53 protein-coding genes (2 of these 53 only partly in view) are annotated in these 57,671 nt (G+C 29.7%); 38 read left to right on the top strand and 15 right to left on the bottom strand.

From position 1 onward, the window contains the following. The 14 genes from H9I45_RS15620 to H9I45_RS15685 all read left to right on the top strand — a co-directional run. A protein-coding gene (locus tag H9I45_RS15620) for an N-acetylmuramoyl-L-alanine amidase family protein (RefSeq protein ID WP_088354198.1) crosses the window boundary here: on the top strand, positions 1-781 show its 3' portion. The gene continues 311 nt to the left of window position 1, outside the view; the window shows 781 of its 1,092 coding nt (coding positions 312-1,092); its start codon lies beyond the left edge, outside the window; its stop codon occupies positions 779-781. Positions 782-833: 52 nt separating this feature from the next. Further along, positions 834-1,787: an MlaD family protein gene (locus tag H9I45_RS15625; protein ID WP_088354197.1), complete on the top strand. Its 954-nt coding sequence runs from the start codon at positions 834-836 to the stop codon at positions 1,785-1,787. A 17-nt stretch (positions 1,788-1,804) separates the two neighbouring features. After that, entirely contained in the window at positions 1,805-3,121 is a 1,317-nt protein-coding gene (locus H9I45_RS15630) for a 4Fe-4S dicluster domain-containing protein (RefSeq protein ID WP_088354196.1), read from the top strand. A gap of 72 nt (positions 3,122-3,193) precedes the next feature. Beyond that, entirely contained in the window at positions 3,194-3,973 is a 780-nt protein-coding gene (locus tag H9I45_RS15635) for a (Fe-S)-binding protein (RefSeq protein ID WP_088354195.1), read from the top strand. 2 nt (positions 3,974-3,975) lie between these two features. Continuing rightward, on the top strand, positions 3,976-4,371 hold the full coding sequence (locus H9I45_RS15640) for a hypothetical protein (protein ID WP_088354194.1): 396 nt from the start codon (positions 3,976-3,978) through the stop codon (positions 4,369-4,371). A gap of 11 nt (positions 4,372-4,382) precedes the next feature. Further along, the gene (locus H9I45_RS15645) at positions 4,383-4,772 is read left to right on the top strand and encodes an SPOR domain-containing protein (RefSeq protein WP_088354193.1); all 390 of its coding nucleotides are present in this window, start codon (positions 4,383-4,385) and stop codon (positions 4,770-4,772) included. Positions 4,773-4,774: 2 nt separating this feature from the next. Then, positions 4,775-5,197: a hypothetical protein gene (locus H9I45_RS15650; protein ID WP_088354192.1), complete on the top strand. Its 423-nt coding sequence runs from the start codon at positions 4,775-4,777 to the stop codon at positions 5,195-5,197. Positions 5,198-5,248: 51 nt separating this feature from the next. Beyond that, entirely contained in the window at positions 5,249-5,758 is a 510-nt protein-coding gene (locus tag H9I45_RS15655; RefSeq protein ID WP_088354191.1) for a PH domain-containing protein, read from the top strand. Next, entirely contained in the window at positions 5,751-7,250 is a 1,500-nt protein-coding gene (locus H9I45_RS15660; RefSeq protein ID WP_088354190.1) for a PH domain-containing protein, read from the top strand. The genes H9I45_RS15655 and H9I45_RS15660 overlap by 8 nt, the downstream gene beginning before the upstream one ends. Then, positions 7,241-8,203, top strand: coding sequence for a 1,4-dihydroxy-2-naphthoate octaprenyltransferase (gene menA, locus H9I45_RS15665; RefSeq protein WP_088354189.1), 963 nt, complete (start codon positions 7,241-7,243; stop codon positions 8,201-8,203). The genes H9I45_RS15660 and menA overlap by 10 nt, the downstream gene beginning before the upstream one ends. Positions 8,204-8,215: 12 nt before the next feature. Next, positions 8,216-8,743 (top strand): SRPBCC family protein, encoded by a 528-nt coding sequence (locus H9I45_RS15670; RefSeq protein WP_088354188.1) that lies wholly within the window; start codon positions 8,216-8,218, stop codon positions 8,741-8,743. Between the two features lie 32 nt (positions 8,744-8,775). Next, a complete protein-coding gene (locus H9I45_RS15675) occupies positions 8,776-9,816 on the top strand; it encodes an o-succinylbenzoate synthase (protein WP_088354187.1) in 1,041 nt (346 codons plus the stop codon). 58 nt (positions 9,817-9,874) lie between these two features. After that, a complete protein-coding gene (locus tag H9I45_RS15680; protein ID WP_088354186.1) occupies positions 9,875-10,852 on the top strand; it encodes a CPBP family intramembrane glutamic endopeptidase in 978 nt (325 codons plus the stop codon). Beyond that, positions 10,842-11,906, top strand: a complete 1,065-nt coding sequence (locus tag H9I45_RS15685; RefSeq protein ID WP_317043381.1) for an AMP-binding protein — start codon at positions 10,842-10,844, stop codon at positions 11,904-11,906. Before H9I45_RS15680 ends, H9I45_RS15685 begins: the two co-directional genes overlap by 11 nt. On the opposite strand, the gene H9I45_RS15690 is transcribed toward H9I45_RS15685, so the two are convergent. Both H9I45_RS15690 and H9I45_RS15695 read right to left on the bottom strand, forming a co-directional pair. After that, positions 11,907-13,091 carry a helix-turn-helix transcriptional regulator gene (locus tag H9I45_RS15690; RefSeq protein WP_140422755.1) on the bottom strand — a complete coding sequence of 395 codons (1,185 nt, stop codon included), beginning with the start codon at positions 13,089-13,091 and terminating at the stop codon, positions 11,907-11,909. Between the two features lie 324 nt (positions 13,092-13,415). Further along, positions 13,416-14,135: a YebC/PmpR family DNA-binding transcriptional regulator gene (locus H9I45_RS15695; RefSeq protein ID WP_088354183.1), complete on the bottom strand. Its 720-nt coding sequence runs from the start codon at positions 14,133-14,135 to the stop codon at positions 13,416-13,418. Positions 14,136-14,300: 165 nt separating this feature from the next. Between H9I45_RS15695 and H9I45_RS15700 the strand changes: the two genes are divergently transcribed. Beyond that, complete coding sequence (locus H9I45_RS15700; RefSeq protein WP_088354182.1) at positions 14,301-15,482, top strand: T9SS type A sorting domain-containing protein; 1,182 nt, start codon at positions 14,301-14,303, stop codon at positions 15,480-15,482. A gap of 67 nt (positions 15,483-15,549) precedes the next feature. On the opposite strand, the gene H9I45_RS15705 is transcribed toward H9I45_RS15700, so the two are convergent. The 3 genes from H9I45_RS15705 to H9I45_RS15715 form a co-directional block, all read right to left on the bottom strand. Continuing rightward, positions 15,550-16,737: an acetate/propionate family kinase gene (locus H9I45_RS15705; protein WP_088354181.1), complete on the bottom strand. Its 1,188-nt coding sequence runs from the start codon at positions 16,735-16,737 to the stop codon at positions 15,550-15,552. Positions 16,738-16,739: 2 nt separating this feature from the next. Beyond that, positions 16,740-18,833, bottom strand: a complete 2,094-nt coding sequence (gene pta / locus H9I45_RS15710; protein ID WP_088354180.1) for a phosphate acetyltransferase — start codon at positions 18,831-18,833, stop codon at positions 16,740-16,742. Positions 18,834-18,927: 94 nt separating this feature from the next. Further along, positions 18,928-20,556 carry an acyl-CoA carboxylase subunit beta gene (locus H9I45_RS15715; protein ID WP_088354179.1) on the bottom strand — a complete coding sequence of 543 codons (1,629 nt, stop codon included), beginning with the start codon at positions 20,554-20,556 and terminating at the stop codon, positions 18,928-18,930. A 280-nt stretch (positions 20,557-20,836) separates the two neighbouring features. On the opposite strand from H9I45_RS15715, the gene H9I45_RS15720 reads away from it, so the two are divergent. The 16 genes from H9I45_RS15720 to H9I45_RS15795 all read left to right on the top strand — a co-directional run bounded on the left by H9I45_RS15720 (position 20,837) and on the right by H9I45_RS15795 (position 34,736). Then, positions 20,837-22,180: a glycosyltransferase family protein gene (locus H9I45_RS15720; protein WP_088354178.1), complete on the top strand. Its 1,344-nt coding sequence runs from the start codon at positions 20,837-20,839 to the stop codon at positions 22,178-22,180. Positions 22,181-22,260: 80 nt separating this feature from the next. Continuing rightward, entirely contained in the window at positions 22,261-23,310 is a 1,050-nt protein-coding gene (locus H9I45_RS15725; RefSeq protein ID WP_088354177.1) for a hypothetical protein, read from the top strand. A 63-nt stretch (positions 23,311-23,373) separates the two neighbouring features. Further along, positions 23,374-25,335: an AAA family ATPase gene (locus H9I45_RS15730; protein ID WP_088354176.1), complete on the top strand. Its 1,962-nt coding sequence runs from the start codon at positions 23,374-23,376 to the stop codon at positions 25,333-25,335. Beyond that, positions 25,325-25,912 carry an NUDIX domain-containing protein gene (locus tag H9I45_RS15735; RefSeq protein ID WP_228454942.1) on the top strand — a complete coding sequence of 196 codons (588 nt, stop codon included), beginning with the start codon at positions 25,325-25,327 and terminating at the stop codon, positions 25,910-25,912. Before H9I45_RS15730 ends, H9I45_RS15735 begins: the two co-directional genes overlap by 11 nt. Next, positions 25,913-26,359 carry an RDD family protein gene (locus H9I45_RS15740; protein WP_088354174.1) on the top strand — a complete coding sequence of 149 codons (447 nt, stop codon included), beginning with the start codon at positions 25,913-25,915 and terminating at the stop codon, positions 26,357-26,359. It begins immediately after the preceding gene. Then, entirely contained in the window at positions 26,352-27,587 is a 1,236-nt protein-coding gene (locus tag H9I45_RS15745) for a DUF6638 family protein (RefSeq protein WP_088354173.1), read from the top strand. Before H9I45_RS15740 ends, H9I45_RS15745 begins: the two co-directional genes overlap by 8 nt. Before the next feature lie 80 nt (positions 27,588-27,667). Further along, complete coding sequence (locus H9I45_RS15750) at positions 27,668-28,021, top strand: four helix bundle protein (protein WP_088354172.1); 354 nt, start codon at positions 27,668-27,670, stop codon at positions 28,019-28,021. A 235-nt stretch (positions 28,022-28,256) separates the two neighbouring features. Next, entirely contained in the window at positions 28,257-28,778 is a 522-nt protein-coding gene (locus tag H9I45_RS15755) for a hypothetical protein (protein ID WP_088354171.1), read from the top strand. 255 nt (positions 28,779-29,033) lie between these two features. Then, positions 29,034-30,725, top strand: a complete 1,692-nt coding sequence (locus tag H9I45_RS15760) for an energy-coupling factor transporter transmembrane component T family protein (RefSeq protein ID WP_088354170.1) — start codon at positions 29,034-29,036, stop codon at positions 30,723-30,725. Positions 30,726-30,982: 257 nt separating this feature from the next. After that, complete coding sequence (locus tag H9I45_RS15765) at positions 30,983-31,345, top strand: DoxX family protein (RefSeq protein WP_088354169.1); 363 nt, start codon at positions 30,983-30,985, stop codon at positions 31,343-31,345. After that, complete coding sequence (locus H9I45_RS15770; protein ID WP_088354168.1) at positions 31,335-31,730, top strand: OsmC family protein; 396 nt, start codon at positions 31,335-31,337, stop codon at positions 31,728-31,730. The genes H9I45_RS15765 and H9I45_RS15770 overlap by 11 nt, the downstream gene beginning before the upstream one ends. Positions 31,731-31,844: 114 nt before the next feature. After that, the gene (locus H9I45_RS15775; protein ID WP_088354167.1) at positions 31,845-32,381 is read left to right on the top strand and encodes an NADPH-dependent FMN reductase; all 537 of its coding nucleotides are present in this window, start codon (positions 31,845-31,847) and stop codon (positions 32,379-32,381) included. Between the two features lie 3 nt (positions 32,382-32,384). Continuing rightward, on the top strand, positions 32,385-32,633 hold the full coding sequence (locus H9I45_RS15780) for a glutaredoxin family protein (protein ID WP_088354166.1): 249 nt from the start codon (positions 32,385-32,387) through the stop codon (positions 32,631-32,633). Between the two features lie 2 nt (positions 32,634-32,635). Beyond that, entirely contained in the window at positions 32,636-33,073 is a 438-nt protein-coding gene (locus H9I45_RS15785; RefSeq protein ID WP_088354165.1) for a MarR family winged helix-turn-helix transcriptional regulator, read from the top strand. Between the two features lie 51 nt (positions 33,074-33,124). After that, the gene (locus H9I45_RS15790; protein WP_088354164.1) at positions 33,125-33,994 is read left to right on the top strand and encodes a pirin family protein; all 870 of its coding nucleotides are present in this window, start codon (positions 33,125-33,127) and stop codon (positions 33,992-33,994) included. Positions 33,995-34,028: 34 nt separating this feature from the next. Then, on the top strand, positions 34,029-34,736 hold the full coding sequence (locus H9I45_RS15795) for a pirin family protein (protein ID WP_088354163.1): 708 nt from the start codon (positions 34,029-34,031) through the stop codon (positions 34,734-34,736). A gap of 179 nt (positions 34,737-34,915) precedes the next feature. Here H9I45_RS15795 and H9I45_RS15800 read toward each other — a convergent pair whose 3' ends face one another. Then, on the bottom strand, positions 34,916-36,304 hold the full coding sequence (locus H9I45_RS15800) for an NAD-dependent succinate-semialdehyde dehydrogenase (RefSeq protein WP_088354162.1): 1,389 nt from the start codon (positions 36,302-36,304) through the stop codon (positions 34,916-34,918). Between the two features lie 321 nt (positions 36,305-36,625). On the opposite strand from H9I45_RS15800, the gene H9I45_RS15805 reads away from it, so the two are divergent. From H9I45_RS15805 to ettA, 4 genes are all read left to right on the top strand, one after another. Continuing rightward, the gene (locus H9I45_RS15805) at positions 36,626-38,653 is read left to right on the top strand and encodes an NADPH-dependent 2,4-dienoyl-CoA reductase (protein ID WP_088354161.1); all 2,028 of its coding nucleotides are present in this window, start codon (positions 36,626-36,628) and stop codon (positions 38,651-38,653) included. 13 nt (positions 38,654-38,666) lie between these two features. Then, entirely contained in the window at positions 38,667-39,242 is a 576-nt protein-coding gene (locus H9I45_RS15810) for a hypothetical protein (RefSeq protein WP_228454945.1), read from the top strand. Positions 39,243-39,447: 205 nt separating this feature from the next. Further along, positions 39,448-39,630, top strand: a complete 183-nt coding sequence (locus tag H9I45_RS15815; protein ID WP_072994856.1) for a CAL67264 family membrane protein — start codon at positions 39,448-39,450, stop codon at positions 39,628-39,630. A gap of 60 nt (positions 39,631-39,690) precedes the next feature. After that, a complete protein-coding gene (gene ettA / locus H9I45_RS15820; protein ID WP_088354159.1) occupies positions 39,691-41,382 on the top strand; it encodes an energy-dependent translational throttle protein EttA in 1,692 nt (563 codons plus the stop codon). 172 nt (positions 41,383-41,554) lie between these two features. Here ettA and H9I45_RS15825 read toward each other — a convergent pair whose 3' ends face one another. Continuing rightward, positions 41,555-42,601: a hypothetical protein gene (locus tag H9I45_RS15825; protein WP_088354158.1), complete on the bottom strand. Its 1,047-nt coding sequence runs from the start codon at positions 42,599-42,601 to the stop codon at positions 41,555-41,557. Positions 42,602-42,834: 233 nt separating this feature from the next. On the opposite strand from H9I45_RS15825, the gene H9I45_RS15830 reads away from it, so the two are divergent. The 3 genes from H9I45_RS15830 to H9I45_RS15840 all read left to right on the top strand — a co-directional run bounded on the left by H9I45_RS15830 (position 42,835) and on the right by H9I45_RS15840 (position 47,211). Next, positions 42,835-43,326 (top strand): DinB family protein, encoded by a 492-nt coding sequence (locus H9I45_RS15830; protein ID WP_088354157.1) that lies wholly within the window; start codon positions 42,835-42,837, stop codon positions 43,324-43,326. Between the two features lie 65 nt (positions 43,327-43,391). After that, positions 43,392-44,363 carry a serine hydrolase gene (locus H9I45_RS15835; protein WP_228454948.1) on the top strand — a complete coding sequence of 324 codons (972 nt, stop codon included), beginning with the start codon at positions 43,392-43,394 and terminating at the stop codon, positions 44,361-44,363. 22 nt (positions 44,364-44,385) lie between these two features. Next, entirely contained in the window at positions 44,386-47,211 is a 2,826-nt protein-coding gene (locus H9I45_RS15840; protein ID WP_088354156.1) for an Npt1/Npt2 family nucleotide transporter, read from the top strand. Here H9I45_RS15840 and H9I45_RS15845 read toward each other — a convergent pair. The 8 genes from H9I45_RS15845 to H9I45_RS15880 all read right to left on the bottom strand — a co-directional run. Then, complete coding sequence (locus tag H9I45_RS15845) at positions 47,208-48,524, bottom strand: serine hydrolase (RefSeq protein WP_088354155.1); 1,317 nt, start codon at positions 48,522-48,524, stop codon at positions 47,208-47,210. The two genes, H9I45_RS15840 and H9I45_RS15845, sit on opposite strands and share 4 nt — an antisense overlap. A 2-nt stretch (positions 48,525-48,526) precedes the next feature. Then, a complete protein-coding gene (locus tag H9I45_RS15850; RefSeq protein WP_088354154.1) occupies positions 48,527-51,436 on the bottom strand; it encodes a PEP/pyruvate-binding domain-containing protein in 2,910 nt (969 codons plus the stop codon). A gap of 145 nt (positions 51,437-51,581) precedes the next feature. Then, positions 51,582-52,586 carry a DUF6695 family protein gene (locus H9I45_RS15855; RefSeq protein ID WP_088354153.1) on the bottom strand — a complete coding sequence of 335 codons (1,005 nt, stop codon included), beginning with the start codon at positions 52,584-52,586 and terminating at the stop codon, positions 51,582-51,584. A gap of 5 nt (positions 52,587-52,591) precedes the next feature. Then, on the bottom strand, positions 52,592-52,834 hold the full coding sequence (locus H9I45_RS15860) for a DUF6095 family protein (RefSeq protein WP_088354152.1): 243 nt from the start codon (positions 52,832-52,834) through the stop codon (positions 52,592-52,594). After that, the gene (gene murQ / locus H9I45_RS15865) at positions 52,831-53,643 is read right to left on the bottom strand and encodes an N-acetylmuramic acid 6-phosphate etherase (RefSeq protein ID WP_088354151.1); all 813 of its coding nucleotides are present in this window, start codon (positions 53,641-53,643) and stop codon (positions 52,831-52,833) included. The genes H9I45_RS15860 and murQ overlap by 4 nt, the downstream gene beginning before the upstream one ends. 19 nt (positions 53,644-53,662) lie before the next feature. Continuing rightward, positions 53,663-54,496: a DUF4249 family protein gene (locus tag H9I45_RS15870; protein WP_088354150.1), complete on the bottom strand. Its 834-nt coding sequence runs from the start codon at positions 54,494-54,496 to the stop codon at positions 53,663-53,665. A 32-nt stretch (positions 54,497-54,528) separates the two neighbouring features. Then, the gene (locus tag H9I45_RS15875) at positions 54,529-56,868 is read right to left on the bottom strand and encodes a TonB-dependent receptor (RefSeq protein ID WP_394364908.1); all 2,340 of its coding nucleotides are present in this window, start codon (positions 56,866-56,868) and stop codon (positions 54,529-54,531) included. A 147-nt stretch (positions 56,869-57,015) separates the two neighbouring features. Next, positions 57,016-57,671 carry the 3' end of a TolC family protein gene (locus H9I45_RS15880; protein WP_088354306.1) on the bottom strand. It continues 808 nt past the right edge of the window, so the window shows 656 of its 1,464 coding nt (coding positions 809-1,464); the start codon falls outside the window, past its right edge; it ends in the stop codon at positions 57,016-57,018.

Here is a 57,671-nt window from a genome sequence, read left to right on the forward strand (position 1 = left end):
TTCTAAGGCAGATTTATTTGTCTCTATTCATTGCGATTCGCATACCTCAAATGCATATGGAGCAGGAACTTTTGTATTAGGGTTAAGAGGAAACAAAAAAAACCTAGAAATTGCTAAACGAGAAAATGCAGTAATTTTATTAGAAGATAATTTTAAAGATAAATATAAAGGTTTCGACCCAAATTCGGCAGAATCTGTAATTGGCTTGTCATTGCTTCAAGAAGAGAATTTAGATAAGAGTTTGGCTTTAGCAAGTATTATTCAGAATAATTTTTCTTTAAAATTAAAAAGAAACGATAGAAAAGTTAAACAAGATAATTTTCAGGTTTTAAGGGAGACGATTATGCCTAGTGTTTTAGTAGAATTAGGCTTTTTAACAAATAAAAAAGAAGGTAGGTATTTAAACTCAAAAAAAGGACAAACACAAATGGCAAATGCAATTGCAGATGCTATTTATAATTATGTAAATAACCTTAAATTAAATACTGTTATAGAAGAAGTTACAACAAACGAGTTTAAAAGCGAAATAGAATATAAGATACAAATAGCTTCAGGTAAAAATAAAATTGCAGAAAAATCTTATAATTTTAAAGGATTAAAAGATGTTAAAAGGGTTAAAATTGGTTCTTTTTATAAATATTATTATGGGAATACATATTCTTATAATATGGTAAAAGAGTCCTTAAAGAAAGCAAAATCAAAAGGATATAAAACCGCATTTATTATAGCTTTTAAAGATGGGAAAAAAATACCTCTTAAAGAAGCTGTAAAAATGAAGTAAGATTGAGTGTTACTCGCAAAAATTAAGTAATATTGTGTAAGAAATAGAAAGAATGACAAAAGAATTAAAAATAGGAATCGTAGCAGTTGTAATTATTGCATGTTCAATTTGGGGTTTTAATTTCCTTAAAGGACAAAATTTATTAGATTCTGGAACCCGAATTTTTAAAGTAGAGTATGGTAAAATTGGAGGGTTAACAAGATCTAGTGCTGTAACAATAAATGGATTAAAAGTAGGTAAAGTCGATAAAATTGAATTTGATACATCAGAAGAAAGAAGAGGGCATTTAATAGTTACTTTTATTGTAGAAAACGAATTTCAATTCTCTAAAAGTAGCGTTGTAAGAATTTACTCTCCAAATCCATTAAGTGGTTCTAATTTAGCTATTGTTCCAAATTACGAAGGAGAAATGGCAGTTTCTGGAGATTTATTAAAAGGAGAAATGGAAGAAAGTTTATTTACTTCGATTGGAGAACGATTAAATCCATTACAACAAAAAATTGAAAAAGTAATTGTTAGAGCGGATACTTTATTCAGCGGAATTAATAAAATTTTAAATGACGATACTGTAGAAGGTATTAATAGCTCAGTTTCCAATTTAGCAGCTACAATTAGTGATATAAGACAAACAGTAAAATCCGTAAATTCGATGGTTGTAGACAATCAAGAGAATTTAAAAGTAACACTATTAAATACAAAACAAATTACAGGAAATTTAAGTAGATTGTCAGATAGTTTAACTACTGTAAATATCAATCAAATAGTTCAAAAAGCAGAAAACGCTGTAGATAATTTTAACGAATTGTCTACAAAAATGAACTCAGGAGAGGGGTCAATTGCGAAGTTAATCAACGACAAAAAAATGTACGATAATCTAGAAGCTGCAACTAAGGAATTAGAAGAGCTGCTTAGAGATATCAAACTAAATCCAAAGAGATATGTTCATTTCTCTCTTTTCGGAAAAAGCCCAGGTCCTTACGAAGAAGTAGAAAAAGTGAAAGAATAATTTAATTAACCATATATATGCAATACCTACCAAACATACTTTTTGCCATTGCTTTAATTGCTGGTATCGGTTTTTTTGCGATGAATATTCGCAAACTAACTAGAAATATCAAACTCGGAAAAGATATCAACAGAACAGATAATAAATCTGAGCGTTGGAAAAATATGATTAAAATTGCTTTAGGGCAATCTAAAATGGTTCGAAGACCATTTTCCGGTTTCTTACATATTATTGTTTACGTTGGTTTTATCATCATAAATATAGAAGTTTTAGAAATTATTATTGATGGAATTTTTGGAACCCATAGAATCTTTCAAGGATTTCTAGGAGATTCTTTTTACGGTTTCTTAATTGGAACTTTCGAAGTTTTAGCAGCTTTGGTTTTTATCGCAGTTATATTATTTTGGACGCGTAGAAACGTAGCAAATATAAAGCGTTTTTTAAGCAGAGAAATGAAAGGGTGGCCAAAGAACGATGGGAATTTTATTTTGTATTTCGAAATGGTTTTAATGTCACTTTTTTTGGTAATGAATGCTACAGATCTAGCTTTTCAACAAGCAGGAGTTGGAAATCCAATAAGTCAATTTATTGCGCCTTTATTTGATGGTTTTTCTCCAGAGACACTACATACTATCGAAAGAACAGCTTGGTGGATTCATATTTTGGGGATTTTAGTTTTCTTAAACTATTTATATTATTCAAAACATTTACATATTCTATTAGCATTTCCAAATACATTTTTTGCGAATTTAAAGCCAAAAGGACAGTTTAATAATTTAGCATCTGTTACCAATGAAGTAAAATTAATGATGGACCCAGATGCAGACCCGTATGCAACTCCAGAAACTGGAGAAGAAGAGGTTGTTCCAGAAAAATTTGGAGCCTCTGAAGTTACCGACTTAAACTGGGTACAATTATTAAATGCTTATACGTGTACAGAATGTGGACGTTGTACATCTTCTTGTCCTGCAAATTTAACAGGTAAAAAATTATCTCCTCGTAAAATTATGATGGACACCAGAGATCGATTGGAAGAAGTTGGTAGAAATATTGATGCGAATGGGGGAACATTTAAAGATGATGGAAAGCAATTATTAAACGATTACATTTCACCAGAAGAACTATGGGCGTGTACAAGTTGTAATGCTTGTGTAGAAGAATGTCCTGTAAATATAGATCCACTTTCTATAATTATGGATATGAGAAGATATTTAGTTATGGAAGAAAGTGCAGCACCACAAGAATTAAATATGATGATGACCAACATCGAAAATAATGGTGCACCTTGGCAATACAATCAACAAGATAGGTTGAATTGGGCTAATGAAGAATAAACAATTTTCAATAAACAATTATCAATTACGTTTTAAAACAATTCATAATTCATAATTAAAAATTTGTAATTTATGATAGTACCAACAATGGCAGAAATGATGGCTCAGGGAAAACAACCAGAAGTATTGTTTTGGGTGGGAGCAGCAGGAAGTTATGATGATAGAGCTAAGAAAATATCAAGAGCATTCGTAAAAATATTACATGCAGCAAACGTAGATTTTGCAGTTTTAGGAACCGAAGAATCTTCTACTGGAGATGCAGCAAAAAGAGCAGGAAACGAGTTTTTGTTTCAAATGCAGGCAATGATGAATATTGAAGTTCTAAATGGTTACGAAGTAAAGAAAATTGTTACTTGCGACCCACATTCTTTCAATACTTTAAAAAATGAATACCCAGAATTAGGAGGTAAGTATCAAGTTTATCATCACACACAATTTATTCAAAATTTAATTTCTGAAGGACGTTTAAAAATAGACGAAACTACTTTACAAGGAAAAAGAGTTACTTTTCACGACCCATGTTATTTAGGAAGAGCAAACGAAGTTTACGAATCTCCACGTGATTTAATTCGCAGATTAGGTGTTAATTTAACCGAAATGAAACGTAACAAAAGTACAGCTTTGTGCTGTGGAGCTGGTGGAGCACAAATGTTTAAAGATGCAGAGGCAGGAGATAAAGAAGTAAATGTATTAAGAACAGAAGATGCTTTAGAAACGAAACCAGAAATTATCGCAACTGGTTGTCCTTATTGTAATACAATGATGACAGATGGAATAAAGTTTAAAGAAAAAGAAACAGAAGTTGTTGTAAAAGATATTGCAGAATTAATTGCAGAAGCTAATAATTTATAGACATGAGAAAAATTATCTTATTTATTTTTACAGCATCAATTTTTATAACTTCTAGCAAGTTTACAGCGCAAGAAAAATATGGTGAATACTTAAAAGTAATTGCTAATACTTTACCTGAGGTATATGTTAAGTCTACCGATAATTTATTTTTTACAGTTCAAATAGCCGCATTTACCAATAAAAATAGCGAGTTAGAAAAAATTAATAATATTGTTATTGCTAGAGAAGAGGATAATTTATTTAAATATAGATTAGGAGAATTTCCTACCTACGAAGAAGCTGTAGAATATAAAAGAATTGTTTTAAGTGTTTGTAACGATGCATTTATTGTTTCTATTAAAAATGGAAAACGAATTCATATTAAAGAAGCTTTAAAAAAGCCTTCAGCTAACTTATAAAAGTTAAAATAATGAAAAAACTAATAATTTTATTTTCAATAACACTGCTATTATTTTCATGTGGAGATAAAGAAGTAAAAAAAGAAAAACAGGAAGAAATTGTAGCGCCAGTATCTACAGATCCTACTGTTAGAGACGAGGTTGTAGAAGAACAAGAACCAAGTCTTGTGTTTACAGTGCAAATTGCGGCGTTAAGAAATCCTAATAATCAATTAGCGAATTCAGAAGGTGTAAATACATTCGAAGAAAATTCACTAACAAAATATAGGATAGGAGCTTTCGAAACTTACGAAGAAGCTAGAAGTCAAAGAAACCAATTACGTTATAAATACAAAGGTGCATTTGTACAAGCTTTGGAAAATAACCTTCCTATAAATATTAAAGAAGCATTAAAAAAATAATAATGAAAAAAAATATATTGTTATTTTTTTTTAGTTGTGCATTATTGGCTTGTTCAGACACTAATTTATCTTTTCTTACAGATGGAGCTTCCATAACAAATGTTAAGTTTGTGGTAAAAGCTGGTGGCAATCATGTAGCAAAAATTTCTACAGTTTTTGTAGAATCTGGTTATTTTAAATTAGACGATACTTTTGATGTAAATACCTTTCCCTTTAAAAAAGAGTATAATGGAAGAGGTGTGCGAAATGCAGCAAGTACATTATTAAAATACGAAGATAAAAGTTCTAAAATAACGAGTAGCTACAGTGTTATTTTACAAATATTTCAAGATAATATGCTATTAAAAGAAGAAGAGTTTTTAATTTCTACAGTAAATAAACAAGTTTCTATAAGCGCAGGTTTTGTGGTAAGTAACGCAATTTAATAAGCATGTATTTATGCTGTTTTTAAAATATATACTAATAATTTTTTTTAAATGGCAGATATTTTTCAAAATAATACAGTTATAGATTTTCCAGATATTTCTAAAATTGATTTTAAATCAATAGAAAAGAAATATTTAAAAGTAATTGTATTGAACATAGGTATCGTTTTTGCAGTTTTATTCACGGCCGTTTTTATTGTAGATTATAAAGATTTATTAGAATTGGAAGAATATACTATATGGCTATATGTTGCTGTTTTTATATTTTTACTAATAACGCTTTCTATAAAAATTGTTGGTTTTAAAAAAAGAAAATATGCAGTAAGAGAAAAAGATATTTCTTACAAAAACGGGATCTTTTTTAGAACGTTAACAACAGTTCCTTTTAATAGAATACAGCATGTGGAGATAGATCAAGGGCCTATTTCCCGATATTTTAATTTGGTTTCTTTAAGTGTTTTTACAGCAGGAGATAGTAGCGACGATTTAAAAATAAGTGGACTTGTAAAAGAAGAAGCAGCAAAAATTAAAGAATTTATCAGCAATCAAATAGATGGATAATTCACAAGATTTTAGCCAGTTTAGGAGACAATCTAAAAAAGGGATTCTTATTATTTATTTGAATTTACTTTATAAAGTGCTAAAAGCATTTTGGATTTTACTATTTCTTTTCATTCAAAAGTTTTCCAAAATTTCCGAATCCACCTTAAACTATATTTATTTAGGTATTTTTGTAGTGCTCGTTTTTTTCTTATTGAGAGCTTTCTTTATTTTCAAAAATTTTCAATTTAAAATAGAAAACAATCATTTTATTTTAAAAAGAGGAATCATAAAAAAGACCAATACTTCTATTCCTTTCGATAGAATTCAGAACATTAATTTTAAGCAGAATATTATGCAGCAAATAATTAATGTGCACGAAGTAAATATAGAAACTGCTGGTTCTGCAAAAGCAGAAATTTCGATAAAAGCATTATCCTTTAAAGAAGCAAAAGCATTAAAAAATGCAGTTACAATTTTCGATAAAAAAAATATAACCAAAGAATCAGAAATTACAGAAAAGCCATTATTAAAAGTAGGTTTTTTAGAGTTGATGAAGGTAAGTTTAACTGAAAATCATTTACAAAGTTTACTGCTTTTATTTGCTATTTTAATCGGTTTTTATCAGCAAATAAGCGATCTTTTCGATGGTTTAGGAAAAAGAGATCTGTTAGACGATTATATTTCAGAAAATACGTCGACATTAGAAACAAGTGTCTTTTTAATTGTAGGATTATTAATTTTTTTTACAATAATAGCAGTTTTAAGCTCCTTAGTTCGTGTGTTTTTAAGACACTTTAACTTAACTGTTTTCGTAAAAAATAACGCTCTAGAAATTTACCAAGGCTTAACAACCAAAAATTCTGTAATTTTAAAGAAGGATAAAGTGCAACATATTACTGTTTCTACAAATCCAATAAAAAAGAAATTAGGAATTTCGTTTATCACTTTTAAGCAAGCAATAAGTGGTAAAGTAAAAAAGAAACAGAATAAAATTATTAAAATTGTAGGTTGTAAATCTGCACAAGTTGCAATTATAAAAGAGTTGTTGTTTCCTAATGAAAATCTAGAAGGTATAGGTAAAAATTATTCAGATTCTTATTTTAGAGCAAGATTGTATTTTAGAAGTATGCTTTTTTTCTTGATATTAAATACCGGTCTTTATTTTGGTTTTGAAAGTTTACATGTTTTTTGGATAAATGCCTTATTAATACCAATTTTTATATTTTTTATCGAACTAAAATTCAGAAAAAGATATTATTATTTTAATGACGATTTATTGTTGTTAGGCTCTGGAAGTATAGAAACACATAAAACCTATTTGCCTTTTTTTAAGGTACAAAATGTAAAATTGAAACAAACCATTTTTCAAGCGAGAAAAAATGTGGCAGATATTGTTTTTCAAACGGCTTCAGGTAAAATTAAAATACCATGCATTCAATTAGAAAATGCACAAAAAATATATAATTACACATTGTTTAAAGTAGAAACTAGTAAGAAATCATGGATGTAAAAAGTTATATAAAAGCTGCACGTTTAAGAACTTTACCACTATCTATTTCTGGGATTATTGTGGGAAGTATTTTGGGAATCTGGAGGAAAGAGCATATACAAAATAAACTTAGTGGAATTGAAGCGTCTTTTTACGTAAAACATATCGAGATTGAATCATCTTTTTTAATCTTTTTTTTAGCAATTTTAACCACAATTGGTTTTCAAGTACTATCTAACTTTGCGAATGATTATGGAGATGGAATTAAAGGGTCAGACAAAAACAGAACAGGAGAAGCAAGAATGGTTTCTTCTGGAGCCATCTCACCAAAACAAATGAAAATTGCAATAATAATTACTACAATTATCACCTTAATAATTGCTTCATTATTAATTTATGTTGCTTTCGGAAGTGAGAATTTTGGGTATTCTATTTTGTTTTTTATTTTAGGAATTGCATCGATTGTAGCAGCTATTAAATACACAGTTGGTAATTCGGCTTATGGTTACAGTGGTTTTGGAGATGTATTTGTATTTTTGTTTTTCGGTTTATTAAGTGTTGTAGGAAGTTACTTTTTGTACACAAAACAAATTAATTTCAACATTTTCTTGCCAGCAATTTCAGTAGGTTTATTAAGTACAGCAGTTTTAAATTTAAATAATTTAAGAGACAGAGAAGAAGATAAAAAGAATAATAAAAATACATTGGTTGTAAAATTAGGGATAGAAAAAGCTAAGAAATATCATTATTTTTTAATATTTGGAGCATTAATAACAGCTTTAGTTTATGTGTTTTTAAATTTTAACTCCATTTATCAATTGGTATTTTTAATAGCGTTTGTACCTTTGATTAAGAATGTAAAAACTGTAGCAATTAACAAAATTCCTGCAGCACTAGATAGCGAATTAAAAAAAGTGGCATTAAGTACATTTTTGTTTGCAATTCTATTTGCAATCGGACAAACAGTATTTTAAAAGAATAGTATTATGAAAGCAATAAAAATAATTTTAGGAATTATTACAGTGTTAGTTTTAGCATTTTTCGCAACAGGTTTAATTGTAAAAGAAACAAAATATACAGCACAAGTTTCTGTAGAGAAGCCAGTAGAAGCTGTTTTTAACCAATTTAATAAACCAGAAAATAAGAAAAACTGGATTCCAGAAATTCAATCTTTCGAAACTGTAAACCAGAATCAAGGAATTACAGGAAGTGTTTATAAATTGGTGGTAGAAAATCAAGGACAAGATATTACCATGACAGAAAAAGTAATGGCTTACGTACCAAACGAAAAAGTTACTTTGTTTTATGACGCCGAAAATATGCTAAAAAAAGACGATTATATTTTCACAGAAAAAGAAGGTGTAACCACAATTACTTTAAATGCAAGTTGTAGAAGCGATTCTTATGTGATGGCTTGTTTATTTCCTTATTTTAAAGGAACTTTTCAAGAACAAGACCAAAAGTATTTAAATAATTTCAAGAAATATATCGAGCAAGAAAAAGAACAGGAATAACAATTTCTTAATAATACAGCAAAAATTTTATTTTGATAAAAGCAACCTATAAAAAATACATTCTTAATTTTAAAAATCCGAGTGGAACTTCACGTGGAATTTTAAGAACCAAAGAAACTTGGTTTATTATTTTAGAAGAAAATGGTAAAACAGGTATTGGAGAAACAGGTTTGTTTAGAGGTTTAAGTGCAGATGATCTTCCTAATTACGAGGAAAAACTAAAATGGGTTTGTAAAAATATCAACTTAGGATTAGAAAAATTATTAGTAGAAATCATAGATTTTCCATCGATTCAATTTGGATTAGAACAAGCATTTTTATCGTTAAAAAGTATTGATAAATTTGAATTATTTCCATCAGAATTTACCAAAGGAAAACAAGCAATTCCAATAAATGGTTTGGTTTGGATGGGTGATAAATCCTTTATGAAAACACAAATACAAGAAAAACTAAAATCAGGTTTTTCTTGTATTAAAATGAAAATTGGAGCAATTAATTTTAATGAAGAAATTAATTTATTAAAATCTATTAGAAACGAGTTTTCATCTGAAGAAATAGAATTGCGAGTAGATGCAAATGGAGCTTTTATTCCACAAGAAGCACTTGAAAAATTAAAACAGTTATCTAAGTTAAATTTGCATTCTATAGAACAACCTATAAAGCAAGGTCAATTGCAAGAAATGGCTTTATTATGTGAGAAAACACCTTTGCCAATTGCATTGGATGAAGAGTTAATTGGTGTGTTTACTTCCGAAGAAAAAAAGAAAGTAATAGAAACTGCTAAACCACAATTTATAATTTTAAAACCAAGTTTAATTGGAGGTTTTGGCGGAAGTAAAGAATGGATTAATTTAGCAAAAAATAATAATATAGATTGGTGGATAACTTCTGCTTTAGAAAGTAATATTGGGTTGAATGCGATTGCACAATTCACTTTTACTTTAAATAACAAATTGCCACAAGGTTTGGGAACAGGAGGTTTGTTTACCAATAATTTTGAAAGTCCTTTAGAGGTAAAAAACGGAACATTACAATATAATAATTCCAAAAAATGGAATTTTAATTTAGTCTAAAATGTTTCCTTGAGCGCAGTCGAAAGGTTAAAATAAGACAATTTATAATTTATAAAACATGAATTTTATTCAACAAGCATACAAAGGAAGAAACGAATGGTATCATTGGGTAATTACTATAGTTATCGTTTTTTTTGGATGGCAAATTTTGGGAGCAGTTCCATTGTTAATGGCAGCTGCAGCAAAATCGAAAGACATCAATCAGTTTTCGGAATTTGCAAAAGACAATTTCATGACAGCAGGCATTGATAAAAACCTGTTACTTGCGCTAATGATATTTACTTTTTTTGTTGGTTTAATTTCACTTTTAATTGCGGTTAAATATGTTCATAAAAGAACAATTACTTCTTTAGTAACAAGCAGAAATAAAATCGATTGGAAACGTTTTTTCTATGGTTTTTTTGTGTGGGGAATTATCGCAGTCGTATTTTCTTATGTTGGAATTTTATTAGCGCCCGAAAATTATACTTGGAATTTTAATGCAACACCATTCTTTACTTTAGTCGCAATTTCCTTTTTGTTTATTCCTTTTCAAACAAGTTTAGAAGAACTGCTATTTAGAGGATATTTTATGCAAGGAATTGGAATTTTAGCAAAAAACCGATGGGTTCCATTATTAATAACTTCTGTAGTTTTTGGCTTGTTACATGGTGCAAATCCTGAAGTTGCTAAATTGGGACAAATAACCATGGTTTTTTATATTGGAACAGGTTTGTTCTATGGAATTATTACATTAATGGACGAAGGAACAGAAATTGCCTTGGGTTTACATGCCATAAATAATATTACTGCCGCATTTTTTATCACGACAGATTGGACTGTTTTTCAAACAGATGCTTTGTATATAGATACTTCAGAACCATCTGTAACTTGGGAAATGTTTTTGCCAGTTTTTGTTTTATATCCTTTAATGTTATTTATTTTTTCTAAAAAATATGGATGGAAAAACTGGAAAGAAAAACTAACAGGTAGAATTACAGAACCTGTAAACTTAAAAGAAAATTATAGAGTTTTAGAAGATATTGGTGCAGAATAAACTCCATAAAAGCTTTCAATTAAATAACAATTCATTTTCTAATGTTGATGAATTAATAGTTTATGTACAAAATTCTTCTAAAGAAATATATCCATTTTTAAAAGAATGGTTTTCGAATGACGGTTTTATAACTGTACAAACTTCTGGCTCTACTGGAAAACCAAAATCGATTCAATTACAAAAAGAGTTCGTTATAAATTCAGCATTAGCAACTGGGAATTATTTTTCTTTACCAGAAAATACAACAGCTTTATTATGTCTCCCAATAGAATATATTGCAGGTAAATTAATGCTGATTAGAGCAATTACCTTGGGTTGGCATTTAGATGTTATTCAGCCAGTTTCTAATCCTTTAAAAGACGTTTCTAAAGAATATGGTTTCTCTGCAATGGTTCCTTTGCAAGTGGAAAATTCTATGGATAATTTACATCAAATTAAAAAACTAATTGTTGGTGGAGGAGTAGTTTCGAATCAACTTCAAAATAAATTACAAACCATTTCTACTGAGGTTTTTGCAACCTATGGAATGACAGAAACCATTACACATATAGCAGTTAAAAAACTTAACAACTTTTCTAATGTGTTTTCGGAAGAGAAGCCTTTTTATGAAGTATTACCAAACGTAACCATTTACAAAGACGAAAGAAATTGCTTAGTTATTGATGCTCCAAAAGTTTCGAAAGAAGCGATTTTTACAAATGATGTTATTCATTTAATTTCAGACACTCAATTCGAGTGGTTAGGACGTTTTGATAATGTAATTAATTCTGGCGGCATAAAATTACATCCAGAAAAAATAGAGAAGAAGCTTTCTGAAATTATCGAAAATAGATTTTTTGTATCTGGAATTCCTGATGAAAAATTAGGAGAAAAATTGGTTTTAATTGTTGAAGACATTGTCTCTTCGAGTGCAGTTGAGAAGTTAATAGAAGTCAAAAATTTAAAAACACTTTCTAAGTTCGAAATTCCTAAAGAAATTTATTTTGTAAAAAAGTTTGTGGAAACTAAGACAAAAAAAATCCAACGTAATAGAACATTGGATTTGATATTTTAGTTACTCAAAATTCAATAAATAATCACGTAAATCTTCATCTTCTCCTAAATTCATTTTTTTCTTAATTCGATATCTTGCAGTTTGCACAGATCTTGGGTCTATTAAAAGAATTTTTGCAATTTCTTTGGTGTGCATGTGCAATTTTATAAAAATACAATGTCTTAATTCTGTTTCAGAAAGATTTGGATGTACTTTAATTATTTTGTCATAAAAACCATCATTTACTGCATTAAAATGTTTTTTGAGAATTTCCCAATCTTTATCTCTATCTAAAATATAATCAATATGTTTTAGAATACTTTTTATTTCGTTATTATCTTCGGTCTTTATGCTTTTTAAATCTGCTTTTATTTCTTTAAAATATTGTTTATTATAAAGTAAATTCGTAGTAGAAGTTACCATTTCTTTTTCCTTTTCGAGGATGTTGTTTTTTAATATTTCATTATTTTTTTGTATTTCTTTACCTTTGTTTTTACATCTCAATAATAGGTAGTAGCTAACGATAAACCCAATTATTAGCAGAATAGCTAATAGGAAAATTACTATTTTTAAACTGTATATATGGTTGTGTAAAGATTCGTTACGTAGTACTACTTTTTCATATTCAAACTTTTCATTCAAATGGTCTATTTTATTTAGTAGCTCTAAATTTTTTTTACTTTTATTATCAACAACAGTTTTTAATATATTTGGATTTTTATGTCCTATTAATTCTAAATCAAATAGACAGTCACTAGATTTAGGTCTTACTTGATGGATAGATACACTTAAAATTGCTTCATTTTTTTTAAAAATATTACTTTCAAAAATAAAGGATAGATATTTTTTTTCATTATCTCTATCTATAATCTCTTTTGCTAAAGTATTACTTGATATTGTAATATCTGGCATATTGTTCCTTAGAATTTCTTTTCCATCGATATAAAGAACTATACCATCGTCTCTTAAAATTTTAAATTCATAAGCAACAAAATTTTCATTATTTATTTGAATTCTCTTCTTAAAATATTTTACGATATCTTTTTTTTCTTTGCTATTTCCAAAGCTTATTGTAGTTTTAAGTTTAGTGTCTCCATAACCAATTGGAGCTGGTCCAGAATTCCAATTTGAAAAATCATTAGACAACATCCAATCATCATTTAAAGAACCTTGGTCGTAATAATGCCAATCTGATCCACTTTTCATTAAAATTTCTTGAGATTGTAAACAATAAGAAAAGTTTACGATAAGGAAAAAAAGAATTTTAGTAAAGTTGCTTTTTTGCTTCATTCTATGGGTAGTTATTGCTAATAATGTGTAAATATAGTAGTTTTTGTAGTTTAAAAATAGGTTTGTAGTAGTTTAGATGTAATCTTTTTTTGTGAAACAATGTTTAAATAAACTACATTTGTTTAATATTTTGAATTAGTAGTAAAATATTGTATTGGGGGATAGAATATATATCTATTAAAATTCAAAAAAAAAAGTCGTGATTTAATTATCACGACTTTTGTTTTTTTTAATGTTTTTTTATGAATTTTCCATACTATGATACACGTTTTGTACATCATCGTCTTCTTCTAGTTTTTCTAAAAGTTTTTCTACATCTGCCTGTTGTTCTTCGGAAACAGCTGTTGTAGTTGTTGGAATTCTTTCAAAACCAGAAGATAGAATTTCTATATTATTTTCTTCAAAATAAGATTGTAATGCACCAAACTGCTCAAAAGGAGCGTAAATAATAACACCTTCTTCATCGTCGAAAACTTCTTCAACTTCAAAATCTATTAACTCTAATTCTAGTTCTTCCATATCCATAGTAATATCCTCTTTTTTCAAAGTAAAATTACAAGTATGGTCGAACATAAATACAACAGAACCAGAAGTTCCTAAATTTCCATCGCATTTATTAAAAGCTGCTCTAACATTGGCAACAGTTCTATTGTTATTATCTGTTGCAGTTTCTAAAAGAATTGCAATTCCATGTGGTGCATATCCTTCGAAAAGTACTTCTTTATAATTTGCAGTGTCTTTATCGGTTGCTTTTTTTATAGCACGCTCTACATTATCTTTAGGCATGTTTGCAGCCTTTGCATTTTGTATTACTGCTCTTAAACGTGAGTTTGTTTCAGGGTTAGGTCCTCCTTCTTTTACTGCCATAACAATGTCTTTACCAATTCTGGTAAATGTTTTTGCCATTGCAGACCAACGTTTCATTTTTCTTGCTTTTCGAAACTCAAATGCTCTACCCATTTCTTATGCTAATTTTAATTGTTAACTACGCAAATGTAGAAATTTGAATGCTGAATAGCAATTATTTTAAAGGCTCTTTTTTATTTATAAATTACCTAGTTATAGGTATTGTGTTGCCTTAAAAGGCTTTATAATTTTGAGTGAAATATTTTAAATAAATTTATTATGAAAAAAATTACTTTTTTACTTTTTACATTATTAACTTTTTCAATCTTTGGGCAAGACAAATTAACATCTAAAATAAACCAATCTTACGATGGTGTAAATTGGGTTAATAATAGCAGATCAACATATAAATATAATTCTAATAATAATTTAACTGAAGATGCTTACTATAACTGGAATAGTATAAATGCTTCATGGGATCTAAGTGGAATAGACACCTATACTTATAATAGTCAAAATAAATTGGTTACAGATACTTATGAAAATATAGATTCTTCTACTGGAAATCCGGTTGATGGTTATAAAACAATCTATACCTATAATAGCAATAATCAAATTATAGAATCAATAGATCAAGAAAGAAAAAATAATAATTGGGTAAATGAATTTAGAAGTACTTTTACCTATACAAATAATAAAATTACAGGTTTATTATCTGAAGAATGGAATGGATCTTCTTGGGTGTTGGTTACAGAAGCAGCACAACAAGATGCTTCTTCTAGAATTGTTATAAATTATGGTTCAAATAATTTAGTTTCAGAATTTATCTATGAAGAGTGGAATGGAAGCTCTTGGGATTTAGATAGTAGAGATACTTACACATATAATGCAATAAACAAGCAAACACAAAATATTAGTCAAGATTGGAATGGTACTTCTTATGTAAATAATTATAAATCTGAATACACATATGATGGTAATGGTAATTTAATTTTAGAAAAAGATTTTGATTTTGATAATGGCACCTTTACAAGTAATTATGAAGAAAGTTATACTTTTGATACTAGTCAATTAATGAGCACAATAATAAATCCTTTTAAAGATAGAACTGGTTTTGCAGCTTTAACAGGAGAAGATACAAGGTTCGTAAATAAAATATTAACTTCTTCTACTGGAGCAAATGATAGAACAACTTATTATTACAATGGAGAAACTGCAAGTGTAGAAGATTTTGTAACACTAAATTTTAAAGCATATCCAAACCCTACAAGTGGTGTTTTTACAATTGATACCGCAAATTTTGAAGTAGAAAAAATAGATATATTTAATGTTTCAGGAAAGAAAGTTTTTTCTACAAACCAAAAACAAGTAGACATTACGTCTTTATCGAAAGGAGTTTATTTACTAAAATTAGAAACAACAGCAGGTAAATTTGTAAGTAAAAGAATTATAAAAAACTAAAAAAGAAAGTTTAAAACCACAAATTCACTAACTAAAAATTAGAGGATTTGTGGTTTTTCTTTAAACATTACTTTATAAGTAAATACGATTGTTTCGCAATCTCAATTTCTTCATTTGTAGGAATTACTAGAACTTTTACTTTTGAAGTAGAATTTTGAATTTCTCGAATCTCTTTAGAACGAACATTATTTTTGCTTTCATCTAAATCAATTCCTAAAAAATTTAAATTTTTACATGCTAATTTTCTCATTATTGCAGAGTTTTCTCCAATTCCTGCTGTAAAAACAATGGCATCTAATCCGTTTAAAATAGCAGTATAACTTCCAATGTATTTACGAATTCTATAACCTGCTAAATTCAGTGCGTTTTGGCAATCTTCATTTCCTTGTTCCGCTTTTTCAGAAATTTCACGTAAATCAGAAAAACCAGTTAAACCTTGCATTCCAGATTCTTTTTGCAATAAATTATTTACTTCTTCTAGAGATTTGTTTAATTTATTTATCAAAAAGAAAATAACAGATTGATCGATATCTCCAGAACGAGTTCCCATTATTAAGCCATTCATTGGCGCAAAACCCATAGAATTTTCAACGCTTTTTCCATTTTTAATTGCAGACATGCTACAACCATTTCCTAAATGAATAGTGATAATGTTTTTTGATTTTTCTTCGCCTAAATACTCAATCGCTTTTTCAGAAACATATTTATGACTTGTGCCATGAAAACCATACGCTCTAATTTTGTTTTCTTCTAAATATTTATTCGAAATTGCATATTGATACGCTTCTTTTGGCATTGTTTGATGAAAAGAAGTATCGAAAATTGCAATTTGTTTAGCGGATGTAAAAATCGTTTCCGCAATTTCTATTCCTGTTAAATTTGCAGGATTATGTAGAGGTGCTAAATCGAATAAATCTCTAATACTGTCTTTTACTTCTTGCGTTACAACTACAGTTTTACTGAATTTGCTTCCTCCATGAACAACTCTGTGTCCAACCGCTTTTATTTCATCAACAGAATTTAAAACACCAATTTTTTTGTCTAATAAAGTTTTAGCAAGTTTTTGTAAACCAACTTCATGATTTAAAATGGGTAAAACTTCTTGGTGTTTTTTATCATCAATTTCATGAGTAAAAACGGCATCTTCCATTCCAATTCTTTCTACCAAACCAACACATTTTACATGTTGAGAAGGCATTTCTATCACTTGATATTTTAAAGAAGAAGAACCTGCATTTAAAACTAAAATATTCATAGTTAATCTTGATTTGCTTGAATCGCAGTTAATAAAACCGTGTTAAAAATATCGTCTACTGTACAGCCTCTACTTAAATCGTTTACAGGTTTATTTAAACCTTGCAACATTGGGCCAATTGCCAAAGCACCAGTTTCTCTTTGAATAGCTTTATAAGTATTGTTTCCAGTATTCAAATCTGGGAAAATTAATACAGAAGCTTGTCCTGCAACTTCAGAATCTGGCATTTTTGTTTTTGCGACAGACATATCTACAGCTGCATCATATTGTATTGGACCTTCAATTTTTAAATCAGGTTTTTTAGCTTTTGCCAATTCAGTTGCTTTTCTCACTTTTTCTACTTCTTCACCTTTTCCAGAACTTCCAGAAGAATAAGATAACATTGCTACTTTTGCAGTAATACCAAAGGCTTCTGCAGAAGCTGCTGAAGAAATAGCGATTTCAGAAAGTTGTTCTGCATTCGGATTCGGATTTACAGCACAATCGCCCATTACAGAAACTCTGTCGGACAAACACATAAAAAATACGGATGAAACTACAGAAACTCCAGGTTTGGTTTTTATTAATTGCAGTGCAGGTTTTATGGTGTGCATTGTTGTGTGAACAGCTCCAGAAACCATTCCATCTGCCAAACCATTTAGAATCATTAAAGTTCCATAATAAGAAACATCTCTGGTTAAATCTACTGCAGTTGTCTCTGTTAAACCTTTGTGTTTTCTTGCCTCAAAAAGTGTGTTTGCAAAATCTTTATTATGAATAGAATCTTCAGGATTTAGAATGTTTAGTTTGTCTAAATCTATCTGAATTCCCAACTGATCGCATTTTAATTGAATGGTATTTCTGTCTCCTAATAATGTTAAATCTACAATATCTAATAATTGTAAACGTGCAGCAGCAGTTATAATTCGTTCATCATCTCCTTCTGGCAACACAATATGTTTTTTATGAATTCTAGCTTTCTGCAATAAATTATATTGAAACATGCTTGGTGTCATTCTATCTGACTGATATGAAGTCAAAATATTTGTTAAACCTTCTGCATTCACAAATTTATCAAACGTGTCTAATGATAATAATATTTTTTTATCATGAGTTGCATAAATTTTAGATTTTACGCTACCAATTTTGTTAGAAATATTAAAAGTGCCTCCATCAACAGAAATAATTGGCACTGTAGATTGTACACCTTCAATCAATTTTATAATCGATTCTTCTGGAATTAAAGTTCCTGTTAAAATAATTCCTGCAATTTTAGGGTAATTTTTAGAAGCGTTTGCTTGCAACGCACCTAAAATAATATCTGCTCTGTCTCCAGGTGTAATTACCAACGCATTTTCTTTAATTCTTGTTAGGTAGTTTCGAAGTTGCATGGCTCCAGTGCTATAACTACCAATGGCATTGTCTAAAAATTGTTCTCCAAATAAAACACGTCCATTTAATGCTTTTACAACTTCTTTAACTGTTGGAAATGCTAAAAAATCTATCTTCGGAATAATATCTATTTGAAGTTTCTTTGGAAAACTTTTAATGAGTTCTTGTCTAATATAATCTACTTCATCTTCCTCAATTTTATTGGCAATAATACCAATAACATCCACTTCTTTCTGAACAAATGCATTGTAAGAAAGTTGCATTGTATTAATGAAATCTTTCTTCTTTTTTCCATTTCCAGAACCAACAATTAAAGCAGGAATGTTTAAATTTTTAGCAATCATTAAATTTACATCTAATTCTGTAAAACTTCCACCGCTAGAAAAATCGGTTCCTTCAACTAAAACATAATCGTAGTTTGCTTCTAATTTTTTATACTTTTTAATAACATGATGAATTACTTCATCTTCTTTCCCTTCACTTAATAATTCTACAACTTCACTTTGTGTGTAGGCATAACAATCTTTATAATCGATTTCTAGGTTAAAAAAATTGATAGCAGTATTGGTATGTTCGTCATAACCATCTGCATTTATCTCGTTAATGATGGGTCTAAAATAACCCACTTTCGCAGATTTTGTTAACATCATTCTTAAAATACCTAATGATATTAAAGATTTACCACTATCGGATTCTACTGTGGCTATATATATGGCTTTACTCATGTTTTATTGAATTGTTTTACAAAAATAAGGCATAAAAAAATGACTAATTGCGATATTAGTCATTTATTATTTATAAAAATATAAACGTTATTTATTAAACCTGTAAAACACCCATGTTAAACTTCTTTTCTATAGGAGCATGGTTTGCAGCCTCAATTCCCATAGAAATCCAAGTTCTAGTATCCAGTGGATTTATTACTGCATCTGTCCAAATTCTTGCAGCGGCATAATAAGGCGAAACTTGATTATCGTAACGCTTTTTTATTTTATTGAATAATTCAGCTTCTTTTTCAGGAGTAATTTCTTCTCCACGTTTTTTTAGTGAAGCTTTTTCAATTTGAAGTAAAACTTTTGCTGCAGAATTACCACTCATAACTGCTAATTCTGCACTTGGCCAAGCAACAATTAATCTTGGATCATATGCTTTACCACACATAGCATAATTTCCTGCACCATAAGAATTTCCAATAACGATGGTAAATTTTGGTACCACAGAATTACTTACTGCGTTTACCATTTTTGCGCCATCTTTTATAATGCCTCCATGTTCCGATTTAGAACCCACCATAAAACCTGTAACATCTTGTAAGAAAACTAACGGAATTTTTTTTTGATTACAATTGGCAATAAAACGTGTAGCTTTATCAGCAGAATCGTTATAAATTACACCTCCAAATTGCATTTCTCCTTTTTTGGTTTTTACCAATTTTCTTTGATTGGCGACAATTCCAACTGCCCAACCATCAATTCTTGCATAACCTGTTAGAATGGTTTGTCCATAACCTTCTTTGTATTGCTCAAATTCCGAATTATCAACCAAACGCTTAATGATTTCTAACATATCATACTGTGCGTTTCTTTCTCTTGGTAAAATTCCAAAAATATCATCTTCTTTTTCTTTTGGTGGAAAAGATTCTGTTTTGCTAAAACCAGCTTTGTCATAATCACCAATTTTATCAACAATAAATTTTATTTTATCCAACGCATCTTTATCATCTTTTGCTTTGTAATCTGTAACACCAGAAATTTCGCAATGTGTAGTTGCTCCACCTAAAGTTTCATTATCAATAGATTCTCCAATTGCAGCTTTTACCAAATAACTTCCAGCCAAGAAAATACTTGCAGTTTTATCTACAATTAGTGCTTCATCACTCATAATTGGTAAATACGCGCCACCAGCAACACAACTTCCCATAACTGCAGAAATTTGTGTAATTCCCATGCTACTCATTACTGCATTATTTCTAAAAATTCGTCCAAAATGTTCTTTATCAGGAAAAATTTCGTCTTGCATTGGTAGATAAACTCCAGCAGAATCCACTAAATAAATAATTGGTAATCTGTTTTCTATAGATATTTCTTGTGCACGTAAATTCTTTTTTCCTGTAATAGGAAACCAAGCACCCGCTTTTACAGTAGCATCATTTGCAACAACAATACATTGTTTTCCTTTAATGTAGCCAATTTTTACAACCACGCCTCCAGAAGGACAACCACCATGTTCTGCATACATATCTTCACCTGCGAAAGCACCAATTTCAATAGATTTAGATTTGGAATCTAATAAATAATCTACTCTTTCACGAGCTGTCATTTTACCTTTTTCGTGTTGTTTGTCGATTCTTTTTTGACCACCACCTAATTTTACTTTGGCGAAACGTCTTTTTAAATCTGATGCTAAAAGCTTATTATAATCTTCGTTTTTATTGAAGTTGAGATCCATAGGAATTCGTTTCTTAGTTTTCAGCTAAATTAAGAAATATTATGATGAAAAAAAGAATGTATTTTTTCAAATTATAATCCCAGAGATATAAAATCATAATTAAATTATTGAAACAATAAACAAGCATGAGAATTTTTATCAAATTCATAAAAAAAATAAATATCCTGTAACAAACAGCCAAAAAAAGCAACAGATAGTATAAAGTATTTTGTTATAATTAAAAAAAATTAACGAAATTGCTTCACTTAAAAAATTGTTCAACTTAAAAAACTAAATACATATGGCTGATGACTTTGACTTATTAGAAACAAACTCTACTCAAAAAACTGAAAAAGTAGATGTTAATTGGGGAAAAGCTATTGATACAATGAAATCTAAATTGTCTCAAGAAGAAGATCCAGAAAAGCGTCAAAAAATATTAAATGCAACGTTAGATGATGTTGTAGATATGGCAAAACAAGACAGAAGTACATTGTTAGATGCTATTAAAGATTTAACCGATTATCAAGATGAAGTTGGTATTAAATTCGAAGGTTTTTCAGCTTTAAATGCAGAAGAACAAAAGGTTATTGACGATGCACAAAAAGCATTAGAAAGAGCAAGAATCGAATTAGAAGACGCAAAAAACAAACCAGATACTTGGTGGAATAATTTGTGGGGAAGAAAATCGAAGATTAAAAAAGAAGAAGCAGAATTTGCACAAGCAGAAAAAACAAGGGCAGGCGCAGATAATAAAGCAAAAGCATTGTTTCAAACAAGAATAGAAAGTGCAGATATTCAAACTTTATTGGGCGAACTTTCTTTTAAATCTCAAGCAGCTGTTACACGTTTAAAAAACAGAGAAGTAGAGATTAAAGAGGTAGAAGAAAAACTAAAAACGGCGATTGTAGAAGCTTCAAAAAATCATACAAAAGCATTAGAGAAGAAGAAAGAAGTAGAAGATAAATTAGAAGAGCAATATGCATTGTTAAAACAAGCGCGCCAAGAATTAGATGAAATTGCAGACAAGCAATCCACAGCGTATTCAGAAGCAATAGGAAAAGTAACAACAATTGAGCAAAAAGTGGAAGAATTAGAAGGATTGAAAAATGCCTACACAACTTTGGCTGCTTCTAAAGATAGTTTTGTGCACAAACACAATTTAACGATAAAAGTATTAACTTCTTTACGTTCTAATTTACAAACGCATAGAGCAAAATTAAAGAGTGATACTGAAGAAAGACTAAAATATTACGATGGTTATATTGTTGCGTTAAAAGCAAGAACCGACCAAGAATTTGCTGCTATTTTAGAGCATTTAGGTGTAAAAACGGACGAACATATTGGAGAAACGTTGGCTTCTATGCATTCTGCGAGTGCAAGAGCAAGACAAGATATGATGGAGAATATTCCAGTTCACGAAAAGGTTATGAAAGGTGTTTATAGCACGTATGCAGAGGCTTTACACGAGATACGTGAGAAAGACGTGGACATTCAAAAGAACTTTGCAGACAGATATGGAATCGATATGAAAGAGATTTTCGAGGACTATTACAAAGCAGATGCAAACGCGCCTTCTGGAAATGATGACGAACCTGCTGCAGCTCCAAAAAAGGAATCTTCTAACGACGATTTATTGTCTTAAAAATAGTAAACAGTTTACAGTTTCAGTTTGCAGTCAGTTATTGACTGTAAACTGTCACTGAATACTGAAAACTAAATTCTATGATTACAACACCTTTAGATTCTGCACTTTTAGACTCAAAAGAACAATACGTTTTTTATCACAAAATGGTAGATTTCGTATTAAAAGAATTGATTGTAAGCGTTCAGCAAGAAAAATTATGCAGTCAGCAAGAACTGTTGATTTTTAAGCAATATTCAGATTTACTTTTATATTCCATTGAAGCCATGCGTATTAAATATATGTATGATGAGGAAGATAATATGAAAGTCGATTTAACAGATTCTGGTTTTCCTAATTATTTGGAATTCCGTTTTTTGTACAACGATTTAGAATTAAAGAACGAATACATTCACAAATTAACAGATACAGTTTCTTTAAAAGAAGAATTTTTAAACACTTTATTAAAGAAAAAACAGTCTGTTAGAAGAGATCGATTGTTTCAAGCATCGTCTATTGTATATTATAAATCTGTAGATCAAAAATTAATTTTTAACAGGTTTGTACAAGGAAAAATTTTGGAAGCTCCAAAAGATGCTTCTTACGAATACATAACAAGTTGGAGTTTTTATGATGTAAGTCATAACAGACCATTTATCTGTTATATGTACTTTAATTACGAAGGAAAAAATGCTTTAAAGGATAAAGAAAAAATTTATCAAGTTTTAAAAGAAAGTGCAGATAGGCAAATGCCTTTAGATACCATGGCTTATAATATTGATAGAAAACTACCAAATATTCAGCCAAAACATATCAAAAGAATCGATTTAGGACCTTTTCATAACGTATTTGCAAAAGACGAAAACAAAATAACTCATGCTATTTTAAATGGAATTTCAAAAAAAGAAATTCCTTTAGAATCGTATGCATTATCACTAAAAATAGATGAGGTTTTTTCTGGAGAAACATTTACTGAAGGTGGTTTTTTTTCGAAACAAACCATGCAAAAATGGAGTGATGTAATTAAGCAAAGATATGTTTTTGCTCCACATAGAATTATTCAATTATTGCACAATCAAACGCCTGAAGTATTGCATAAATTGGCGAAAAGTCCGATTGAATTAGCAAGTTTAAAAATTGACAAAATATAAAGTATAGAGTAGCAGTAGCAGAATTCAACTGCTTACTGAAACTGTAAACTGAAAACTAAAAAAATGGAACATAACTCAACTTTCCCGATAAAACAAAACGAATTAGATATGCTTCGTGACGAAGCTTCTGGTTATTTAAAATCTATTCAATGGGAACAAAGTAATAGAGCAAAAAATAAAGATAAAGACGCAAAAGACGATTCAATTTTATTGTATTTGTCAAGAGCAAATAGTGGGAGCAATGTAGATATTACATCTGTTTCTAAAACCATTTTAGGCTTAAAGAAAAGACTTTTACCAGATTCTATTGCAATACCTGTATATTTAAATCAGACTTTATATGCAGTTCAAGAAGGAATTACATTAGGAATTTGGATAAAAGATAGTTATTACGATGCATCTGGTTTATCGAGTTTAAACGAACGAAAATCGGCATTAGATAATTCAGGAAAAAGAGAATACGAAAGCAAATTACAAACAGCAACTGCGTTTCAATTATTTGCGACTGCCTATAAAATTTTACACGATTTAAAACCTCATGCCTCAGACGATTTATCTGTTATGAAGCAGAAGTTTGCAGGAATTCCAGAAGTATCTTTTACTTCACCTTTAAAAGGAATTGCCTGTACTTTATTTTATTTTGATAAATACTTAGGACATCCAGATATTGTAAAAACAGACAAAGATGTAATCGATTTTACAGTGGTTTATTTTGAAGCATTTATTGATGAAATTCAGCTTCGAAAAAGTACGTTAGAATATGTAGAGACAATTCTAGATAGAACCTATAAATTAGAAAATAGCGATTTTGCAGTTTCAGGTTGGGACAATGTTTTTGCTGGAACCGCAAAAAGTGTGGAGTTTAATAAAATTCAGTTTGAGCAAATTGTTGGTAATAAAGATGCAAAACATTTTGCACGTAGATTAACAGAAAGAATGTTGAGTTACGATTTTGATGCGAAGAAAAATCCGTTTCAAGAATTGGGAGGTTTTATGCCAGTATTTATGGGTTATGGAATTCCAGGAACTGGAAAAAGTATGTTAATTGCGGCCATTGCAACACGTTTAAAAGAACATTCAGACAATTTAGAGATTCCGTTTTTGTTTCATCCAATGCCAGATACTTTAATTAGTACTTTTCAAGGAGGTTCTGCAGAAAAAATGGTGGAATGGATGAAGCCAATGCAAGACCCAACAAAATTAATTTTTGCGCCAATTGACGATGCAGAAAATAATTTACAAGAAAGAACTGCACAAGGAGTTTCAGCAGGAGTTAAAGAAGTAATTGGTGTTTTCTTACGATATACAGAAGGCGCTTATGCAGTAAATTATGGAAATTCTTCAATAGGTTTATTTACGAATTTACCAGAAATGTTAGACAAAGCTGTAATTTCTCGTGTCCAAGGAAGATTTAAAATTGATGGTGCAAGAACAGAACACGACTTTTTAGACCAAGATTATATTTGGTGGAAGAAATTTGATAAAACAATTCCAGATTTTGTGAATATGCAAAACCCAGAAAATTATCAATATTTAAAAGACCAAGGTTTGGCAAAAAGTATGGGAGAAATTTTAGATTCGGCAGGAAAACCTTCCGAAGAAAGAGTTTTACAAGCCTATGATAAAGCTGAAAAGTTGCATAAAACGAATCATCATTTATTTTTTGCGAGTTTGTATAAGGAAATTCAGCAAATATTTCCTTTTTTCTCTTCAAGAGATGTGCGTAATATTCAATCTGCAATTTCGTTACGATTAACAGATTTCGATTTAGAAAAAGATTGGTTTGATAATCCAGAAACGTATTTCAAAAAAGATTATGAAACCAAGTTTAATATGTTGCAAGAATTGATGAAAAGCAACATGAAAGGTTTAGATTTTTCAGAAATTAGGAGACAAGAAGTTGTGCGTTATTTAGACAATGTTGCAACGATTGCAGATACAGATTTCAAGAGAAAAGTAGATAGTAGAGTGAATCAATTAAATATCGATTTGGAAGCGAGAAAAACATTTGGTGGTGACAGATAATAAAATCAAAAATGTAACATCAAAAGTACTTTCCAATATTTGGGCAAAGTTAGAGCAAGTGAGTTTTGATTTTACTTTCAATAACGGAAAAACAGAACGTTTAACACACGAAGTGTATGGAAAAGCAGATGGAGTTGCAGTTTTGTTGTACAATCCATCAACCAAAAAAGTAGTTTTATCGAAGCAATTTAGAATTCCCATGTATGTTGCAGGCGTTAAAAACGGATTTTCAATAGAAGTTGTTGGAGGTTCAATCGATAAAAACGAATCGCCAGAAACGAGTGTAATTAGAGAAACAAAAGAAGAAATTGGTTATAATATTTCTGAAATCGAAAAAGTAACTACTGTTTTTTTATCACCAGGATTAATGAGAGAGCAAGTCCATTTATATGTTGCAAAATATACAAATGAAGACAAAGTTGAAAGTGGTGGAGGTTTAGCAGAAGAAAGTGAAGAAATTACAGTTTTAGAAACTTCTTTTGATGAAGCTTTAAAAATGATAGAGAACAAAGAAATTATAGATGCAAGAACAATTATGTTGTTGTACCATTTGAAAGTTAAAAATTTATTAGAGTAAATGTTAGAAGAATTCGATAATTATTACGCAAGATTCGAAAAAGCAAGTATTGGTAGAAGAATAGGAGCTTCAATAATAGATTTTATTATATATTATTTAATTGGAGTTATTTTAGGTTTGTTTTTTGATACACAAGATGATGGAATATTTAGTTATAATTTAGAAGGAATAGGGGCAATAATTAGTTTTTGCTTTATGTTCTTTTTATGGCCAATAAGCGAAGGAATTTGGGGACAAACTATTGGAAAACGCTTTGTAGATATTAAAGTAGTAACTAAAAAAAATGAACCTATTAATGTTGGACAAGCTTTTATAAGGTTCTTTTTAGGAATCATAGATTTTTTCTTGTTGATAGGAATAATTGTAGCTGCTGTAAATAAAGATAATCAAAGAATTGGAGATGCTGCAGCTGGCACTTTTGTAGTAAAAAGTAAGTACAATGGATAAACTAAAAAAAGCCAATTTATATAGAAGCGAACTAATTCCCATCAGTGGAAAATTAGTACAACGTTACAATAAATGTTTGTTGAAATTAGGTTTTTCAGCAACAAAACTCAACAATTTTTCAATTGATGGAGTAGGTTGGAGCCCAGAAATTGCCCAAGAAAAAAAGGAAGCTTTTTATCTAAATAATGGAGAAGCAAACACACATGCAATTATAATAACTCCGTTACAAAAAGGATTGCCAGTATATAATCCGTTTCATTCTTTTGATAGAGAAATAATGAAAACTGTTTTTAGAAAACACGGAGATAAAATAAATAATATTACAAGAGATTCAGCGATTTGTGTAGATTTTGATCAAAATATAGATACGTTTTACGAACCTTTAGATGTTTTAAAATATAAAGAAATCAACATTAAATTTCATTTAATAAATAATTTAGATGTTGCAAAAGCAGAACAATTAAAACTGATTGAAATCTTTAACGAGGACACAAATTTCATTGATGAAAATTTACATCAGAAATTATTGGCATCTGCAAAAAAATATGGCGATTTAAGAGAAAGAACGTTAGATTTAGAATCGGTTTCTTTTACATCAGATTCTTTCTACACGAAAGCATTTGGAGGAATATTTGTTTTAAGAGATTTTGTAAAACCCATCTTAATTTTCGAAAAAGAAGAAACCTATAAAGAAGCAATAAACGACACAACGTATGATGTTTTAATGTATCATATTTCTCATAAAGAATTAATCGAAAGACTGTTAAGTTACGATGTAATTGAGTTTGATTTAAATGAAGAGGTTTCAGGAAAAAGATATGATAGAATCAAAAAATACATATTTTCAGAATATTTAAAAGAAACGAATCATCCAGTAAAAGATGTTTTAGAAGATCCAATTTTATTTAAAAGTTATTTGAATAAAATAGATATACAAGCACGTAAAAAAGTGATGGGTTTAGAACTTTTTCTCCAAAAGAAAGAGATTTCAAAAACATTAAAAGCTAAAGATATTTTAGACGACGAATTATTTGTCGCTTTAAATAAACCACATTCATCTTTAAAACCTGCAAACCAAGATTTAATTTGGTATTTGTTGGTAAACATTGCGCCTAAAGACGTTTTGTTTTTATATTGGTATGATAAAGAACAGTTTTATGAGCGATTTGAAAAGTTAGAAGAATCTGTTCAAGATTGGATTGTAGAAACAATAATAAATGGTTATTAGGCTGGAAGTTGGAAGCACGAAGTTGGAAGTTAGCATAGGAGATAAAAACAGATTTTCGTATATTTATAAAAAGAAAATGAATGAGTTTTAAATTTGAAAATCTTATTATTTGGCAAAAGTCTATGGATTTGGGAGAGGATATGAATTTATTAGCCAAGAGTTTTCCAAAAGAAGAAATTTATAATTTATCATCACAGTTAAGAAGAGCGTCAGATTCTGTTGCTTTAAATATTTCTGAAGGCTCAATTTTACAATCAGGTCCAGAATATAGAAAGTTTTTAGGGTATTCAATTCGATCTTTAGCGGAAGTAGTAACTTGTTTATACAAAGCAAAAAGAAGAAATTATATGACAGAAGAAAATTTTAAAAATCAATATAAAAATTGTTTTAACTTAATGAATATGACAATAGCATTTAGAAATAAAATAAAATGATAAGTTGGAAGTATGAAGTTTGAAGATTGAAGCACGAGTAAGAAACTACCCACTTCATGCTTCCCACTTCAAACTTAAACCAACATAAAAAATAAAATAAGAGTAAGAAACTTCCAGTTTCAAACTCCGAACTTCAAACAATTTTAAAAAAATAACACAAAATAACGTAAGAGTAAGAAACTTCCAACTTCAAGCTCCCAACTTCAAACTTAAACCAACTTCAAACTTTAAAATTATGACATTAGAACTCATTATATTTATCGCTTCAATTGTATTCGGAATCATTATTTATTGGAGAGAATCTCAAACCAATAGAGTATATAGATTCTTTAATAAATTAATGAATTCGAAAGAGTTACAGATGAAAACTACTGATAAAAAAGGTTTTGTTTATGAGCAAAATTTTCTTTTAAGATTAGTGTTTATAGTATCATTTTTCTTGATTGGAATTTTAATTACACGTTTTTTAATTCCGATTGATTTAGCAACAATTTCGTTATTTGCTTCTATGATTTTCGGAACATTAGTAGGAACTTATTTAGCAGGAATCATTTTTAAATCATCGGCAATTATAGATGAACAGTCAGATTCTCTAGAAGATAAATTCAATGATGTTGTGGAAAAAGGAAAAGATTTTATAGAAGATTTAAAAGGAGAAGAACCAGTTGCAATTAAAAAAGCACAAGAAGAAATAGAAAAGCCAAAAGTAGAAGAGAAGAGCGCAAGAGAACGTTTAAAAGACAAAGGATTGCTTTAAGTAGTTGGAAGTTGGAAGCTCGAAGTTAGAATGTTTAAACTCGAATTAAATTGCAATTAAAATAATAATATAAGTCATTAAGAAAATATAATCAAACTATAAATCAAATAAAAATAGAAGTTAAGAGTAAGAAACCTCCATCTTCAAACTGTAAAGTATAAGTGAGAAACTTCCAGCTTCACACTCCCAACTTCAAACTATATAGAATGAGTGAGAAACTTCCAGCTTCACACTCCCAACTTCAACCTCATAATTATGATAAAAAATTATTGGAATAAAGGATCAAAACAGAAAAAGAGAGTCATCATATTCTCTTTAATTATAATAGCATTATTGTTCTTTTTAAGAGACGATTATCAACCAGCATTGTTGTTTTTTAGAAAGTTCATATTTATAATTTTGTTGTGTTTTACTGTTTTATATTTCGGATTAAGAAAATTCCGAAAATCCGCAAGTACAGGAAGTAGAATAGGAATTTTGTTTCTATTAGCACTTTTTTTTGGAGCAATTTATTACGTAGGTTTTCAACAGAAAATGTACAACTACATGCAGACTTACAATGTATTTAACGATTTAAAAAGAATTGAAATTGTAGAACTTCCCTTAACTCAAAATGAGAGAATTCAGCCTTTAAGAAATATTTTTTCGATGGCTAACGAATCCGTTGGCGAAACCAAAGATGTTTCTTTACCACATTTGGTAAGAGTAGATGGACATAATCAATGGACAATGGCAATTCAGCCAACAGAAAAATATTATTGGCAAGGTTTAAAAGACAATACAGAAGAGGTTTTTTCTGTGTCAAGCACAACTCCTTTTCCAAGATTTTCGAGCGAAAATAGAATTCCAGTTACGTTTTCAATTGGCGAATCTTTAAAATTCAGTAGAAATACTTACAATGCAGTTGTTCAAAGACTAAATCCTTGGATGTTGTTCAATTATGAACCAAGTGACACGTTTTATATGAAAAACGACAAAGGTGCTTGGGTACAAGTCGTTAGTTTAATAAAATGGAGAGGGTTCTTTTTTCCATATCCGACTTTTGGAGGAGTTATGGTTGTTGAAAATGGCGAACATAATTTCAATGATTATTTAGAGCGAATAACCATCGGAAAAGGAACCTATATTTCACCAGAAGAAATGAAAAACTACGAATATTTGACAAAACAGAATACATTGTCGGAAAAAGTATCTCGTTTACAAGCCGAATCTCTAAAGTTTTTAGCAGGTTTTTCAGATCCATTACCTTGGAATATGAAAAGCGCAGTTAAGATTCCAGTGGCTCCAAAAGACCAAAATGCACAACCTTATGTAACCGATTTCGATTTTTCTGACACAAAAATTGGCGCGTTTAGCGGATTGTATCATTGGTTTGGTTTAGAGCCAGTTGGCGAAGAAAGAACCAGTTTAAGTTACAGCGTTTTTATTCCTGCAGATGGAACTGATAAGTTCTATTATTACGATCATGCATCAAAAAAACAGGGTTATGCAGGTGTTTCTGCGATGCCTTTAAAAGTAAAAGAATCTAAAAAAGAATACGATTGGAATGCGAATTCACCAGTTGAATTCAGACCATATATTAAGAATATTGCAGGTAGAAAACGTATGTTCTTTTTAGGGACGGTTTCTACGATTAGCACTAATAATCCGAACCAGTTTGATGGTTCTGCAACACCAGATTTAGCTTTGGTAGACAGCGAATACAGAGATGTTGTTTGGATCAACGCAAAGAAACCAAGTACTTGGAACGAAGAAGTTTATAATCAATTAAACGAAGCGTGGAGAACCAGTGAAGGAGAAAATATTTATTTCGAAAAAGAGCTAACAGTTATAGAAAAAAATCAGGCAATATTAGATTCCATTCAACTGATTTCTAAAAAGGAAAAGAACGTTAAAGAAATTCAGCGTCTTCAAAAACAGATAGATTCTATTCGTATTAATCAATAATTTTTTTTGAAGCTATTTCCTGCTTTCCATTGTATCTTTTTTTGAAGAAAATTCAAAAAAAGGATGCCATTTCAATCAGGGCTAAACTTGTTTATAAACCATATTACTTATCAATAAACCCTTCAGAATCTATAATCTGAAGGGTTTTTAATTTTACAGAAATAATCAAAACAAATACATAATATTCCATAGAATTATATTCCTTGGAAAATAAATATTTATTTCGTAACTTTGTACTCAATTTAAAACCAATCAAAATGAAAACAAACAAAATAGTTTATTACATAAGCACGGGTTTATTAACCTTATTAATGCTTTTTTCTGCAGGAATGTATATTTTTAATCACGCAGAAGTAGCAGGAATGTTCGCTAATTTTGGGTACCCAACTTATATTATTTATCCATATGCAGTTGCAAAACTATTAGGATTAACAGCAATATGGTTCATAGGAAACAAAACATTAAAAGAATGGGCTTATGCAGGTTTTTTCTTCGCATTTATTTTTGCCTTCTTCGCACATTTTATGATTGGAGATGGCGAACAAATGGGGGCAGTAGTTGCAATGATACTATTAATAGTTTCTTATATATTCAATAAAAAAATAAACAATGTCAGATAACACAAGTTCAAAAGTAGTTTTAACTACCAAAAAATATTTAGCAGAAGCAAAAATGAGAAATCATTTTGCAGTAATAGACGAACCCGTAAATGCTGGTGGAGATGATAATGGACCAACACCAGTAGAATATTTATTAACAGCAATTGGAGGTTGTGTTTCTATTACTTTAAGAATGTATGCAGAAAGAAAAGGTTGGGATGTAGGTGAAATAACAGTTAATGTTTCACAAATAAAAGACGAAAATGGAACTCATTTAAGCGAAGAAATTTCATTCGAAAAAGAAATAGACGAAGATCAAAGAAAACGTTTGTTAGTAATCGCTGGCAAATGTCCAGTTGCGAAAATGGTAAAAGGAGAAACTGAAATAGTAAGCAGTATTCAGTAGTTCAGTTGGCAGTTTCAGTCAGCAGTCACAGTCACAGTCGCAGTTTTCAGAATAACTACGACAATTACACAGTTAAACAATTACACAATTACACAATTAAACATTTTAAAATATATGAAAAAGATATTAGCATTTGCAGGAAGTACAAGTTCAACATCTATCAATAAGAAGTTAGCAAGGTATGCCGCAGAAAATTTAGAAAACTCAAAATTCGATGTTATCGATTTAAGAGATTTTCCAATGGTAATTTATAGTGAAGACGAAGAAAAAGAAAACGGATTTCCAGAAAATGCAGAGAAATTCTCAAAATTATTAGATAAGTATGATGGTTTTATTTTGTCTTTAGCAGAACATAATGGCTCTTATGCAGCAGCTTTTAAAAACATTTTCGATTGGAGTTCAAGAATAGAAGCAAAAGTTTTTAGAAATAAATCGTTGTTATTAATGGCAACATCTCCTGGAGCAAGAGGAGGGCAATCTGTTTTAGAAGCTGGAGTTTCTAAATTTCCAAGAATGGGAGTTAAAGAACATTTTACATTTTCTTTGCCAAGCTTTTCAGACAATTTTAAAGACGGAAAAATAGTTGAAGAAGAATTAGATAAGCAATTAAAATCGACAATTAATGATTTCGAAAAATCTGTAAATCTGTAAATTATGAAAATAACTTTGTACGGAAGAAAAGGACATGCATACACAGTTGCATTTAAGAATTTCCTAAATTCTACAGATATTCCTTATGTTTATAAAGATGTTGCGTTAGATGAAGAAGCAAAAAAACATACAAAAGAATTATATGGTGGCGTTGTCAAATACCCAACTTTAATTGTTGATGAAGAAGTTTATTTAACACCAACAACAGAAGAATTTAATAAAATAATGCAAGACTTAAATTTAAGAGCGTAAAAATGGGCGATATTTCTAAAGACATACAATCGAATTTTAAAGACGATAAAATAAAGGCTTTAATCAACATAAAATATACAGCAAATTGGCTGAATAGTAAAGAAAATGATTTCTTTAAACCTTATGGAATTTCGCCACAACAATTTAATATTTTACGAATTTTAAGAGGAGCAAAGAAAGAAACTAAGGTTCAAATTATTAAAGATAGAATGATTGAACGTGCACCAAATGCAACACGTTTAATGGATAAATTATGTGAGAAAAATTTAATCGAAAGAATTCGTTGCGAACACGATAGAAGAGTAGTGTATGTAAAAATTACAGAAGAAGGTTTAGAGTTACTTTCCAATATCGATGTGAATAAAAACCTATCTTTTTTAGAGAATTTAACGGAGAAAGAAGCGTCTCAATTAAGTGATTTATTGGACAAAATTCGATAGAAAAAATTTACAAAATTATTTTCCAAGGAAAATAAAATAAATGTAGAAATCATGAAAACACAAAAAACAATTCAACATAAAGTTACAAGTCCGTTGGTAAATATGGGACCAATAAAACTGCGTCAACCATTGCCAACAGAGGGAATCGAAAATTTAGATCCGTTTTTATTATTGCATCATTATGGGCCTTATGCAATTTCAGAATTTAACAATCCGTTCGATTTAGGGCCACATCCACACAGAGGTTTCGAGCCAATTACGTTGTTATTTAAAGGCGAACAATTGCACAGAGATTCTCTGGGAAATGAAATGGTTGTAAAAGCTGGTGGTGTTCAATGGACAACTGCTGGACGTGGAATTATTCATGCTGAAGCTCCAACAAAAGAATTTGTTAAAAAAGGTGGCGAGTTAGAAGGAATTCAATTATGGCTCAATTTACCAGCAAAAGATAAAATGATTCCGCCAAATTATCAACATTTAGAAGATGCCCAAATTCCGAAATTATTTTCTGATGATAAAAAAGTGCAATTGAACATTATTGCTGGAAATCAATCAACTGAAAAAGGTCTGATTAAAACACAAACAGAAGTAAATGTTTTTACTGCAATTGCAGATGAAAATGGACAAATGGAAATTGAACTTCCAAAAAATCATCAATCTTTAATTTATTTATTAGAAGGAGAAATTTTGGTAAACAATTCAGAGATTTTGAAAAAAGGAGAAAACCAAATGATTACGTTCAATCAAGATGGAAATTTTATTCAATTTGAAGCAAAAAAACAAAGTACTCTATTGATAATTTCAGGAGCACCAATAAAAGAAAAAGTAACTCAATATGGCCCTTATGTAATGAATACACAGACTGAAATTTTAGAAGCAATGCGCGATTTTCAGCAGGGGAAAATGGGGCATTTATATTAACAAGGGTTTTAAACCCTTGCATAAAATAAAAATTATGAAAAAAATAATTCACAAATCAGAAACAAGAGGCGAAGCAAATCACGGTTGGTTAAAATCGTTTCATACATTTAGTTTTGCCAGTTATCAAAATTCAGAAAGAATGAATTTTGGAATGTTACGTGTTTTAAATGACGATGTTGTGCAACCGAAAATGGGTTTTGGTACACATCCACATAAAAATATGGAAATTATTTCCATTCCTATTTCTGGAGTGCTTTCTCATAAAGATTCTATGGATAATAAACGTTCTATAGAAGTTGGTGAAGTACAAGTAATGAGTGCTGGAACAGGTTTAACACATTCCGAATTTAACGATTCTAAAACAGATGCCGTTAACTTTCTTCAACTTTGGATTATTCCAGAAGCAGAAAATGTAACGCCAAATTACGAGCAAAAATTATTTTCTGAAGCTGAAAGAAAAAACAAGTTTCAAGTGTTGGTTTCGCCAAAAGACAAACAAATAAAAGGTTCTTTACCAATAAATCAGCAAGGTTATATTTCTATGATAGATTTAGAGGCCGATTTAAAAACAGAATATGAACTAAAAAACGGAGCTTATTTTTTCTTAATAGAAGGAGAAGTTTCAATTGCAGACGAAATAATTAAAAGAAGAGATGCTATTGGAATTTCGGAAACCGAAAAAGTTGTAATAAAAGCAAATAAACAAAGTAAATTGTTAATTATTGATGTTCCAATGAATTAATGATAAAATGTCATTTCGACCTTGTGGAGAAATCACTGACTTTTAGAGTAATCTCTTAAACTTTTGAAGAAACAATTTTTTGAAAAATCTCTAAGATTTGATTATCAAAATATCAAAAAAATAAAACCTGTTTAGCAAATTTGCTAAACAGGTTTTTTAAATTCTAATAAAATTTTAGTTTACGATTCACTAAAAATAATAGATTTTATATTTACAAATTCTCTAATTCCAAACCCTCCATGTTCTCTACCAAAACCAGAATCTTTTACACCACCAAAAGGCATTGCAGGATCTGCAATTCCGAATGAGTTTATAAATACCATTCCAGTATCAAAATATTTTTGAGCTAATTTTGTTGCTTTTTTTTCATCTTTAGAAAAAATTCCTCCACCTAAACCAAAACGACTATCGTTGGCAATTCTCATGGCATCATTTTCGTCTTTAGCTTTAATTAATGATGCAACTGGTCCAAAAAGTTCATCATCGTAAGCAGGTTGTCCAGATTTTACGTTTTCTAAAACAGTTACAGGATAATAAAAACCTTTCCCCTCTGGAATTTCTCCACCACATAAAATTTCTGCTCCTTTTTTTACACTTTCTTCTACTTGTTCATGTAGAGTTTCTCGTAAATCTTCTCTAGCCATTGGTCCCATATCGAATTTACTATCCATAGGGTTTCCAACTTTTACGTCTTTCATCGCTTTTACAAATGCTTTTTTAAATTCATCATAAACAGCATCTACAACTACAAACCTTTTTGCAGCGATGCAAGTTTCTCCATTATTATAAATTCTACCTCGTACACATTTTTCAACAGCCAATTCTAAATCTGCATCTTCTAATACGATATACGCATCATTACTACCCAGTTCTAAAACTACTTTTTTCAATTCAGTGGTAGCTTTTTCTCCCACTTTTTTTCCAGCCTTAGAACTTCCTGTTAAAGTTACACCTCTTACTAAATTATGTTCAATAACTTTGTTTGATTGTTCGTGTTCAATAATTAAAACTTTAAATAAATCTTTTGGCAAACCAGCTTCTTTAAAAATTTTTTCTAAAAACTTACCAGTTCCAGTTACGTTTTTTGCATGTTTTAACAATACTCCATTTCCAGCCATTAAATTTACAATAGCGTATCTAATAACTTGGTATGAAGGGTAGTTCCAAGGCTGAATTCCGTAAACAATTCCAATGGGAGAATAAGTAATAATTCCTTTTCCTCCACCAACTAATTCTCTTGCTTCTTCTTTTAAATTTTCTGATGCATTTTCGGCAGTATATTTACAAATTCCCGAACATAAATCTACTTCTTGCTCACTCTGGCTGAATAGTTTTCCCATTTCATTGGTCATTAATTCGGAAAGTTCTTTTTTATGCTCTTGTAATTTTTTTCCAATACCTCCAATAATTTTTGCTCGTTCTTTTAGAGAAACTAATTTCCAATCTAAAAAAGCAGTATTACAATCTTTTATAGCTGTATCCATTTCAGCAGTTGTCATGTACTTGTAGGTTTCTATTTTTTCGTTAGTTGCAGGATTAATTGTAGTAATATTTTTTTCTTTAGTCATAATTATTGTTTTATTTAATACCTTAAATCGATTCAAAGGTATTTTATTCTCTATTTTTTAATTGATGCAATCCATCTATTCTTTAACTTGTATAGAGTTGTAGTGTTAAAGATTCAATAAAAGAGTAGATTCTTATTTCTCTTATTTTTAATTTCAAAAAATAAGCATATCTTGCAAAGTATTATGCATGCATAATAAATCGAAGCGTATTTCTTCTGCTTTTCTCACAAGATTTAAGTTGAAATTGTCATTCCTGTGAAAACAGGAATCTAAACTTTGATAGCTTTTACCCGATTTTTTTAATCAGAATAAAATAGTAAAATGAGTATATACAAACACATATTTGAGCCGTTAGATTTAGGATTTACAACCTTAAAAAATAGAATTTTAATGGGTTCTATGCATACAGGTTTAGAAGAAGAAAAAAACGGAATAGACAAAATTGCTACTTATTATGCAGAAAGAGCAAAAGGTGGAGTAGGGTTGATTGTAACTGGAGGAATTTCGCCAAACATACAAGGTTGGACAGGGCCATTTTCTGCGAGAATGTCTACAAAAAAACATGCAAAACATCATCAAAAAATAACAGAAGCTGTACATAAAGAAGGAGGGAAGATCTGTATGCAAATTCTACATGCAGGACGTTATGGATATCATCCTTTTAATGTAGCGCCTTCAGAAATAAAATCACCAATAACACCATTCAAACCATTCAAATTAACAGAATCGGGAATTAAAAGAACCATTCGCGATTTTGTAAATTCTGCAAAACTATCTAAAGTAGCAGGTTATGATGGTGTTGAAATTATGGGTTCAGAAGGGTATTTAATCAATCAATTTATTGTTAAAAGAACCAATAAAAGAACCGATTCTTGGGGTGGAGATTATGAAAACAGAATGCGCTTGCCAATTGAATTGGTAAAACAAACACGAGAAGCTGTAGGTAAAGAATTTATTATTATTTACAGATTATCGATGTTAGATTTGGTAGAAAATGGAAGTTCTTGGAAAGAAGTTGTTCAACTTGGAAAAGAAATTGAAAAAGCTGGAGCAACCATAATAAATACAGGAATTGGTTGGCACGAAGCAAGAATACCAACAATTTCAACTGCAGTTCCAAGAGGTGCATTTACTTGGGTAACCAAAAAAATGAAAGAAGAAATCTCAATTCCATTGATAACTTCTAACAGAATAAATATGCCAGAAACTGCAGAAAAAATCCTTGCAGAAGGAGATGCAGATATGATTTCTATGGCAAGACCATTTTTGGCAGATCCTGAATGGGTAAACAAGGCAAAAGCTGATAAATCTGATGAAATTAATACATGTATTGGTTGTAATCAGGCTTGTTTAGATCATGTTTTTGAGCAGAAAGTAGCGAGTTGTTTGGTAAACCCTAGAGCTTGTCATGAAACAGAATTGAATTATAATCCTACAAAAAATAAGAAAAAAGTTGCAGTAATTGGAGCAGGTCCAGCAGGATTAGCTGCAGCAACAATTTCCGCAGAAAGAGGACATATTGTAACTTTATTTGACGCTGATAAAGAAATTGGTGGGCAATTTAATATTGCAAAACAAATTCCAGGGAAAGAAGAGTTCTATGAAACATTACGTTATTTTAACAAACAAATAGAGTTACATAATGTAACTGTAAAATTAAATACCAGAGTTTCTGTGGAAGATTTACAATCATCGGATTTTGATGAAATTGTAGTTGCAACAGGAATAAAACCAAGAGAATTAAAAATAGAAGGAATAGATAACCCTAAAGTGTTGAGTTATTTAGATGTTCTAAAACATAAAAAACCAGTTGGAAAACGAGTAGCAGTAATTGGTGCAGGAGGAATTGGTTTTGACGTTTCAGAATATTTATCTCACGAAGGAGAATCTACATCACAAAATATTAATGCTTGGTTAAAAGAATGGGGAATTGATAAAACGTTAGAAGCACGTTCTGGAATTGAAGGAGTAAAACCAGAATTTCATCCATCTCCAAGAGAAATTTTTATGTTTAAAAGAAGTGCTGGTAAATTCGGTGGAAATTTAGGAAAAACCACAGGTTGGATTCATAGATCTACCTTAAAGAAAAAGAAAGTTCAGTTTATAGGAGAAGTACAATACACAAAGATTGATGATGAAGGTTTACATTATATAAAAGATGAAAAACCACAAGTTTTAAAAGTAGATAATGTGGTTATTTGTGCAGGGCAAACTCCGTTTAAAGAATTGTATCAACCTTTATTAGATGCTGGAAAAAATGTACATGTAATTGGTGGCGCGGATTTTGCAAGTGAATTGGATGCGAAGAGAGCAATAAATCAAGGAGCAAGATTAGCTGCAAAGTTGTAATCTTTTCTTATTTTTGAACCAAATTAAACTTCTTATAATGAAAAATTTATTCTTATTATTTGCATTCAGTTATGCTGGATTAGTATTTTCTCAGCAGGAACCAGAATTTCCAAAATACAATGCTAAAAATGTAGCGAATATTTTTTATTATAATTTATCTGAAATTCCAGAAAAAATTAAAGTAAAAAAAGAGATTACAAAAAATAAGACATTAACGGAACTTAGAAAATATAATGATAAAATAAAAAAAATCTCTTTTTTAAATACTCCAAAGTTGCTCGATTTAGAATTAACTATTAATTCTTTGGGCAAACAGTTATATTCCAATAGAGAATTAGCTGAAAAAATTAGTAAAAGAATTCAAACGATTATAGTACCAATAAGAGATAGTATCGATATTTATGAGAAAACTCTAAATGAAAATTTAGAAGGCTTTTTATCAAAAAAACAAAATAAAAAGTGGTTAAAATATCAAAGAGCAGAAAAAAGAAAATTATTACCTGAAAGACCAAAAAACCAAAACAGTGCTCCTGTTAATATGAATAGGAGACGAAGAAATGGGCAAGGTATAGGTGGTAGAAGATTCTAACTACTTTACAATCTTAACGTTTTTTTTAAACAATTATTTAAGTATAATAAACATTTTCTTTGCTTCTAGTTTTATGTATTAAACCTATTTAATTGTTCCAATTTTACTACATTATTATTCATTAATTTTTTTTACCATTTCTCAAGTTGAACAAACAAAATAAATTAGCGATATTTGTAAATTAACTAACTAACAGAAAAGAATTATGGGAATGAATAAAAATACTGTGCTTGCTTGGGCAACTTTTATAATGATTTTAGTAGGACTAGGTCTAATTGCATTAGGTGCTTTTAGATATGATGATGTTGCTGGTTGGGGGTTTGCTTCAGTGGGTATTGGTTTCTTTGCAATTGCTTGGGTTTTTAATGCATTAAAAGGAAGAGTTTAAAAAGTCTACAAATTTCAGTAGCAGTTTTCAAAAAAAATAATTTTCAAAATATAGTATAATATGAGTGACGATAAGAAAGTAATCTTTTCGATGAATAAGTTGTCTAAAACTTATCAATCTACAGGAAAACAAGTTTTAAAAGATATATATTTAAGTTTTTTCTACGGAGCTAAAATTGGTATTCTTGGTTTAAATGGGTCTGGAAAATCTACATTATTAAAAATAATTGCTGGTGTCGAAAAAAAATTCCAAGGAGATGTAACTTTTTCTCCTGGTTATAAAGTTGGTTATTTAGAGCAAGAACCACAATTAGATCCAGAAAAAACAGTTTTAGAAATTGTTAAAGAAGGTGTTGCAGAAACGGTTGCTATTTTAGATGAATATAACAAAATAAACGACATGTTTGGTTTGGAAGAAGTTTATTCAGATGCAGACAAGATGGAAAAACTAATGGCACAACAAGCAGAGCTTCAAGATAAAATAGATGCTGCAAATGCTTGGGAATTAGATACCAAGTTAGAAATTGCAATGGATGCTTTAAGAACACCAGATTCCGATAAGAAAATTGGAGTTCTTTCTGGTGGAGAAAAAAGACGTGTTGCACTTTGTAGATTATTACTACAAGAACCAGAAATTTTATTATTAGATGAGCCAACAAACCACTTGGATGCAGAATCTGTACATTGGTTAGAGCATCATTTAGCACAATATAAAGGAACTGTAATTGCAGTAACACACGATAGATACTTCTTAGATAATGTTGCTGGTTGGATTTTAGAATTAGATAGAGGAGAAGGAATTCCTTGGAAAGGAAACTACTCTTCTTGGTTAGATCAGAAATCGCAAAGAATGGCGAAAGAAAGCAAAACTGCTTCTAAACGTCAGAAAACTTTAGAACGAGAGTTGGAATGGGTTCGTCAAGGAGCAAAAGGGCGTCAAACAAAACAGAAAGCACGTTTGAAGAACTACGATAAATTGATGAGTCAAGATCAAAAAGTTGTTGACGAAAAATTAGAAATCTACATTCCTAATGGACCACGTTTAGGAACCAATGTTATAGAAGCTTCAGGAGTTTCTAAAGCTTATGGAGATAAATTATTATATGAAAATTTAGAATTTAACCTTCCTCAAGCAGGTATTGTGGGAATTATTGGGCCAAATGGTGCTGGAAAAACCACTATTTTTAGAATGATTATGGGAGAAGAAACCCCTGATAAAGGTGAGTTTAAAGTTGGTGAAACTGCAAAAATCGCTTATGTAGATCAAGCACATTCAGATATTAACCCAGATAAAACAATTTGGGAAAACTTTTCTGATGGACAAGATTTGGTAATGATGGGAGGAAAGCAAGTAAATTCTCGTGCTTATTTAAGTCGTTTTAATTTCTCTGGAAGTGAACAAAATAAGAAAGTAGATACACTTTCTGGAGGAGAAAGAAACCGTTTGCATTTAGCGATGACTTTAAAGGAAGAAGGAAACGTACTTTTATTAGATGAGCCAACCAACGATTTAGATGTAAATACTCTAAGAGCATTAGAAGAAGGGTTAGAAAATTTCGCAGGTTGTGCAGTAGTTATTAGTCACGATAGATGGTTTTTAGATAGAGTTTGTACCCACATTTTAGCTTTCGAAGGAAATAGTGAAGTTTATTTTTTTGAAGGTTCTTTTTCTGACTACGAAGAGAATAAGAAAAAGCGTTTGGGTGGAGATTTAATGCCAAAACGTATTAAGTATAAGAAGTTGATTCGATAGTTAATGAATATTCTAAATATTAAAAAGCCCCATTTCAATTTTGAAATGGGGCTTTTAACTTCTACTTATTCTTTCGCAATAAAAGATTTAGTTAGCAGTATTTAATTCAAAAAAAATACTAACGCGAATCTATTATTTTATATTTGAAATTTACTAGGTATAAATACCTGTTTTAATTTCTATTTGTACTTCTTCTTCCTGTTGTAGAGCTGTTTGTAACTCTTTTTTTGTCTGAAACCTTTCTTTTTATTTTAGAAGATTTACTTGTTTTAGGAGTTTCTACCTTTCTTTTTACAGAAGTATTCCTTAAACTTGTGTTTGAAGATCTTCTATTGGGAACTACTTTTTTTGTAGCTTTAGAAGTATTTCTTGAGCTCACATTCGATGTGCTTCTTTTAGGAGTTGTTACAGTGCTTCTTCTTATATTAGAATCTGTACTTCTGTTATTTGTATTTGTAGAACCTCTTCTTCCTGAATTAGAAATTACATTTCTTTTCGAGTTAGAATCTAATGTTCTTGTTGAATTCGACTTTCTATAAGAAATATTCTTATGTTTGTTATATGTATTATTTCTTGTTGCAGAAACTGGCTTCCTTCTTTTTAATATTTTATTTCTACTTCCAATTTTTGCATTTCTATTTGCTTTATAGTAAAAATATCTACTATCTTCTCTGAATTTTGTGTAGTTTCTTCCAAAATCATTTCTATAGAAATAAGCATCATTATAATTAAAAATTGTTCCAAGACTTAAATTAATATTTACGCCATTATAATTATAATATTCATTTTTTACATTTCCGTAAAAAGTTGGGTAACCACCTCTATCGTATACAACTCTTAAGTTACCAACATTTGTAAGATTTCCTCTGTAATACCTTAGAAAAACATTTCCAATTCTATTTACATTTCCATGAATATCGTAATTAATAAAAACATTTCCTACACGTCTAATTCTTCCTCTATAATCTCTATCAATTTTAACTCCATTTGTAGAAAAACGTGTCCCATTATAATCGAAATAACTTTTGTTATAATGTGTATTAAAGTCAAATTCTCCATTTAAGAAAATAAAAAATTCAATGCCTCGTTCTGTAAAGTTTACAGAATCGTCATAAGAGTAATTTACCCTGTAGCTGTTTGGTAGTGAATTGCCGTTTTTGGCTTCAACAGTAGAAACCATCATAAACATTCCTAATAATATAAGTATACCTTTTTTCATAATATATGGTTTTAAAGGGTTTTGCCTACTCTAATTGCTTTTCGGCTTCCGCATTTGATTATTAAGTTTTCAAAGAACGTGCCAAAAAAATATTCATATAACAAAGAAAATGAATTTTTATTACCCTTATTACAATTAGGGTGTTGATTTTTAGAGTGTTAAATATTTTTTAAATTCAGAAAGAACTCGTAAATTTAGAATCGTTTTTACGACTACAAAATTAAAGAGATTATATGATTGAAGCTATTGAGCAAAATTTGCAAAGAGGAATAAAATTATTACACAGTATATCAGATGAGCAATATAGTAACACTTCAATAGCACCTTATCATTCAAGCATTGGTTGTCATACACGTCATATTTTAGATATGTTTTCTTGTATTTTTAATGGATTAGATACTAGGGAAATAGATTTAACTAAGAGAGAAAGAAACGAATTAGCAGAGAAACACACCAATATAGGAATTGATTATTTTAACACAATAATTAAAAAATTAAGAAGTTTAAGTGCAATAGATTTACAAAATGAAGTTGCAGTTACAGATGATTTAGGTTTAGGGAATGTTACAATAAAAACTTCTTTAGCATCTATTTTAACTCAAGCACAAAGCCATACAACACACCATTATGCAACTATTGGTTATTTAGTTCATCATATAGGAATACAATTACCAGAATCTGGTTTCGGTTTTAACCCTACAACTCCTCAGAAGTTAAGTGTTTAAAAGAGTTTTTGTAAAACATTAACACTTTAAAATTGCAGCTTGGCTTTAAATTTGTACCTTAAATAATGAATTTAAAAATAATTATGATGTTTATAAAAAACAACAAATTTATACTTACAATTTTATTAATGTTCTTGCCATTTATTGGGCAGGCTCAAAACTCAATTATACTAAAAAATGGAGCTGGTAGTACCTACAATGCTACACTTCCTTTAGACTTATACAAAACAATTAAGCCTATTGCAGATATTGAAAGTTCAGAACTAAAAGAGATTCTAGTTACAGAAATTAATAAAAACAAAACATGGAAACGTTTAGTTAGAGGAAGACAAATGTCTATAGGTATTGTAGATTTAAGTGATTCTACAAAATTTAAATATGCAGGTGTTAACGATAATTTTATGATGTATGCTGCAAGTTTGCCAAAAATTGCCATTTTATTGGCAGCAATGGATGCTTTAGATAAAGGAGAGTTAAAAGATTCTAAAGAAGTGCGTGAAGATTTACGATTAATGATTAGTAAATCGAACAACAGAGCTTCCACAAGAATGATTGATAGATTAGGTTACAAAAAAATTGAAGAAGTTTTAAGAGCTCCAAAAAATAAATTATATGACGAAGAACTTGGTGGAGGCCTTTGGGTAGGAAAAAGATATGCAGCAGCAGGTGCAAGAAACCCAGACCCAATAAAAGGTTTAAGTCATGCTGCAACCACAAGACAAGTTTGTAGCTTTTATTATCAATTGGCATTGGGAAATTTAATTTCTACAGAAAAATCTATGGAAATGTTAGAAATTATGAAAGACCCAGCTTTGCATCACAAATTTGTAAATACGTTAGATGTGGTTGCTCCAAAAGCAGATGTGTATAGAAAATCGGGTTCTTGGAGAAATTATCATTCAGACTCTGCATTGGTTTGGGGACCAGATAGGAAATACATAATTGTTGCTCTTATAGACAATGATTATGGAGAACAAATTATTAGAAATTTAGTGAGACCATTAGAAAAAGTATTAAAAAAATCACGTTCTTTATAGTGCAAAAATTGAACTATAAATAGTGAGGAAATTACTAAGCAAAACATTCGGATTAAGAGATGGTGAAATATTCATCTCTTTTTTAATGCAATTATATATCTTTCTTATAATTACGGTTTTATTAATTGTAAAGCCAATTGTAAATGCATTATTTGTTTCTAAATTAGGTGCAGATAGTTTACCTTTTGGTTACTTATTAGTGGCAATAATTGCAGTTTCCACGTCTTATTTTTACAATAGAGCTATAAGAAAATTGTCGCTCGTAAAGGTGGCAATAATTTCTTTGATAATCTTTAGTCTTGCTTTTTTAGCTTTAAGTGCTATTTTAAAATTCTCCTTAGCTAGTAATTGGATTCTTTATTTTTATTACGTTTTTATCTCTCTTTTTGCAGTTATTGCTACTTCTCAATTTTGGATTTTTGCAAACATGGTTTTCAACGCAAGAGAAGCAAAAAGAATTTTTGGTTTTATTGGAGCAGGAGCTATTGCAGGTGGTATTTTTGGAGGATATCTAACGAGTGTTATTGCCCCTAGTTTTGGAAATGAAGTTGCAACTTTCGTAGCATCAATTTTATTATTAGGCTGTATACCAATTATTAAAAAGGTTTACGAAATACGAATTCGTTATTTAAATACTTTTAAAAGAAAACAAGTTATTGCAAAACAAGATGTTTTAGAAAGCTCTGCCATAAAATTAATTTTTAATTCGAAACATTTAACTTACATCGCTTTAATAACGGGTATTGGAGTTTTTGTTGCAAAATTGGTCGATTTTCAGTTTAGCGATTTTGCAAATAAAGCAATTTCAGATCCAGATGATTTAGCGGCATTTTTTGGATTTTGGTTTTCGACATTTAATGTGGTTGCTTTAACTATTCAGTTATTTTTAACAAATAAAATTCTAACAAAATTAGGAGTTTCATCAACTTTACTAATTCTACCTCTTGCAATTGGGTTAGGTTGTTTATTGTTTTTAACATTCCCAGAATTGTGGGTTTTAGTATTAATAAAAGGTATCGATGGTAGTTTTAAGCAGTCTATAAATAAAGCATCTGTAGAACTTTCTATTATGCCAATACCTACTTTAATTAAGAACCAAGCAAAATCCTATATAGATGTTGCTGTAGATAGTATTGCAACTGGTATTGCAGGTTTTTTGTTAATTTTTCTAATAAAAAGATTAGATTTAGATACAGCATACATTACAATAATTATTTTATTATTTGTTTTTATATGGATTCTGCTTATTTATCGTTTACGTGAAGCTTATTTTGAGTCTTTTAAGAAAAATATTCAAAAAACATTAGTTGCAGAAAATAGCGATATTAAAATTACTAAAGAAAACTCTATTACAAATATTAAAAGGGTTTTAGAAGGTGGCAACGAAGCTTCTATTTTAGAAGTAATCACACGATTGGGAGATTTTAATTCTAAAATTTTTCAAAGCTCAGTTGTAAAATTGTTAAAACATCCTTCCAATAAAGTAAAAATTCAGGCAATAGATTTTCTTCATGATATTGAAGATGTTTCTGTTTTAGATGAGGTAAAGTCGTTGGTAAATGAAAAAGATGATACATTGGTATATGTTGCTTTGGAATATATACTAGAAAAATCTCACATGGATGAGAATTATTTTTTCACAAATTATTTAAACCACGAAAACGAATATATTGCAAATGGAGCTTTAATGGCATTAGCGAAGCAAAATTCTTACAATTCTAAATTAGGTTTTAAATATAATTTAGCAGAAAGACTTAATGATAAAATATATCTTTTTAAAGCCGATGAAAATACCGTTCGTAAAGAAGTAATTGCAGGTTTGTTAATAAGTATTGCAAATGCAAGAATGACACATCATTATCATTTTATAAGTGAAAAGTTAGCCAGTAAAACAAGTTATATTGTAAAGTTTGCTACAATTGCTGCAGGAATTACATCAGATGAACTATTTATAGAAGATTTGTTGCATTTAACTTTAAAAAAGAAACATCGAAAAAGAGCTATAGGAGCATTAAAAAGTTATGGTCCAAAAATTATTGATATTATCTTAAAATTAGATAAAGAAGATGAGTTAAAAGGAAATGTAAAAAAATATATTCCTAGAATTATAGAGTCTTTTAATAATGATAATGCTATAAAAATATTAACACGTTTATTAAAAAATAAAAATAGCGTTACAAGATTAGCCGCTTCAAATTCTTTGGCAAAATTAAAGAAGAAAAACTCGAATTTACTAATTAGTAGAAGATTAATTAAAAACCAAGTTTCGAGAGAATCTAGCTATTATCGTAATATTTTAGAAATAATTATTTCTGTACAAAATAATATCAACGAAGAATTGTTAGACGATAAAACAGCTTCAAATCAGCCTATTTATGAAGCAAGAAAAAAGTTAATTGTAGCCTTAGAATCGGAATTAGAAAATACTTTAGAAAACTTATTTAAACTGTTAAGTATGCTTTATAATGAAGAAGATATAAACATGACTTATGTTGGAATTAAAAGTGAAATAAAGGAAGCTAAAATTAATTCTTTAGAATTTTTAGACAACTTGTTACAAACAGAAATTAAGTCGAAAGTATTACCAATTGTAGAGTACTATGTTGTTGATGATAAACATTATAATTCTCCAATTATTAGTTTGAATTTACTTTCGGAAAAAAAATATTTAGAGATAATAATGCGAATGGGAGGAAGCCATTTACGTTTATTAATTGTAGAATTAATTGCTGTTTCTAAGAACAGAAACTATGTACCTATTCTACTACCATTAAAAAAGTATCGCAGTAAGAAAGTTAAAAAACTTGCCAGCGATACTTACAATAACTTTAAAGGATTTAATAATTAATTATTATCGTCTTCATCTACATCATTTTTATATTCTTCTTCTTTAATAATTGGTTTTTTAGAAGCGTTGGCTTCATCAATAATATCATCTAATTTACTAGCCATGTACATGTGTGCACCAGCAGAATTTTTGCTTAAAACATTAGACATTAAGCAAGCTATATATTTTACCCCATTTGGTTGTTCTACAATAATTACAGAGTTCATGTAATTAAAAACATTACCAGCATAACTCGCACAATTTGGGTTTTTTACTCGATCGCATTTGTAATAACTTCCAGATTTAAAATACACAGCCGCACTATCTAATCTCGGCGATTTTGCGTACCTAATTCTTCTATCTGTTAAATACAAAAGTCTCTTCATTTCTAAACTAGAAGCTTTATCTACAACTTTTCCTTGTTCTAATTGCACTAGAAATTTCATTAACCCTTTTGGGGTACCAATACTTCCACCTTTTCTACCCACATATTTTCCAGCAGGTCTTGTAAACATACCTCCCAAACGCCATTCGTCTTCACTAATACCTAAATCTCTTAAAGGTTTATTTACAACTGTATTTGCTAAGTTTGTTAAAGAATCTCTAGGTGTATCTTTAAAATAAGTTTCTGCTTTTTCTGCGTCTAAAAAGAAATATTCTTGCCCAAAAGCAGCCATTAACATCGCTTCTCTATACATAACACTAGCTGCACCATTATTACTTACAGAAACCATATGATCTAACCATTCGTAAAGAGAAAACTCGTCATTTGCAACCACTTTTCTTTTGGTTAAACGATCTTTTTCTATATCATATACAGGAATTGTATGATGGTCTCCTGTTCCCCAATATCTAGAGGTAACCTTTATGTTTTTAAGATAGGCTGCTCTTTCTTCAAAAGAATCTGGACACAGTTTTTCTAGTTGGTCGAAAACTGCTAATAATACAGCAATTTTACCAACACTTCCTGGTTGGTAACCAACATTTTCTCTATGCTCTGCATATCTTAATTTATCTGGATTACTCATATCCATCACAGCCATAGAATATGCTCCAGAAGGAATAATTCTTTTTAATTTTCTTTCAAAATCGCTGTCGGAAACTAATAAATCTTGTACACTGTCTTTCGATTTGCTTAATAAATTCAATTTAATATCTGCTAATTTTTTATAAGCTCCAGCTGGAATTCTTGTATATTTAACACTATCTAATTGAAATTTTCGAAGTTGATACAAACGTTTTATTCCTGTAGTTTCGTAACCATCTATTGGGTAATTTACAAACCCAAGAGAGGCCACAATAAATACGGTTAATAATATATATTTAGTTTTCATTCTTATATTTTTTCGGTTAATTTTATTTCTGTATCCATATTTACTTTTGGAGCAATAGAGTTCAAATAATCTGAACTTTTTGCTTGTTTATTTTCTACAAAAGGTCTTATTTGAAACAACCATAATTTATTGTCTTTAAATCCAAATTCAACATCGTATGCATGTGGTTCTTCTGTAGATTTAGCTCCAATTTTAGATCTAATTTCTGTTGCCAATTCTCTAATGTCATTTACATTTCGAGGATTTAAAATAGGTTTACTAAAAGTGGTGTAATATTTTTTGGTACTTCCATTTATTGGCAAACGAATATAATCTGCTTGTCTTGCTGGGCTTAATAAATAATCTGTTTCTGCAGTTATTAATCTTGTTTCTGCAGATTGCCCATCCACAGCTCCTCCAGCTCCTCTACTAAAAGCAACTGTTAAATCTTCTTCTGTACCCTGGTTAATTCCTTTGGTAATCATTACACCAGAATAATCTACATCTACACTTGGAATAATTAAAATTGAAGGATATACATTTTCTGGATTTAATAAATATTTTTGACGCCATTTAAAACTTCTTTCTGTGTAAGCAGAAGCCCAAACCTCCTTAATTCCTTGGATAATTTTTTGCTCTTCTAAAATATTAAAAAGCGTTAAATTTAAACCAGCTCCAGTAAATTCTTTTAAATCTTCCATATTTGTATCACTTCTAAGAAATACAGGAACATTACCAATTTTATCTCCAAAAACCGATGAAAAATTATCTTTTAAATCTTGGGTGAAATTACTATCTAAATTGATATTTAATATAGCAGAATGCAACTCTTTTAAAGACCTTATTAAGAAATTTTCTACTTCTTCTTCTGAAGCATTATTTGTTTTTAATTTTTTGGCTTGTGCAAAAGTGGAATTTAAAAACTCCCAATAAGACATATTCTTATTTGGCATTTCTTTGTTCATATGTGTTTTAAAAATCCCAAAAGGAATTATAATTCCTTCCACAACTTTATCGGGAAAAAGATTTTTTAATTCTCCTAAATTGGCTGCTTTTGGTCCACATAAAATTCCAGAATCAGTGGCTTTTACATCTCTCATATTTATGATTTTAGAAACATCTAACTTTAATTTGTCAGTTGGAACTTCAATCATGTTTTTAGATCTTTCTTTCTTGTCAAACAATTTTTGTTCAATAGCTGTCATTTCATTTTCTAACTTTAGAATAACATTTCCTTTGCTTGAAACTGCATAAAAGACATTTTTGTTGCTATATTTTTCTAAAGAATTTAAATTTTCGCTTGATAAAGCAGCATTTGGTATTCCCAAATTTCTTGCTAATAATTGTACATGAGAAACTAAATTTCCTTCAGAAACTGTCATAATTCCTGCAACCGGTTTTAAATCCGATGGTGGTTTTTGAAAAATATAAATATTGTTTGTATTAACTTCAACATCATCAGGATTTCCTGCAACAACAATTAACTTACCAAAAGCATAACCAGGGTTTAAACCTCTAATTGCATCTTGGTTTTCAATAGACATTACATCGTTATTTACTTCGGAAACTTTACTTGCAAAAGCGTTTAATTTACTTACAGTTTCTCCTAAGTTTAATGTAATGGAGTTTCTAATTCTATCGTCTATAAAACCATATGCCAAAGATTCGAAAGTTGCATATTCGTTAACATCTTCTTGGTAATTTGCTTTTACCAAAGAAGTACTCCATTCTACAATTCTTCTAGCATTTGTTACTAAAGAATTTAACTGTTCTAGAGTCGTTTTTTCGTTTTCTAAAGTATTAGAAAAAATAGGTTTTACAACATCAAACTCCCAAGCTTCTACTAAACCTGTAGCATAAGATGCACAGATTAGCGTTTCTGTTTTTAAGATGGTTTCTTCTAAGGTTTCTGGTTTCCAATTTTGTGTTTCTATTAATAGAATTTTTTCTAATTGATTTGTTAAGTCTAAAAGATTTAAACGGTCTTTACTACTTTCAAATAAAGTAATATTAAATCTTAAAAAATCTAGGTTATTAGTTATTTTTTGAACAATATCTCTTGGAGTAAAATTAGATTTATCTTCATTTATAAATTCTTTAAGTGTTTTTAGTACGCCATTTTTATCTTTAACTTTGGCGAGTTCGTTTGCGATTGTAACATAATTTAAAGGCGCATAAAATTCGTTCATCGTAAGTAAAAGCTTATCAAATGCTTTTTTTTCTTTTGCTGAAATTTTAGAAGCATTTTTCTTTATATAACTTTGTACTAAATAGATATCTGTTTTTTGTGGATTTCCATGAATTTTAATTCTAATATCCATAAAATCTGGAATTTCTTCCGCCAAAACTTTAGACTCACTTCGCATTAATTGTGCAATATTAGAATCTCCATTGTGTGGAATATCCTTTAAAGATTGCCTAACCAAATAGTAATTCGAGTTTAAAAAAGTATCGTCTTTTAAAATCGTTTCATAGAAACCTTTACCCCAAGCTTCTTCATCTTCAGATTGTACTGCACCTCTATAATATTGGCCTTTTTTTAATACCCAACCATCATCTACACTTGCTAAATACTGCCCAATTTGATATTGTTTTAATCTACTGTAGTTATTTTTTTCATCTAAAAAGTCATCCTTTTTAACACTCGCTAAGATTTCAGCAAAAAATAAATGATTGCTTTTTCTTAAGTCTAGAGCAGATTCTTTAAAGCTTGCATGTTGTATACCTCCACCAATAGAATCTGGACAAGGATCTTTCGAATCTCTAATGCTACCATCTTTACAAAACCACTTAATTCTGTAATAAGGCCCTCTGATGTCTTTTTTATATGCTTCTACTATTTTTTTAATATCGCTATGCGATTTTTTCTGAGCAAATGTTGTAGATGTAAAAATTAAAATACAAATGCTGTAAATGAGCGTAATGTTCTTCATAATTTTATTTTGGCTATACAAATCTATTCTTTTAAATTGATATGTAAGAGTTATTTATTCAATTGAATTAACAAAAGAATTGTATGAGTTAAAGTTTTTTTGGTTTAATTTATTTTTGATGAAAAGCGAGGTAAAAAGAACTTTCTTACGAAGAAATTGAATTAATTTTAGAGGAAAATACATTATTGTTTTGCTCAATAAAAATTTCAGTACAACTTGTAGGATGTATAAATTTATATTCTTTTTTATGGTTGAAAAGAATATTATCTATCATAAAAATACCTTCAAAATCTTTAATTCCTTTAGAGGTATATCTTGCAACTTTGTATTTATGATTGGTAATTTTTTCTTCTATATTAAACCAAGCACCACTTCCAATACCACCTAACCAAGTTCCATTTTCTAAATTAAAAACCGCTAAATTTGGCTCTTCTGTACCTCTTAAATCTGGTTCAATATCAAACTTGTTTAAAAAAGATTCTTTGTATTCTTTTACAATAGATCTATTTTTATATTCGTTAATGTGTTGATTTTTAGCTTGGTATATTAAGTTATTTGTATTTCCTTTTATTACGTTCCCAATAGGACTTGGCGTTAATAAATTAGATTCTTTTAGCTTTTTTGTAATTTTTTTATTTGTTGAGGAAGCAATAATGGCATCTGTTACAAAACGTGCACAATTGGTTCCATTTTTTAGAAAAGCACCATAAGGAATTTCTTTACTTTCGATTAATTTATTGATGAAGTTTTTAGCCTTACTAAAATTAATTTCAGAATTTAAACTAGCAACCAATCTTCCATCTCCATGTGTTTTTTCGGGATGTTTTTCTAACCAAAGTAAAATATCTTTAAAATTAGATAATTTAGAATTTTTAAAATTGGCTTCTATAGAAACTACCAATTCTGGGTCTTTTTCCTTAGAACGAACACGCCCATTTCCGTAAGAAGTTATATACCTGCCAAAATCGAAATAATTAATCTCAGAATTTCCTTTTTCTATCAATAATAATGCAGCATGTCCTGCTTGTACAGCATGTTTTCCACCAATTCCTATTTTTGGCCAAAAACCACTCAACCTTTCCCAATATGCAGGTCTTACGACTGTATCTGGATACGATAAAATAATTATTATTCCGTCCGAATTCTGCATTCTTTTTAATTATTAAAAAGGGCTTGTAGTAAAATTTTAAAAGTTTTAAAAGCGAAGTAGATTGTAAAAATCATTAAAATTCCTGCAAGGAATAAAATGAGATAAGAAAGGTATTCGTTTGGCGTATTTTCGAACTTCTTTAAAGCCTTAAATCCCATTGTTAATGAAATAGGAGAAGCTATAAAAAGAAAAACAAGAATGGCTAAATACTTTAAACCCTTACCCAATAAATTTACATTTGTACTCATTTCTTAAAATTTATAATAGAGTTTCTTACGTTTCCGAACTTTTTTAAAAGCTTAGAAGCAGTAGTTTGGTCGACTTTTAGCTCTTTAACTAACATTTTCTCTGCTCTTTGTACTAACTTGTTGTTAGACAATTGCATATCTACCATTTTATTACCTTTTACTTTTCCAAGCTGAATCATAGTAGCTGTAGAAAGCATGTTTAAAACCAATTTTTGTGCTGTGCCAGCTTTCATTCGAGAGCTTCCTGTAACAAATTCAGAACCAACAATTACTTCTATTGGAAAATTAGAAACTTCTGATAAAGGACTATTTTTATTACAGGTAATACATCCTGTAATAATGTTGTTTTCGTTACATTTTTTTAAGGCAGCAATTACATAAGGTGTAGTTCCTGATGCTGCAATACCAACTACAACGTCTTTATCTGAAACTTTATGTTCTTGTAAATCTAACCAACCTTGGTTTTTGGAATCTTCTGCATTTTCAACAGCTTTTCTAATCGCAATATCTCCACCAGCAATTAAACCAACAACTAATTCATGTGGAACACCAAAAGTTGGTGGACATTCAGATGCATCTAAAATACCAAGTCTCCCAGAAGTTCCTGCTCCAGTATAAAAAAGTCTTCCACCATTTTTTAGTTTTTTAACAATTTGCGTTGTTAATTCTTCTATTTGTGATAGTGCTTTTTCAACAGCCAAAGGAACTGTTTTGTCTTCGTTATTTATATTAACCAATAATTCTTTTACAGTCATTTTTTCTAAATGATTGTATTTGGAATCTTGTTCTGTAGTTTTTATGAATGTCATGCATCAAAAATACTGTTTTCTAGTTGTTTTTTTCAACTAAGTCTAAAGAAAAAGTATCTGATTCTCCAATATGAAAATATCCTAAAGGAAAATTTTCTTCATTGGTGATATTTATCATATTTCCTAATAGAGAAGTAGGCACAGATTGGAATGGTCCACCACCATTTTGTCCACTTTGATCTATTAAAACTCGAAAATAAGTATAATATTCTTTCGAAATACCAGTCATTTTTATGGTCATATTTGTTGGTAGTTCTATTTCATCTTCCTGAAAAAAGTAAGAGAAATTATAATCAGAGCCATTAAAGTAACGATCTTCCAATGCTAAATAAATTATTTTTGTAAAATCAAAAAGATAGTGGTTTTCCACAGTCCCATCATCTGTAAAATTTATTTTTAGTTCAGTTTCTTTTCCAGAAAATAATGTTTTATCTCCTTGCACAACACTTGTTAAAGGTGTCGATTTTACTTTTGCAGCTTTTCCTTTATAGGTTTGGTTATCATGAATAACTGTTAATTCATACACAATATTATCTTCAGGAATAAAATTTGAAGTTGGTTCGTAGTTTCCATCTAAATTTCCATCAGCAAAACTAATAACAGTATTATCGCTTAAATTTGTTAGAAATACTGTGGCATTTGTAACAACAGGAATTGTTTCATCGAAATAATCTGCGGATAATTTTAATTTAACAACTGTATTTGCGATTACAGGATTTTCATCAAAAAACACCTCGAAAGAAGCATCTACAATTAATTTTGGCGGAATTGTTGGAACTTCTATATCTACTACTTTTTCGCAACTAGCAAAAAGGAGAATTAAAGAAGCGAAAATTATATTTATATTTTTCATGTGAGTTCAAATACTTAATACCTCTGTGAGGTTTAAAAATTAAAATTATAGGTTACAGAAGGTACAATGCCAAAAATGGATGTTTGCACAGCTTCATTTTTAAAGGTATCTTCATTTTGTCTAAATGCTAAAGAAGCTGCATTTTGTCTTCCATATAAATTGTAGATTCCAAAAACCCATTCTCCTTGCCATTTTCTGTTTTTATTCTTTTCTGGAGTTAATGTGGCAGAAATATCTAACCTGTGATATGCAGGAAGTCTGTCTGCATTTCTACGATTATCATCATAAATTGGTACATTTAAACCTTGCACTTCATATTGGCCAACAGGATAATTAGTTGGTTGCCCAGTTTGGAAAACGAAATTACTATTAAACGTCCATTTTTTGTTCAATTCGTAACTTGCATTTATAGAAAAATCGTGAGTTTTATCGTAAGGAGTGCTGTACCAATTTCCTTGGTTAATTCCTGGTTCATTTGCATTTCTTCCAGGAGTCAATTGTTCAGACCTAGATAATGTATACGCAAACCATCCTTTAAATTTTCCTTCGTTTTTTTTAAATAAAACTTCCAATCCATATGCTCTTGCTTTTCCATTTAAAATAACGGTTTCTATTTCGTTATTTGCAATTAAATTGGCGCCATTTATATAGTCTATTCGGTTTTTAATGTCTTTGTAAAACGCTTCAGTTTCTAAAGAATATTCGCCATCTTTTATCGATTTAAAATACCCAACTGCAAATTGATCTAACAACTGAGGTTGTACGTATTTTCCACTTGGCGTCCAAACATCTAATGGAGTAGGTGAAGCAGTGTTAGAAAGCAAATGTAAATATTGTGCCATTCTATTGTAACTCGCTTTTATAGAAGTATTATCATCTAAAATATATGACATAGAAAAACGAGGTTCGAAATTGCTAAAACTAGAAATTACATCGCTTCTTTTAAAATTTTCTGTTCCAGTTGGAGTTGCAGATTCGTATTTCTTAAATTCATCGTTATAAACAACAGCCTGGTTATTTTGATAGGTATTCAATTCGTCTTGTCCTAATCTTATAAAGTTACTAAAACGAACTCCATATTGGAAAGTAAGGTTGTCGCTAATTTTATGTTCTGCTTCTAAATATGCTGCAAATTCATTCGCATATTTATCAATTAATTTTTCTGCAACAATCCCAGAATCTTCTCTATTTGGAATAATTTCTCCTGGATTAAATTTTATGTAAATGTTGTTAATACCATAACTCAGTTTTAATTTATCGTTTAAATAATGTTTAAAATCGTATTTAAGATTAAAGTTTGTAATGCCAGAATCCCATTCGAAACCAACAAAATCTAAGATTAATCCGTAGAAATAATCTGAATAAATTAAAGAAAGGTTGGAGAATACTTTGTCGGAAAAAAGATGATTCCAACGTAAGTTTACAACTGTATTTCCATAAGAATTTACAAAACTATCGTTAATTCCAAAAACATCTTTTCCGAAATAAGTAGATAGAAAAACATTGTTTTTTTCGTTAAATCGATAATTAATTTTACTATTTAAATCGTAGAAATAGGCTTTGTTATCATTATCGAAAAGGGGTAAAAATAGATGTGCGTATGAAGCTCTACCACCCACTAAAAAAGAACTTTTTTCTTTTTCTAAAGGCCCTTCAATTAATAATCTGCTAGAAACTAAGCCAATTCCTCCAGTAACATTAAAGTTTTTACTATTTCCTTCTTTTTGATAAATATCTAAAACTGATGATAATCGACCTCCATATTTTGCTGGAATTCCTCCTTTATAAAGTTGCACATCTTTAATTACATCTGGGTTAAAAACTGAGAAGAAACCGAATAAGTGAGAAGAATTAAAAACTATTGCTTCATCCAATAAAATTAAATTTTGGTCTGCAGCACCACCTCTAACATTAAATCCAGAAGCGCCTTCTCCAGCACTTGTAACTCCAGGTAAAAGAATTAAAGACTTTATAATATCTGCTTCTCCTAGCACAACAGGAATCTGTTTTATGGTTGCTGCATTAAGCTTATTTACACTCATTTGTGGTGTTCGAATGTTTATTTTTTCGATATTACTTTCAATTATAATTTCGTCTAAACTTTCAGTTTCTTCAATAAGCTTAAAATTTTTTGTTGTTTTTATGGATAAACCAATGGTTTCTTGAATAGTAGTATATCCTAAATAACTTACTTGTATTCTGTAAGAACCTTCAGGAATTGTTATCGAGTAGAAACCATATTCATTAGTAGTTGTTCCAGTGTTTATGTCTGGAAAATACACAGAAACCCCAATTAAAGTTTCGTTATTGGAATTATCGTAAACGGTTCCACTTATAGTTACTTTTTCTTGACTAATTAAGCTAAAACTCATCAGAAAAAATATCAAGAACATTTTTTTTATGTGCAACATTTTTGATTTTATTTATTTACATCAAAAGTATTAAATTGATAAACCAAAACACATAAGATACCTTAAGAAAAAAGTTGTTTAGTAATAATTAAATGTTAAAAAAGATACTTAATCATAAAGTATATCTTCCGCTTCAATTTTCTTGTTTTTTATGAAATCAAAAAGTGTTAATCTTCTTAGTGTATAATAATCTACCCAAAATTTCTCTAATGAATTTAAATATTGCAGAACAGACCTGTCTTTTTCAGTTAAAGCCAAATTTAAATCTGTAATGGTAATTTTACCTAAAACAAAACGTTTTTTAGTAATTTCGAACCTTTTAGTTGCAATTTCTTGAGCTTTTTGAGCCGTTTTTAGGAAATTACGCTGGTTTTGCCAATTTAAAGTATGTAAGTAAATTTCTTGTTCGAATTCTTGTTCGTCTTGCTCTACATTGTTGTAAATTAAATCTTTATCTGCTTCTGCAAGTTTTCTTCGAGATTTAGATACACCCCAATCTAATAAAGGAATACTTAATGTAACAGCTAAATTTTGTTGTTGATTGTAATTTTGAAAAAGATCGTTAAAAACATCTCCTTGTTGAGAGATTCCAAAATTAGCATTTAAACCTAATCGTAAACGATTGCTTCCTTTTACTTCTGCAACACGTTTTTCTGCCTCTAATCGTTTTCTACGAAACTCTATAACCGCTTTTCTATTAGATCTAGCTTCTTCTAAAGCTTTTTCTACAGTTACTGCAAATGTGGTTAATTCTTTTGGAATAT

Source organism: Polaribacter haliotis (assembly GCF_014784055.1).
GTDB lineage: Bacteria > Bacteroidota > Bacteroidia > Flavobacteriales > Flavobacteriaceae > Polaribacter > Polaribacter haliotis.

What these genes read in the sequence shown, in the direction of transcription:
- H9I45_RS15740 (WP_088354174.1), top strand. Translation starts at nt 25,913, where the DNA reads ATGTTAGAAGAATTCGATAATTATTACGCAAGATTCGAAAAAGCAAGT.
- H9I45_RS15720 (WP_088354178.1), top strand. Translation starts at nt 20,837, where the DNA reads ATGGCTGATGACTTTGACTTATTAGAAACAAACTCTACTCAAAAAACT.
- H9I45_RS15800 (WP_088354162.1), bottom strand. Translation starts at nt 36,304, where the DNA reads ATGACTAAAGAAAAAAATATTACTACAATTAATCCTGCAACTAACGAA.
- H9I45_RS15630 (WP_088354196.1), top strand. Translation starts at nt 1,805, where the DNA reads ATGCAATACCTACCAAACATACTTTTTGCCATTGCTTTAATTGCTGGT.
- H9I45_RS15730 (WP_088354176.1), top strand. Translation starts at nt 23,374, where the DNA reads ATGGAACATAACTCAACTTTCCCGATAAAACAAAACGAATTAGATATG.
- H9I45_RS15640 (WP_088354194.1), top strand. Translation starts at nt 3,976, where the DNA reads ATGAGAAAAATTATCTTATTTATTTTTACAGCATCAATTTTTATAACT.
- H9I45_RS15875 (WP_394364908.1), bottom strand. Translation starts at nt 56,868, where the DNA reads ATGAGTTTTAGCTTAATTAGTCAAGAAAAAGTAACTATAAGTGGAACC.
- H9I45_RS15855 (WP_088354153.1), bottom strand. Translation starts at nt 52,586, where the DNA reads ATGCAGAATTCGGACGGAATAATAATTATTTTATCGTATCCAGATACA.
- H9I45_RS15705 (WP_088354181.1), bottom strand. Translation starts at nt 16,737, where the DNA reads ATGAATATTTTAGTTTTAAATGCAGGTTCTTCTTCTTTAAAATATCAA.
- H9I45_RS15825 (WP_088354158.1), bottom strand. Translation starts at nt 42,601, where the DNA reads ATGAAAAAAGGTATACTTATATTATTAGGAATGTTTATGATGGTTTCT.
- ettA (WP_088354159.1), top strand. Translation starts at nt 39,691, where the DNA reads ATGAGTGACGATAAGAAAGTAATCTTTTCGATGAATAAGTTGTCTAAA.
- H9I45_RS15805 (WP_088354161.1), top strand. Translation starts at nt 36,626, where the DNA reads ATGAGTATATACAAACACATATTTGAGCCGTTAGATTTAGGATTTACA.
- H9I45_RS15650 (WP_088354192.1), top strand. Translation starts at nt 4,775, where the DNA reads ATGAAAAAAAATATATTGTTATTTTTTTTTAGTTGTGCATTATTGGCT.
- H9I45_RS15760 (WP_088354170.1), top strand. Translation starts at nt 29,034, where the DNA reads ATGATAAAAAATTATTGGAATAAAGGATCAAAACAGAAAAAGAGAGTC.
- H9I45_RS15815 (WP_072994856.1), top strand. Translation starts at nt 39,448, where the DNA reads ATGGGAATGAATAAAAATACTGTGCTTGCTTGGGCAACTTTTATAATG.
- H9I45_RS15795 (WP_088354163.1), top strand. Translation starts at nt 34,029, where the DNA reads ATGAAAAAAATAATTCACAAATCAGAAACAAGAGGCGAAGCAAATCAC.
- H9I45_RS15850 (WP_088354154.1), bottom strand. Translation starts at nt 51,436, where the DNA reads ATGAAGAACATTACGCTCATTTACAGCATTTGTATTTTAATTTTTACA.
- H9I45_RS15835 (WP_228454948.1), top strand. Translation starts at nt 43,392, where the DNA reads ATGAATTTAAAAATAATTATGATGTTTATAAAAAACAACAAATTTATA.
- H9I45_RS15645 (WP_088354193.1), top strand. Translation starts at nt 4,383, where the DNA reads ATGAAAAAACTAATAATTTTATTTTCAATAACACTGCTATTATTTTCA.
- H9I45_RS15870 (WP_088354150.1), bottom strand. Translation starts at nt 54,496, where the DNA reads ATGAAAAATATAAATATAATTTTCGCTTCTTTAATTCTCCTTTTTGCT.
- H9I45_RS15830 (WP_088354157.1), top strand. Translation starts at nt 42,835, where the DNA reads ATGATTGAAGCTATTGAGCAAAATTTGCAAAGAGGAATAAAATTATTA.
- H9I45_RS15860 (WP_088354152.1), bottom strand. Translation starts at nt 52,834, where the DNA reads ATGAGTACAAATGTAAATTTATTGGGTAAGGGTTTAAAGTATTTAGCC.
- H9I45_RS15770 (WP_088354168.1), top strand. Translation starts at nt 31,335, where the DNA reads ATGTCAGATAACACAAGTTCAAAAGTAGTTTTAACTACCAAAAAATAT.
- H9I45_RS15670 (WP_088354188.1), top strand. Translation starts at nt 8,216, where the DNA reads ATGAAAGCAATAAAAATAATTTTAGGAATTATTACAGTGTTAGTTTTA.
- H9I45_RS15775 (WP_088354167.1), top strand. Translation starts at nt 31,845, where the DNA reads ATGAAAAAGATATTAGCATTTGCAGGAAGTACAAGTTCAACATCTATC.
- H9I45_RS15725 (WP_088354177.1), top strand. Translation starts at nt 22,261, where the DNA reads ATGATTACAACACCTTTAGATTCTGCACTTTTAGACTCAAAAGAACAA.
- H9I45_RS15660 (WP_088354190.1), top strand. Translation starts at nt 5,751, where the DNA reads ATGGATAATTCACAAGATTTTAGCCAGTTTAGGAGACAATCTAAAAAA.
- H9I45_RS15755 (WP_088354171.1), top strand. Translation starts at nt 28,257, where the DNA reads ATGACATTAGAACTCATTATATTTATCGCTTCAATTGTATTCGGAATC.
- H9I45_RS15765 (WP_088354169.1), top strand. Translation starts at nt 30,983, where the DNA reads ATGAAAACAAACAAAATAGTTTATTACATAAGCACGGGTTTATTAACC.
- H9I45_RS15680 (WP_088354186.1), top strand. Translation starts at nt 9,875, where the DNA reads ATGAATTTTATTCAACAAGCATACAAAGGAAGAAACGAATGGTATCAT.
- H9I45_RS15750 (WP_088354172.1), top strand. Translation starts at nt 27,668, where the DNA reads ATGAGTTTTAAATTTGAAAATCTTATTATTTGGCAAAAGTCTATGGAT.
- H9I45_RS15745 (WP_088354173.1), top strand. Translation starts at nt 26,352, where the DNA reads ATGGATAAACTAAAAAAAGCCAATTTATATAGAAGCGAACTAATTCCC.
- menA (WP_088354189.1), top strand. Translation starts at nt 7,241, where the DNA reads ATGGATGTAAAAAGTTATATAAAAGCTGCACGTTTAAGAACTTTACCA.
- H9I45_RS15695 (WP_088354183.1), bottom strand. Translation starts at nt 14,135, where the DNA reads ATGGGTAGAGCATTTGAGTTTCGAAAAGCAAGAAAAATGAAACGTTGG.
- H9I45_RS15625 (WP_088354197.1), top strand. Translation starts at nt 834, where the DNA reads ATGACAAAAGAATTAAAAATAGGAATCGTAGCAGTTGTAATTATTGCA.
- H9I45_RS15780 (WP_088354166.1), top strand. Translation starts at nt 32,385, where the DNA reads ATGAAAATAACTTTGTACGGAAGAAAAGGACATGCATACACAGTTGCA.
- murQ (WP_088354151.1), bottom strand. Translation starts at nt 53,643, where the DNA reads ATGACATTCATAAAAACTACAGAACAAGATTCCAAATACAATCATTTA.
- H9I45_RS15635 (WP_088354195.1), top strand. Translation starts at nt 3,194, where the DNA reads ATGATAGTACCAACAATGGCAGAAATGATGGCTCAGGGAAAACAACCA.
- H9I45_RS15655 (WP_088354191.1), top strand. Translation starts at nt 5,249, where the DNA reads ATGGCAGATATTTTTCAAAATAATACAGTTATAGATTTTCCAGATATT.
- H9I45_RS15845 (WP_088354155.1), bottom strand. Translation starts at nt 48,524, where the DNA reads ATGAAAACTAAATATATATTATTAACCGTATTTATTGTGGCCTCTCTT.
- H9I45_RS15785 (WP_088354165.1), top strand. Translation starts at nt 32,636, where the DNA reads ATGGGCGATATTTCTAAAGACATACAATCGAATTTTAAAGACGATAAA.
- H9I45_RS15790 (WP_088354164.1), top strand. Translation starts at nt 33,125, where the DNA reads ATGAAAACACAAAAAACAATTCAACATAAAGTTACAAGTCCGTTGGTA.
- H9I45_RS15715 (WP_088354179.1), bottom strand. Translation starts at nt 20,556, where the DNA reads ATGGATCTCAACTTCAATAAAAACGAAGATTATAATAAGCTTTTAGCA.
- pta (WP_088354180.1), bottom strand. Translation starts at nt 18,833, where the DNA reads ATGAGTAAAGCCATATATATAGCCACAGTAGAATCCGATAGTGGTAAA.
- H9I45_RS15700 (WP_088354182.1), top strand. Translation starts at nt 14,301, where the DNA reads ATGAAAAAAATTACTTTTTTACTTTTTACATTATTAACTTTTTCAATC.
- H9I45_RS15690 (WP_140422755.1), bottom strand. Translation starts at nt 13,091, where the DNA reads ATGAAAAGTGGATCAGATTGGCATTATTACGACCAAGGTTCTTTAAAT.